Here is a 55,896-nt window from a genome sequence, read left to right on the forward strand (position 1 = left end):
CCCCCGCTCCATTTTGGGTCCAGCGCGTCGAACCCCCGCTCGTTGAACGCGTGGATCACATCACGCACATAGTCGGCGCTGACCTGCATCAACGACGTGATATCGCGGACGGTCTGCCCCTGGCTGGACATCAGTACCACGATCGCCCGACGTAACTTGACCGGGTTCTTCGCGGTCCGGCTGATCCGAGCCAGTTTCCGGCCGTCTTCCATCGACAGCGGCCGGACGAACACTTCCGGACGACGAGCCACAACCACCTCCCGCACTCGACATGCGGGACCAGCCTGCCGGTCAGCCCAGAAGACCGATTACCGGGTCAACGTTCTGGGACGAGCCACTAGAGCAGGCCGGAGCGCAACGCCCACGCCACCGCGTGCACCCGGTTGCGCAGACCGAACCGTTCCAGGAGCTGGTGCAGCGCGTACTTCACGGTCCGTTCCGAGCAGAACAGCCGTGCGGCGACTTCGGCGATCGTGGCGCCGTCGGCGAGCAGCCGCAGCAGCTGCAGGTCGCGGTCGTTCAGCACCGGGGACCGCTCCTGCACGGCTTGGCCGCCGACGAGCAGCTTGACCAGGCGTTCGGCGTTGACGTCGGCGCGCCGCAGGGGCACCGGCAGCCCGGCTTGAGCGGCGATGGACGGCGTGAGGTCGTGCACGCGTGCCGCGATCACCACGATCCGGGAGGAACCGCAGGCCCGCAGCCGCGCGGCCTGCTGGGCGCACAGCTCGTTCACCAGGGCCAGCAGCACCTGCGCGGCGGAGCGGTCCTGGACCACCCGCACCCGCGGTGAGCTGTTCAGCAGGTGCGTCACACCGGCCGCGCTGATCAGGTCTCGGGACTCCACCGCCACGCGCACCGGTTCGATCCCGGAGTCCGCGGTTGCCAGGGCACCACTCATGGCACGATCGTGCGAACCTCCGGGCTCCGCCCCGCTTCGGAAAACCGAACCGTTCCGATGAGGACCTGCTTCCCGTCGACGAGCGCGCGGAACTCGCCGGTGGGCCAGCGTTCGACCCGCAGCAGGTCGCCCGGCAGGACGGGGGCGGTGAAGCGGGCGTGCAGCTCGGTGAAGTCGAGGCCGCGCACGGTGATCCCGAGCGTGCAGAGGCCGTGCAGGATCGGCCCCGGGAACCCGGCGCGCCGGGCGAACTCCGGGTCGGTGTGCATCGGGTTCACGTCACCGGTCTCGCGGTACAGCAGCGCCTGGTTGCGGGCGGTCCGGAAGAAGCCGGCCTCCGGCGGTTCGCCGGGAACGGTGAACTCGCGGGTCTCGCCGCGTTCACCGCCGAAACCGCCCTCGCCCTTGACGAAGCACGACGACCGGGTCGTCGCGAACTCCGACTCCCACCTGCTGACGACCAGGGCGCCCGAGCCCTTGTCGTAGATGTTCTCGACCGTCTTGGTGACGGTCGAGGGGAGTTCCGGACGAAGCCTTCGGTGCAGCCACAGCGACTGCTCGGCGTGCAGGACCCGGGTCATGTCGGCGCCGGTCAGACCGAGGTGCGGGCCACCGTGCTGCAGCAGCGGGATGGCGAACGCGGGGGAGAAGCCGCCCACGGCCGCCGCGTACACCTCGGCGTCGCGGACCGACCAGGTGCGGACCTGCCGGTCGACGACGCCGAGGATGCCGTGGTCGAGCACCAGCCCAAGCTAGCCGAGCGTGCCCCGCACGCTCGCGTGGCCCTTGAGCAGGTTGCGCGCGATGGTGCGGCGCTGGATCTCGTCGGTGCCCTCGTAGATGCGCAGCAGGCGCAGCTCGCGGTACCAGCGCTCGATCGGCAGCTCGCGGGTGTAGCCCATGCCGCCGTGGATCTGCAGCACGCGGTCGACGATCTCGTTGGCCTTGATGCCGCCGTAGAGCTTGGCGATCGACTGCGCCTGCCGCGAGTCCCGCTTCTGGTCGACGAGCCACGCGGCGTGCAGCACGAGCCAGCGCAGCGCCTCGATCTCGACCGCGGAGTCCGCGATCATCCACTGGATGGCCTGGTACTCGGCGATGGGCTTGCCGAACGTGACGCGGTTGCGGGCCTGTTCGACCGCCATCTCGACGAGCCGCTCGACGCTGCCGAGCGCGCGGGCGGGCAGCAGGTAGCGGCCCTGGCCGATCCACTGCATCGCCAGGTGGAAGCCCTTGCCCTCCTCGCCGAGGATGTTCTCGTGCGGCACGCGGACGTTGTCGAACACGAGCGCCGCCGGACCCCACTGGCCCATGGTCGGGATCGGTTCGGACTTCCAGCCCATGTCGCGGTCGACGAGGAAGCACGTGACGCCGCCGTCGGCGCCCTTCTCCTTGTCCGTCACGGCGAACACCATCACGAAGTCGGCCTCGTTGCCCTGCGTGATGAACGTCTTCTCGCCGTTGATCACCCACTCGTCGCCGTCCCGGACGGCGGACGTGCGGATGGCCTTCGCGTCACTGCCGGCGCCCGGCTCGGTGATCGCGAAGCACGAGACGCGTTCGCCGGAGATCGTCGGCAGCAGGTAGCGCTGCTTCTGCTCCTCGTTGCCGTGGAACAGGATGTTGTCCGCGTAGCCGCCGAAGCGGAACGGTACGAAGCTGCGGCCCAGCTCCGCCTCGATGAGCGCGGTCATCATCGCGCCGAGGCCCATGCCGCCGTACTCCTGCGGCGTCAGCACGCCGAAGAACCCGGCCTGCTTGGCCTTGTCCTGCAACGCCTTCAGCTCGTCCCGGCCGAGACCCGGCTGGCCCGCGCGCTCGCGGCGCAGCACCTCGGGCTCGAGCGGGACGATCTCCTTGCGCACGAAGGTCCGCACCCAGTCGCGGATCTCCTTCTGCTCTTCGTCGAGCGTGAAGTCCATTGCTTTCCTTTCAGACGAACGCGTTCACGCCCGTGAGCGCGCGGCCGATGAGCAGTTTCTGGATCTGGCTGGTGCCCTCGTAGAGGGTGGTGACGCGGGCGTCCCGGAGGTACTTGCCCACCGGGTACTCGTCGATGTAGCCGTAGCCGCCGAAGACCTGGATGGCGTTGTTGGCGACCTTCACCGCGGCCTCGCTGGCGAACAGCTTGGCCATGGACGCCTCGGTGCTCATCGGCAGTCCCCGGTCCGCGAGGTCCGCGACGCGCCAGGTCAGCAGCCTCGCGGCGTCGGTCTCCACGGCCATGTCGGCGAGGAGCTCCTGCACGAGCTGGAAACCCGCGATGGGCTTGCCGAACTGCTCGCGTTCCCCGGCGTAACGGAGCGCGGCTTCCAGCGCACCCCTGGCGGCGCCGACGCAGCCCGCCGCGACGGACATCCGGCCCTTGTCCAGGGCGCCCATCGCGAGCTTGAAGCCCTCGGCGCTGAGCAGGGCGTCGTCGGGCACCTCGACGTCGTCGAGGGTGATCTCGGCGGTGGCCTGGCCGCGCATGCCGAGCTTGCCCTTGATCTCGGTGGCGTGGAAACCCTCGGAACCAGTGGGGACGAGGAACGCGGAGATGCCCTTCGGGCCTGGTCCGCCGGTCCTCGCGAACACGAGTGCGACGTCCGCCCACGTGCCGTTGGTGATGAAGACCTTGCGGCCGGTGATGCGGTAGCCGTCGCCGGTCTTCGCGGCCTTGGTGACGAGGCTGCCCGCGTCGCTGCCGGTGCCGGGTTCGGTGAGCGCGAAGCACCCGACCTGCGAGCCCGACGTGAGGCCCGGCAGCCAGCGCTGCTTCTGCTCCTCGGTGCCGTGCCGCGCGATCGACTTCGCGACCAGCCCGAGCGAGACGGAGATGATCCCCCTGACCGCCGAGTCGCCGCGCGCCACCTCCTCGAGCACGAGGCAGTAGGCGAGGTTGTCGCCGCCGGACCCGCCGTAGCGCTCGTCGACGCCGAGCCCGAGGAACCCGACCTCGCCCAGCGCCGGCACGAGGTCCCTGTCGATGGCCTCCTCGCGATCCCACCGCGTGGCGTGGGGGACGATGCGGTCGTCGGTGAACCGCCGGGCCAGCTCCCTGAGCTGCCGGTGTTCGTCCGAAAGCGTTAGATCCACAGGCCCTCCCGACTAACCGAACAGTGTTAGGTTAACTCACATGCCCCGGCCGAGCACCCCTCTGCTGAGTCCCGACCGCATCAGGTCGGTGGCCCTGGCCATCATCGACCGCGACGGCCTCGACGGCCTGTCCATGCGCAAGCTCGCCGCCGAGCTCGGCGTGCAGGCCGCGTCGCTCTACGGGCACGTCCGCACCAAGGACCAGCTGCTCAACGACGTCGCGTCCAGCATCCTGTCCGCGGTCGACGTCACGGGCTTCACCGACGGCTGGCGAGAAGGCCTGACCAGGTGCGCGCGCTCGTACCGCGCGGCACTCTCGTCGCACCCGAACATCGTCCCGTTCCTCGCCTACGGCCCGGCGGGCCGCGCCGAGTCGCTGCAGCGCCTCGACCTCCTGCACGGCGCGCTGGTCGACGCGGGCTGGTCGCGCCGCGAGGCCACGATGATCGCCGCGGGCCTGATGTACATCGTGTTCGGCTCGGCGCTGAGCTCGTTCTCGAGCGGTTTCTCCGCCGACCCCGCCGACTACCCGGACCGCTACCCGCACCTCGACCGCGCCCACCTGCTCCCCGGCGTCGCCCGCGAGCTCGACCGCGACAGCTTCGAACTGGCGCTCGCGGCGTTCGTGCGCGGCCTCTAGTGTTCCCCCGTGGCTGCCAAGTCGAAGGCGATCGAGCTCGAAGTCGGTGACCAGCTCGTGCGGGTGTCCAACCCGGACAAGCCGTACTTCCCCGCGCGCGGCATCACCAAGGGGCAGGTGGTCGAGTACTACCGCACCGTCGCCCCGGTCCTGCTGTCCGTGCTGCGCGACCGCCCGGTCGTCCTGAAGCGCTACGTCGACGGCGTCGAGGGCGAGGCGTTCTACCAGAAGCGCGTGCCCAAGGGCGCGCCCGAGTACGTCGAGACCGTGCAGGTCCGCTTCCCCTCCGGCCGCCCCGCCGACGAGATCTGCCCGACCTCCGAGGCGGTGGTCGTCTGGGCCGCGAACCTCGGCACGTTCGACTTCCACCCGTGGCCCGTGCGCCGGCCGGACGTCGACCACCCCGACGAACTGCGCATCGACCTCGACCCGCAACCGGGCACCGGCTTCTCCGACGCCGCCCGCGTGGCCGAGGTGCTGCGCGAGGTCCTGGCCGACGCGGGCCTCACCGGCTACCCGAAGACCTCCGGCGGCCGCGGCGTCCACGTGGCCGTGCGCATCCGCCCCGACTGGGACTTCGTCGACGTGCGCCACGCCGTCATCGCCCTGGCCCGCGAGGTGGAGAAGCGGGCCCCGTCCCTCGCGACCTCGGCGTGGTGGAAGGAGGAACGCGGCTCGCGGGTCTTCATCGACTTCAACCAGGCCGCGCGCGACCGCACCATCGCCTCGGCCTGGTCGGTGCGCGGAACCGCCCGCGCCACCGTCTCGACGCCGGTCACGTGGGACGAGCTGTCCACTGTGGACCCAGACGACTTCGACGTGCTGACGGTGCCGAAGTACCTGGAGGAGCGCGGGGATCCGCACGCCGCGCTGGATTCCGAGGCGTTCGGGATCGAGACCCTGCTGGAGTGGTACGCGGCGGATCCGCGCGGGGAGATGCCGTACCCGCCGGACTACCCGAAGATGCCGGGGGAGCCCATGCGGGTGCAGCCTTCTCGCGCCCGCAAGCAGGAGTGACCTCGCACGCGGCGGTGGTCGGGCAGGACCGAGGCGTGGAACCTCCCGTTCGCGACGCCGAGTCGTTGCGCGACCGCCTCGGCCTGCGCGGTGACGTGGTGCGGTTCGCCGGGGGTGATGGGGGCGTTGCGCGGCAAGCTGCCCGTGCCGACGCCGCGGCTGCACGGCAGGGAACCCGATGTGCCGGACGTGGAGGTCGCCGCGCAGGTCGGTGAGGTGTTGCGGGTGCTGCACGGCGTCGAGCCACCCGGAGTGCTCGGGCCCGCGGACTGGGCGGCGTTCGTGGGGCAGCGGCGGGCTGTTTGCGTTGAGCGGCAACGCAAGCGCGGGCTGTTCGATTTCGAACCGGCGATGCGCGGGGCGTTCGAGTACGAGTTCGCGAGCGTCGGCTTTTCGTGACGAAAGGCGATCGCCGGTGCCGGCAGGCGCTGGTGGAGGCGTACGGGCGGGTGCCTGACGCTCGGCGTGTGATGGCTTACGCGCTGTTGCACGTGTACTCGAACATGCCGTGGTACATGCGTGAGATGCCTGCCGGTGAAACGTTCGACGACCTCGCCGTGCGGTGGTTCGGGGCGTGAGTGGACCAACTGGCCGCATCGGGACCGGATCCAAGTCGCGACCTCGTAGACTGGACGAAACGCGCGAGAGGAGGTCGCCGTGTCACAGCCCTATGTCGTCCGGTACGTCGGCGGTCCTCTCGACGGCCGGGTGGACTCGCTGCCGTCCACGCCGGATGCCCCGAAGCAGACGGTGACGTACGTGCACCTGCACGGCGGGCCCAAGATCGTGCACGTGTACGAGCTGTCGTACACCGTCGAGTACGGGTGCGAATACCGGCTTCGCGTTGTCGAGACCGAAGAGGCCGAAGAGGCCTGAGCGCGCTCTCGCGCCGCTTGATGATCTTGCCGGCGACCCGGTGCCCGGAAATGTCAGGGGTGTAGGGCATGCTGGGGCACAGGTGTTCGAACGGTGGGGAGGCAGCGCGATGGCGAAGAAGAGCGGGCTGTCGGCGGAGGACGTCGACAGCCTGCGCTCGCAGTTGAACGACGGCACTCAGCCGATGGTGTGGTTCACAGCGGCCGCCGTGGGCATGGAGGCGGGCAGGTCGGCGAAGCTGCTCGCGTTCACCGAGCCCCAGGAGGGCGACTTCATCCAGGTCCGGCCGACGGGGTCGAAGGACGAGATGTCGTTCTCCCCGGCCGAGTTGACGCTGGAGAAGCCCCCGCCGCGCAAGAAGCCGGCCACCCCGCCTCCTGCGCCCCCGGAGCCGCCGCGCGAGACTGAGATCATCCACCCCTACGTCCCGGAGGCGCCGGTGAAGACTGAGGCCCCCAAGCCGAAACCCGCTCCCGCGCCGGTCGAGGCGGCGGCGCCGAAGCCCGCCGCGCGCAAGGCGTCCGCCAAGGGCTCCACGCCCGAGGTCACCGTGACACTGGTGACGACGGGTGAGGGCGAGTGGACCGTCGAGGTGCTGCAGGGCAGCCGCAGGGCGGTCCGCCCGACCCCGGTGCCCCCGGCCGCCGTGGCGCAGGCCGCGAAGCTGCTCACGCCCGAGGTGGCCGAGATCGTCGAGGGCGTCCTGAACGCGGCGCGTGCCCAGCAGCTGGCCCGCGTGGAGCAGTTGCGCGCCGAGTTGGAGGCCGCCCAGAAGGCCCTGGACGATCTGGGCGCGTAGCGGCATCACTCGCTGCGACGCCCCGGTGGTTGTCCGCACGCGTTCGGGTGAGAGGGGTTCCCAGGGCCGGTACCGGAGCGGACCGTGGTGAGCGCGGATGTCCCGCGCAGGTCCGGCTTGGAGGACGGGGAGGCCCTGATGGGTACGTGTGGGTGCTGTTCCGGGTGCACGGGGCCCGGCTGCGGCTGCTGTTCGAGCTGCTGACACAGGATTCGGGCGGGGAGCCCTCGCGTCGTGGTCACGCGAGAGGCTCCCTGCGCCATGTCGGCCGGTGGAGCGTCAGCGAAGCTGGTGCAGGCCAACGGGCCTGACCATCACGGCGGGCAGACGGTGCCGTTCGACGGCACCTTCGCTTCGATCAGGTAGTCCTTCACGGCCGTGGTGGCACAGCCCGAGAGCGTCAGGGCGCCGTGCCCGCTGCCCTGCCACCCGATCAGCACCGCTCCCGGCAACCGCTGCGCCGCGTGCTCGCTGCCCGGCGCGGGGGTGGAGACGTCGTTGGCCGTGCTCAGCACCACGATCGGCGGCGCGCTCTTCACCGGGTCGACCTTCTCGGCCTTGGGCGGCGGGAACGGGTTGCAGTGCAGCAGCCGGCGGGCGAACACGGCGCCGAACAGCGCGTACTTGCCCTGCCAGTCCGCGGCCAGTGCCTTCACCCGGTCCGGCGGGATGCGGGTGGAGGTGTCGTTGCAGCCGATGATCAGGCCCGCGTCGAAGCGCGGCGGGTTCTCGTCGAGGTCGTTCACCACCGGGTCGAGCAGGGCGAACAGGCCGGAGGCGTCGCCGGCGCGGGCCTTCACCACGGCGTCGGCGAGCGCGGGCCAGCGGGCCCGGTCGGCGAGGCCCAGCAGGATCGCGTTCAGCGCGGAGCCCGGGGTCAGGTCGACGTACTCGCCGCGCAGGCGTCCGTTGCGCAGCTGGGTGAGAAGTGCGGAGACGTCCTCGCGGGGGTTCGCGAGAGCGCAGCCGCGCGTCTTGCAGTCGCGGGCGAACGCCTCGAACGTCGCTTCGGCCGCCACGGCACGGGACTCCAGCACGCCGACCTGGTCGAGCGCCGGGTCCGGGGCGCCGTCGAGGACGGTGCGGCCGATGCGGTTCGGGTAGCGCTGCGCGTACGTCGTGATGACGCGCGAGCCCTCGCCGAAACCGAGGGCGTTGAGGCGGTCGGAGCCGAGGGAGTCGCGGAGGCGTTCCAGGTCGGCGGCGGCGCGCCACGAGTCGAACGCGGTCAGCCTGCCCTCGAGGTCGAGCACGCACTCCTGTGACGCCTCACCGGCGGCGACGACGAGGTTCGACTGCTCGGTCTCGGCGGGGTCGTACTCGACGAGCTGTGCGCGCGTGGCCTGCGGAACGCACGACATGCCGTCCGAACGGCCCGTGCCGCGGCGGTCCATGCCGATGATCGTGAACGTGCTGAGGACCTCCTTCGGCAACGCCGCCGCGAGCCGCGCGGCCTTCAGCGTGCCGGGCTCGCCGCCGGGGTCGTTCACGACGACCAGCGCGCTCTTGCCGGTGCCGACGCGCATCAGCGCGATGCCGAGCGTGCCGCGGCCGGGACGTCCCGGCGGGTCGAGCACGACGGTCATGCGCGAGCACTCGTAGGTCTGGTCGCCCTGGGGCGCGTCTGCGCCGAGGCGGTCCTTCATCTGCTCGTTGCACGCCGACCACGCCAGCGAGTCCTCTTTGAACTCGCCCAGCGGGGGCACTGGCTGCGGCCCGGCGAGCGCGCTCTGGTCGAAGGGCTGGTTCTCGCCGCCCTTCACCGCGATCACCGGCCGGGTCGACGGCCCCGCGCTGCATGCCGTCAGCACGCTCACTGCCAGTAGGGCCAAGGCAGCGCGACGCACAGATGTCCTCACTCTCGTTCACGGTCCGGGTGGTGAGCGTCGCACGCGGAAGGTGAGAACGCGGTGAGTCGATGAGCCAGGATGGGGACCATGGCTCACGCTGACCGGCTTCCCGTCGCCCGGCTCCTGGGCGGCATCCCGCCGACGGCACTCGTGCTGCTGGGGATCGTCAGCGTGCAGGTGGGCGCGGCCGTCGCGAAGCAGCTGTTCGCGACGGCGGGCGCGGTCGGCACGGTGACGTTGCGGCTGGTCGTCGCGGCGGTCGTGCTCGTCGCGATCTGGCGGCCGTCGCTGCGGATGGACCGCCGCACGCTGACCGTCGTCCTCACCTACGGCGTGGTGCTCGCGGCGATGAACCTCTGCTTCTACTCCGCGATCGAACGCATCCCGCTCGGCGCGGCCGTCACCATCGAGTTCCTGGGACCGCTCGCGGTGGCGGTCGCGGGGTCGCGGCGCTGGCTCGACGGCCTGTGGGTGCTGCTCGCGGGCGCCGGCGTGGTGCTGCTCACGCGCGTGCAGGGCGGTCTGCTGTGGACGGGTGTGCTGTTCGCGCTGGCCGCGGGCGCGCTGTGGGCGGCGTACATCCTCGTGACCGCCAAGCTCGGCAGCACCACCAGCGACGGCAAGGGCCTCGCGCTCGCGATGGTCGTCGGGGCGGCGGTCGCGTTGCCGTTCGGCGTCACCTCGGCCGGCACGGCTCTGCTCGACCCGGTGGTGCTGGCGGCGGCCGCGGCCGTCGCGCTGATGTCGTCGGTGATCCCGTACTCGTTGGAGCTGGAGGCGTTGCGGCGCATGCCGCCACGCGTGTTCGGCATCCTGATGTCGCTCGAACCGGCGGTGGCCGCGGTCGCGGGCCTGCTGCTGCTCGGCGAGCACCTCGCACCGGCGCAGTGGGTCGCCGTCTGCTGCGTCGTGATCGCGTCCGTGGGGGCGACCAGATCCGCGAGACCCGAGGTCTAACGGGCTCGCAGCTCCCCTTTGAGCACGGAGGCGACGTCGTAGCGGGCCGGGATCTCCAGCTGGTCGTAGCGGCACGACAGCGGCTCGCGGTCCGGGCGCCACCGCGCGAACTGGCCGTTGTGCCGCAGCCGCACCGGCTGCTCGCCCTCGGTCTGGGTGTAGTGGATCTCCAGCACCCGTTCGGGGAGCAACGCCACGTACTCGGCCTGCTTGCCGCGCCACCGGTTGATCTCGCCGGGGATCCGCTGGCCGGGCCGCGGGTCCGCCCACGGGTGGTCCGGCGACTCGGTGATCAGCGGCGCCAGCTCCGCGGCCAGCTCACGCCGTTCGGCCGCCTTGAACGAGCCGCAGACGCCGATGTGGTGCAGCAGGTCGTTCGAGTCGTAGACGCCGAGCAGCAGCGAGCCGACAGCCGTGCCGGGCTCGGTGTCCTTGTGCCAGCGCAGCCCCGCGAGCACCACGTCGGCGGTGCGGGCGTGCTTCACCTTGATCATCGACCGCTTGCCCGGCGTGTACGGGCCGTCCGCGGGCTTGCCCATGACGCCGTCCAGCCCGGCGCCCTCGAACAGCGCGAACCACTGCTTCGCCGTCTCGGCCGACGTCGTCGCCGGGGTGACGTTGAGGCCGGGCAACGCGAGCAGCGCCTCGCGCCGCGCCACCGTCGGTGACTCCAGCAGCACCTCGGACCCGAGCGCGAGCAGGTCGAACGCGACGAACGTGGCCGGCATCGACTCCGACAGCATCGTCACCCGCGAGGCCGCCGGGTGGATGCGCTCGGACAGCGCGTCGAAGTCCAGCTCGTCGTTCTTCGCGACCACCAGCTCGCCGTCGACGACGACGCGCTCGGGCAGCACCTCGAGCATCGAGGCGACGACCTCGGGGAAGTAGCGGTTGAGCGGCTTGCCGCTGCGCGACTGCAGGAGGACCTCGTCGCCGGAGCGGAACACCACGCAGCGGAAACCGTCCCACTTCGGTTCGAACAGCAGGTCGGCGTTGTCCGGTATGCCGTCCACCGCGGTCGCGAGCATCGGCTGCAGCGGAGGCGTCAGCGGGAGGTCCACGCGGACATCCTGCCTCTTCAACCGGAGTTCCGCCGCCGGTACCGCAACAACAGCACGTCGTCCTCGCGCAGCACCGACTCGAGCGCCAGGCCGACCGGGGGCACCACCGGGCCGTGGGCGATCCGGGACGCGTCGCCGACCGCCAGCACCGGTGCCAAGGTCAGGTTCAGCGCGTCCACGAGCCCCTCGGCCACCATCGTCCCGAACAGCCGGGGACCCCCTTCGAGGTCGATCCGGTGCAGCCCGCGCGCCGCGAGCTCGGCGACGGCCACGTTCAGGTCCACCTCCTGCTCCCCGGCGATGACCACGTCGGCGGGCAGCGGCGGCATCCGGGCGGCCTCGGTGGTGATCACGATCGGCGGCACGGACGTGTCGGTGAACAGCGGCAGGTCCGGTGTCAGCGTCCCGCGCGCCGTGACCACGGCGATCGGCAGCGGCGTGGCCCTCCGCGCGCCCCGGTAGCCCTCCGCCAGCACCGTGCCGGCGCCCACCAGCACCACGTCGGCGAGCTCGCGGCCCAGCAGGTAGATCTTCTTGTCCGCCGGGGAACCGAGCCCCGCCGAGCGCCCGTCGACCGACACCGAGCCGTCGGCGCTCGACACGAAGTTCGCGGTCACCCAGGTCCGGTCCCGCGGGTAGGCGTAGAGCGACTCCAGTGCTGTGTCGGTCATCTCAACGCCCGGTGAGGGCCACAACATCTCCACGAACCCATCCCACCACGCCGATAAGGTGCGGGCATGCGCTTGTCCGACCGGGATCCCCAGATCGGTGCCGACGAACTGGTGGAGGGCCTGGTCCCCCCACCGAGGTTCGACCACGTCAGCTTCGACAGCTACCTCCCCAACCCGGACGAGCCCAGCCAGGCCGCCGCGGTCGAGGCCGGCCGCCTGTTCGCCGCACGCGTCAGCACCCGGCGCAAGAAGTGGTCGCTCTTCGGCGGCAGGGCCGAGGACGAGGGCAAGCTCGGCCTCTACCTCGACGGCGGCTTCGGCGTCGGCAAGACCCACCTGCTCGCCTCGCTCTGGCACGCCGTGCCGGGCCCGAAGGCGTACGGCACGTTCGTCGAGCTGACGAACCTGGTCGGCGTCCTGACGTTCCCCGAGGCGGTCCGGCGCCTGAGCGGCCACAAGCTCCTCGCGATCGACGAGTTCGAGCTCGACGACCCCGGTGACACGATGCTGGTCACGCGCCTGATCAAGGAGCTGGTCGCCGCCGGCGTGCACGTCGCCGCCACGTCCAACACGCTGCCCGACAAGCTCGGCGAGGGCCGGTTCGCCGCCGCCGACTTCCTGCGCGAGATCCAGTCGATGTCGTCGAAGTTCGACGTCGTGCGCGTCGACGGCCCCGACTACCGCCACCGCGGCCTGCCCGACGCCCCGCCGCCGATGTCGGACTCCGAGCTGGTCACGAAGGCCGCGAACACGCAGGGCGCGACCCTCGACGACTTCGGCGACCTGTGCGCGGCGCTCGCCCGCATCCACCCGTCGAAGTACGGCCGCCTCGTCGACGGCGTCACCGCGGTGCACCTCAAGAACGTCACACCCGCGCCGGACCAGTCCATCGCGCTGCGGCTCGTGGCGTTCGGCGACCGGCTCTACGACCGCGACATCCCGGTCGCGGTGTCGGGCCAGCCGCTCTCGGACCTCTTCACCGACGAGATGCTCCGGGGCGGCTACCGGAAGAAGTACCTGCGCGCTGTCAGCCGTTTGGTCGCGCTGTCCCGGGTTTGACTCCCGCGGCGTTCGAGTATCCACTGGTTACGGGCGGGATGATGACGTCCCGACGTCTTCCGGAGGCACCCATGCTGAGTGAAGCCGAGCGCCGCTCGCTGAAGGAGATCGAACAGCGGCTGTTGGCGGACGAACCGAGACTGGCCCGCACCATGAACCGCCAGGTGCGGCCCTGGCTGTTCTACTCCCTCCTGCTCGTCTTCGGTGGGCTCACGGTGCTGCTGACGATGATCGGCGCGTTCGGCGCCGCGTTCCAGTGCCTGCTGGTCACCGCGGCGGCGCTGGTGCTGCACAGGCACCCGATCCGCCTCCGGTAGCCGGAAACTCGCTGGCGTCCGCGCGGCACGCCCCCGACCATCTGCTGCGTGGGTTATCTGGAAGCGAACGGGCTCGCGTACGCCCTGCCCGACGGCCGGGAGCTGTTCCGCGACGTGTCGTTCAAGGTGAGTGGCGGAACCGTGGTCGCGCTGGTGGGCGCGAACGGCGTCGGCAAGACGACGCTGCAGCGGATCCTGTCGGGTGAGCTCACCCCGAAGCAGGGCAGCGTGCACGTGCAGGGCGGGCTCGCGGTGATGCCGCAGTTCATCGGCTCGGTCCGCGACGACAGCCTCGTGCGCGACCTGCTGCTCTCCGTCGCACCCCCGGCGTTGCGGGCCGCCGCGCAGGAGCTCGACGACTCCGAGCTGGCGCTGATGGACACCGACGACGAGGCCGCCCAGATGCGGTACGCCAACGCCCTCACCGCTTATGGCGAGGCAGGCGGGTACGACGTCGAGGTCCTCTGGGACACCGTCACCGTCGCCGCCCTGGGCCTGCCCTACGACCGGGCCCGGTTCCGCGAGGTCCGCACGCTCTCCGGCGGAGAGCAGAAACGCCTGGTCCTCGAAGCGCTGCTGCGCGGCCACGAGCAGGTCCTGCTGCTCGACGAGCCCGACAACTACCTCGACGTCCCCGGCAAGCGCTGGCTGGAGGACCGCCTCCGCACGACCGACAAGGCCGTGCTCGTCGTCAGCCACGACCGCGAGCTGCTCGCCAGCGCCGCCACGCACGTCGTCACCGTCGAGGCGCACTCCGCGTGGACGCACTCCGGCTCGTTCTCCACCTGGCACGACGCCCGCGCGAAACGCATCGAGAAGCTCCTCGAAGAACACCGCCGTTGGAACGAGGAGCACGAGCGCCTTCGTGAGCTCGTGCGCACTCTCCAACAACAGGCGAAGTACTCCGAGGCGATGGCTCCCAAGTACCGCGTAATGGCCGCACGTCTGCAACGGTTCGAGGAGGCCGGTCCTCCTCCGGAGATCCCCTCGGACGAGAAGGTCACTCCTCGGCTGAAGGGCGGCCGTACCGGCGTTCGCGCGATCACGTGCGAGGAGCTGGAACTGACCGGGCTGATGAAGCCGTTCTCGCAGGAGATCTTCTTCGGCGACCGGGTCGCGGTCCTCGGCTCCAACGGCTCCGGCAAGAGCCACTTCCTGCGGCTGCTCGGCGGCGACGAGGTCCGGACCACCGGCGCGTGGAAGCTCGGCGCCCGCGTCGTGCCGGGCCTCTTCGCGCAGACGCACGAGCACCCGGAGTGGCTCGGCCGCACGCTCGTGGACATCCTCTGGCACGGCGAGGGCCGGCGGCCCGGCCGCGACCGGGGCGCGGCGATGGCGGTGCTGCAGCGCTACGGCCTGCACCACGCCGGTGACCAGCGCTTCGAGAACCTCTCGGGCGGTCAGCAGGCGCGGTTCCAGATCCTGCTGCTGGAGCTGTCCGGGGCGACGTTGCTGCTGCTCGACGAGCCCACCGACAACCTCGACCTCGCGTCGGCGGAGGCGTTGCAGAACGCTCTGAACGACTTCGAGGGGACTGTGGTGGCGGTGACGCACGACCGGTGGTTCGCGAAGTCGTTCGACCGGTTCCTGCACTTCCGGGCGGACGGCCGGGTGTCCGAAGTGGACGAACCCGTCTGGACCTAGCCGTGCAACTGCGCTCGGCGTCGTTGACCCCGAGATGAGCTTCCGCCACCGTCGGTATCAACTGACATTTACGGAAGATCTCAGACAGTAAACCTGGGGAAGGTCTATGAAGCTCCGGTTGTCGATCTTGAGCCTGCTCGCGGTGGTGGTGAGCCTCCTCGGCTTCGCCGGTCCGGCAGCGGCGGTCACACCGATCCGCGATCAGCAGATGTGCAACGCGCGCACCGACTTCACCGCGTTCTTCCGCAACCACGACGCGAAGGACAAGTACTGCTTCAACAACTCGGGCCCGACGACCATCTTCCTCAACATCGAGAGGGTCACCTGGTTCAACGCAGGCGCGAACAGCGGCTCCTTCGAGTTCTGGGACAGTGCTGATGGCAGGACCAAGAGCTACAGCTTCGACAAGGGCAACCAGACCGGGTGCACTTACTGCACGATCTTGAGCCTGACCCTCGACCCGTGACGTGCTGGTGGGGCATCCGGAGTGGACGTGAGCGGGTTCAGGAGAGGTCCCAGCTGACGAACGCGCCGTCGTCCACCGACCCGCCCGCCTTGCGGTAGGTGGCCTGCGCCGCCGCGTCACCCGCGGCGGTGCCGGTCCACATCGCGTAACAACCCCGTTCCACGGCAAGGGTTTTCAACGCCTCGACGAGCGCCGTGCCGATGCCGCGCCGCAGGAAGGCGTCGTCGACGCCCAGTTCGTAGAGGAACATCTCGGTGCCCTTGTCCGGGTGCGTCGTCTCCACCCCGGACACGAACCCCGCCGGCTGGTCGTCCACGTAGGCGATCAGCAGGTGGCTGTGGTCCTGCGCCAGGAACCGGGTGGTCGCGTCCGGCCGCGGCGGCGCGTCGAACAGGTGCGCGGCGGCGGCCACGTCGTCGGGGGAGGCGGCGCGGCGGATCTTCATGCGGCCAGGCTAGGTCACCCGCGCGGCGGGAGCGGGAAGGCGCGTCAGCGGTGTTCGACGTGCGCGGGCAGCTTCCCGTTCCTGACGAGCCTGGTCAGCTCCTCGTGGTCGGCCTCGGTCCGGTCGGCGTAGTCGAACGCGTACCGGGCGAAGGCGTCGTCGAGGTCCTCGCCGCCGCCGTTCTGGAAGTACCCGGCGAGCAGCCGCGGGTCGAGCGAGCGCGTGTGCGCGCGGGCCAGCAGGGCTCCCGCGAACCGGCCGTAGTCGTCGAGGTCGTCGCGCTTCAGGGCGGTCGGGTCGATCCCGCCCTTGCGGTTGCGGAACTGCCGCACGATGAACGGGCGGCCCTCGATCGTCGTCCAGCCGAGCAGGATGTCGGTCTCGGCCTGGACGAGGCGTGCGCCGTGCACGATGCGCTTGCCGTCGTGCTTGGGGTGCTCGACGTCGAGGAACGGCTCCAGGGCGGACGGGCGCGCCTCCTTCGCCTGCAGGACGAGGGCTTCGGAGCCGTTGCCGTGCAACAGGACGAGGTAGTTGCGCAGGCCGACGCTGCCGGTGCCGACGACGCGGAAGGCGACGTCCGAGACGCCGTAGCGCATGATCAGCTTGCGGCGGGACTCGCGCAGGCTGTCCACGTAGGACGGCAGTGCGCCGATCACCGCGTCGGCGGTCGCGGGGGAGACGTCGGTGAAGGTCGGCGGGTTCGTGACGAAGCGCCACTTCTCGCCGTCGTGCGCCGTCCACTTCGCGGCGAACCGGGCGCTGGTGTTCCTGCGGGACTTCTCGGCGGCCTTGGCGAAGTCGTTCATCAGGTCGTCGGCCTTGACCTTCGACAGCGTGGACTGGTCGCCCAAGGCGCTCCACGAGTCCATGAACGGCATGTCCGCGAGGCGCTTGATCACCTCGCGGTAGGCGCTCACGGCGTCCCCGGCGGCGTCGCGGCAGCCCTTGTCCGACACGCCACCGACGCGGCCCGCCAGCACGAGCGACGCCACGAGCCGCTTGAGGTCCCACTCCCACGGACCGGGGAGGGTCTCGTCGAAGTCGTTGATGTCCACGACGATCTGGCCCTCGGGCGTGCCGTAGAGGCCGAAGTTCGCCGCGTGCGCATCACCGCACAGCTGAGCGTGCAGGCCGGTGGTACACCCGGCGGCGAGGTCGCCCGCCTGCAGCCCGGCCGCGCCGCGGAAGAACGCGAAGGGGTTGGCGAGCATCCGCCCCACCCGCAGCGGGACGAGGTGCTCGAGCCTGCCCTCGTTGCTGGCGCGCACGTACTCCAGAACGGACGGGCGCGAGCCGGCCAGCGACATCGGCCGGTGCGCCTTGAAGTCCACTGAGGACCACAACGCGCGCCCCTCGGCGTAGACCTCCTCCGGCTCGACCCACCTGCCCAGCGCGGCAGCGGCCTCGGCACGCACCCGTTCACCCATACGAGTCATGATGCACGCGACGGACGGGTGAAGAGGCCCGTCCGTCGCAACTGTGACCTGGTCAGGTGTGCGAATCACCCCAAACCGGGACGAACGACCTCCGCGATGGCCCGGACGCCCAGGTCGATCTCGTCCCTGGTGATCACCAACGGCGGTGCGACGCGCAACGTCGACGCGTGCGTCTCCTTGCACAGCACCCCGCGGGTGGCGAGGGCCTCGGACGCGGCACGGCCGACCGGGCCGCCGGGCGCGATCTCGACGCCCGCCCACAGCCCGCGGCCGCGCACCTCGGCGATGCCGTGGCCGACGAGCTTGCCCAGCTCCGCGTGCAGGTACGCGCCGAGCGAGCGGGAACGCTCCTGGAACTCGCCGGTCGCGAGCAGCCGGACGACGCCGCGGCCCACGGCGCAGGCGAGCGGGTTGCCGCCGAACGTCGACCCGTGCTCACCGGGATTGAGCACGCCCAGCACCGCGCGCGAGCCGACCACCGCGGACACCGGCAGGATGCCACCGCCGAGCGCCTTGCCGAGCGTGTAGAGGTCGGCTCGCACGCCCTCGTGGTCGAGCGCGAACAGCTCGCCGGTGCGCCCGAGGCCCGACTGGATCTCGTCGGCGATCATCAGCACGTTGTTCTCGTCGCACAGGCGCCGGATCCCGGCGAGGTAGCCGGCGGGCGGCACGACGACGCCGGCCTCGCCCTGGATCGGCTCGAGCAGCACGGCGGCGGTGCGCGGGGTGATCGCGGACTCGACCTCGTCCAGCGCCCCGTACTTCACGACCTTGAAGCCGGGCGTGAACGGGCCGAAGTCGTTGCGCGCGGTCTCGTCGGTCGAGAACGACACGATCGTCGTCGTGCGACCGTGGAAGTTCGACCCGGCGACGATGATCTCGGCGGTGCCCTCCGGCACGCCCTTCACCCGGTAGGCCCACTTGCGCGCGACCTTGATCGCGGACTCGACGGCCTCGGCGCCGGAGTTCATCGCGAGCACCATCTCGGTGCCGGTCAGGGCGGCCAGCTCGCGGCAGAACAGGCCGAACTGGTCGTGGTGGAACGCGCGGCTGGTCAGCGTGACGCGGCCGAGCTGCTCGACGGCGGCGGCCACCAGGGCTGGGTGGCGGTGCCCGAAGTTGAGCGACGAGTAGCCCGACAGGAAGTCCAGGTAGCGGCGGCCCTCGACGTCGGTGACCCACGCCCCCTCGCCGTGCGAGATGACCACCGGCAGCGGGTGGTAGTTGTGGGTGCTCCACTCTTCGTCGAGAGCGACGTAGTCAGCGCTGGCCAGGTTCATGGTTCCCGCGGTGTGGTGGTGGGCGGTGGCGGTCATCCTCCAAGGCTAGGGGCCGGAACAGGCGATTTCATCCGTCAAGCATTGCGCATGGCCTCAGTTCGTTGCGTAGATTCACCGCCGCGTGGAGATGTCTTGCACAACAGGCGGATGCCGCGGTGAATAGCTACGGTCAGATGATGGTGAAGAAGTCGGTTCGTGACACCCTGCGACTCGATCAGGTGGACCTCGCCACCCTCGACCCGGCCGGCCGGCCGATCGGTCCCAGGACCAAGAAGGAGGCGGCGGACGACCTCGCCGTCACGGGGGACGAGCTGGAGGCCCTGCAGGAGGCGCTTTACGCGGAGGACTCCCGCGCGGTGCTGCTCGTGCTGCAGGGCATGGACACCTCCGGCAAGGGCGGCGTGGTCAGGCACGTCATGGGCCTGGTCAACCCGCAGGGCGTGCGCATCGCGTCGTTCAAGAAGCCGACCGCCGCCGAGCTGCGGCACCACTACCTCTGGCGCATCCGCAAGGTCCTGCCCGACAAGGGCCACATCGGCGCGTTCGACCGCTCCCACTACGAGGACGTCCTCGTGCCGAAGGTCGAACGTCTGATCAACGCCGCCGAGCTGCGCAAGCGCTACAAGGAGATCAACGCGTTCGAACAGGAGCTCGCGGACTCCGGCATCACGCTGGTCAAGTGCTTCCTGCACATCTCGCCGGAGGTGCAGAAGGAACGGTTGCTCGCCCGCCTCGGCGACCCGAAGAAGAACTGGAAGTACAACCCGGCCGACATCGACGTGCGGTCTAAGTGGTCGAAGTACCAGGACGCCTACACGCAGGCGTTGCGGAACTGCCGGGACACGCCCTGGTACGCCGTCCCGGCGGACCGCAAGTGGTACCGGAACTGGGCGATCAGCCGGCTGCTGCTGGAGACGCTGCGCGAGATGAACCCGGCGTTCCCGCAGCCCGCCTTCGACCTGGAGGCCGAGAAGGCCCGCCTGGTGAACGACGACCCGCTGCGCTAGCCGCCGTTGCGCTGGACGCAATCTTGATCGTTCCTCTTGCCCGGCCACGACGGTCTGGGCCAGTGTGGAGCCACCGCCGCCGAAGAGATCATCCGGAGGTGCGGACGTGGGTGTGGACCGGCGACGTTTTCTCGGAGCCATGGGCGTGGGAGCTGGACTGCTGATGACCGGAGGAACCGCCGAGGCGGCTGCCGCCACGCGGAGAGTCTTTTTCGGTGCCTACACGACGTGGAGCGGGGGCGCCGAGGGCATCGGCGTCGGCACCTACGACACGGCGAACGGCCAGCTGAGGACGACCGGCGTGATCAGCGGTGTGGTCAACCCGTCGTTCGTCGTCGAGTCGCGCGACGGCAGGTTCCTCTACGCCGTCAACGAGACCAGCCGGGGTGAGGTCACCGCGATCGACGCGACCACGCTGGCGGTCGTCAACAAGCAGCCGACCGGCGGCGCCGACCCGTGCCACCTGACGCTCGACCCGTCCGGGAAGTTCCTGGTCACGGCCGACTACTCGTCCGGCTCGCTGAGCGTCTTCCCGGTCGGCGCGGACGGCAGCCTCGGCGCGCGGACGCAGAAGGTGCAGCACCAGGGCTCCGGACCGAACAAGGAACGCCAGGAGGGACCCCACGCGCACCACGTCGTGTTCGACGTGGCGGGCAGGTACGCGGCCGCCGTCGACCTGGGCGCCGACTCGGTGTTCGTCTACTCGCTCACCGGCGGGAAGCTGACCCGGGTCTCGCAGGCGAAGGTCAAGCCGGGTGCCGGGCCGCGGCACATCGCGTTCCACCCGGACGGCAAGACCGCGTACGTGGCGAACGAGCTGGACTCGACCATCGTGACCTGCTCCTACGCGAACGGGACGCTCACACCGGGCCAGGTGCTCCCCACCGTGCCGTCCGGCAGCCCGACGAACTACCCGGCCGAGGTCCTGGTGTCGGCGGACGGCAAGCACGTCTACCTGTCGAACCGGGGGCACGACAGCATCGCGCACTTCGCGGTCTGCGGGGCCGGGCTGACCCTGGTCGGCCACACGCCGGTCGGCGGCAGGTACCCGCGGCACATCACGTTCGACCCGTCCGGGTCGTTCCTCTTCGCCGCCAACCAGAACTCGAACAACGTCACGTCGTTCGCGGTGAACCGGGCGACCGGGGAGCTGACCCCGTCCGGGGCGCCGCTGCAGACCCCCATCCCGGTCTGCGTGCTGCCCGCGCGACGGGGCTGACGCCTTCCCCGCCTGACCGTCCACAGTGGTGTTCCGCCCGGCGTGCCGACGGCCCGCACGCCGGGCGGCCCACGGCGGGTGCTCGTCGCCACGTCGAACGACGGCATATTCCGCTCGGCTTCGAGGCGAGTTCGTGTGATCATGCGCGGGTGAGTTCTCTGAGGGAGGTCACGGCCACCCGGTACGTGACGCCGTTCCGCGAGGGCGGGTCGATGCCGGGTCTGGTCGAGGCCGACGACCTGGGCATGTACGTGGTGAAGTTCCGCGGCGCGGGACAGGGCGTGAAGGTCCTGGTCGCCGAGGTCGTCGTCGGCGAGCTGGCGCGACTGCTGGGCTTCCGCATACCGGAGATCGTCCTCGTGCACCTCGACCCGGAGCTGGCGCGCGCGGAGCCCGACCAGGAGGTCCAGGAGCTGCTGCGGGCCAGCGGCGGGCTCAACCTCGGCCTCGACTACCTGCCCGGCTCGTTCGACTTCAACCCGGTCGTGCGCGACCCCGGCACCGGGCTCGCGACGGCGCTGCTGTGGTTCGACGCCCTGGTGCTCAACGTCGACCGCAGCTGGCGCAACCCGAACATGCTGCTGTGGCACCGCGAGCCGTGGCTCATCGACCACGGCGCCGCGCTGTACTTCCACTACTCGTGGAGCGAGGACCGCCCGGCCACCAGGGACTACCGCTACGACGCCACCGACCACGCGATGCTGCCGAACGCCGCCGCTCTGTCCGAAGTGGACTCGGAGATGGCGGGGCGGATCACGCCGGCGCTGCTCGACGAGGTGCTCGCGCTCGTCCCCGACTCCTGGCTCGAAGGTGACCCGGCCGAACTCCGCCGCCGCTACAAGGACTTCTTCACCTACCGCCTCGCGCACCGCGGCTGGGTCGACTCGCTGGAGGCCGCGCGTGCCGCACGTGTTTGAGTACGCGCTGCTGCGGGCCGTCCCGCGGCAGGAGCGCGGCGAGTTCATGAACGTCGGCGTCATCGTCTACTGCGCGCCGCTGGACTTCCTGTGCGCGAAGACCCATGTGGACGGAGACCGGTTGCGCGCGCTCGACCCGCGACTCGACGTGGAGACGCTCGAAAGCAGCCTCGCGCACCTCACCCGCTCGTGCGACGGCAGCCCCGACGCCGGTCCGGTCAGCAGGACCACGGTGGGGCAGCGGTTCCGGTGGCTGACGGCGCCGCGCAGCACCATCGTCCAGACGTCACCGGCTCACACCGGCTGGACCGACGACCCGTCCGCCGAGGTCATCCGCCTTTTCGAGGCGTTGGTGCTGCCACCCCGGTAGGTTTCCTCGCAACCTGACGGGACGAACGGCGTCCCTAGTTGCAAAGCGGAACTGAAGCGATCGGGGTTGGCGACACATGAGCGCTGGGTATCACCACGGCTACCAGCAGCCGCGGCGGCCCATGCCGCCGCAGCGGCCGATGAGGAAGAAGAGGCGTCCCGGACGCGTCATCCTGGTGCTGCTGCTCGTCCTGGTGCTGGGCACGGTCGGGTTCGCGTTCTACGTGGACTCGACGCTGACCCGGATCAACGCGCTACCGGACTACGAGGGCCGTCCCGCGCAGACGCCGGGCACCACGTGGCTGCTCGTCGGCTCGGACGCGCGGGAAGGCCTGACGCAGGAGCAGAAGGACGCGCTCGCCACCGGTGACGCCGCGGGCCGGCGCACCGACACCATCATGATGCTGCACCTGCCCGACAACAGCGCCGCCAAGCCGGTGCTGCTGTCGATCCCGCGCGACTCCTACGTCCCGATCCCGCAGAACGGCCGCAACAAGGTCAACGCGGCGTACGCGTTCGGCGGGCCGCAGATGCTCGTGCAGACCGTTGAGGGCGCGACCGGCGTGCGGATCGACCACTACATGGAGATCGGCTTCGGGGGGTTCTCCGACATGGTCGACGCGGTCGGCGGTGTCGACCTCTGCCTCGACCAGCCGATCAAGGACCCGCTGGCCGGCATCGACCTGCCCGCGGGCTGCCAGGAGCTCGACGGGCCGCAGGCGCTCGGCTTCGTCCGGACGCGCGCGTTCGCGACCGCCGACCTGCAGCGCGTGCAGAACCAGCGGCAGTTCCTGTCCGCGTTGTTCACCAAGATCAAGAGCCCGGCCACGCTCGCGAACCCGTTCCGCGTCATCCCTCTGATGAACGCGGCGTCGGGTGCGGTGTCGGTCAACGAGGACGACCACGTCTGGCACCTCGCGAGCGTCGCGCTCAACATGGGCGACGCCGCCAGCGGCACGGTGCCGGTCGGGTCCACTCCGACGGTGCCCGGTGCGGGCTCGGTCGTGCAGTGGAACAAGGAGAAAGCCTCGCAGCTCTTCGACCTGATCAGCAAGGACGAGCCGGTGCCCGCCGAGCTGATCGCCCCTCCGAGGTAGCTACTGCCCGTCGGGCTCGGGTGTGGGCTCCGAGCCGGTCAAACCGGCCTCCTGCGCGATGCTTTCGAGCTCGCGCAGGAGGTCGTCGTAAATAGGCGTGGTCGACATGGATACAGCCCCCTCGTGCGGATCTTCCCCCGTTCAGGTGACGGGAGTTTACGCCTCTCCACCCACCCTCCCGGCAGAGATGCCTCCCCCCACGCTGAATGGCGGCTAAAGCCACCCTTTGACCAGGCGTTGTGTGGGTGCACCACATGTCGATGACGCCGGGTGACGCCTACCGTTTCCGGTCATGTCGAGTGTCACGGGTCACAGCGCGCTGGTCACCGGAGCCGCGAGCGGCATCGGTCTGGCCTGCGCCCGCGCACTGGCCGCCGAAGGTGCCAAGGTCCACCTGGCCGACCGCGACCCCGGGGTCCTCGCGCTCGCCGAGGAGCTCGGCGGCGTCGGTCACGTGCTCGACCTGACCGGCCCGGTCGACGCGCTGCCCGGTGAGATCGACATCCTCGTCAACAACGCCGGCGTGCAGCACGTCGCCCCCATCCAGGAGTTCCCCGCCGAGCGCTTCTCGGCGATGGTCGAGCTCATGCTCGGGGCGGCGTTCCGGCTCACCCGGCACGTGCTGCCGCACATGTACGACCGCGGCTGGGGCCGGCTGGTCCACATCTCCAGCGTGCACGGGATGCGCGCGTCCGCCTTCAAGTCCGCCTACGTCGCCGCGAAGCACGGCCTGGAGGGGTTCTCCAAGGTCGCCGCGCTCGAAGGCGCGCCGCACGGCGTCACGTCGAACTGCGTGCAGCCCGGCTACGTGCGGACCCCGTTGGTGGAGAAGCAGATCGCGGACCAGGCGAAGGTGCACGGCATCGCCGCCGAGGACGTGACCTCTCAGATCTTCCTGCAGCGCAGCGCGGTCAAGCGGCTGATCGAGCCCGCCGAGGTGGCGTCGGCCGTGCTGTGGTTGTGCGACAACAGTTTTGTCACCGGTACGTCGTTGGCCGTCGACGGCGGCTGGTCAGCTCAATGAGGAGTTGTCGATGATCAAAAAAGTGGTGGGTGCCTCGCTCATCGGGACAACTGTCGAGTGGTACGACTTCTTCCTCTACGGGTCGGCCGCCGCTCTGGTGTTCAACAAGTTGTTCTTCCCGACCGCGGACCCGCTGACCGGCACGCTGCTCGCGTTCACCACGTACGCGATCGGCTTCCTGGCGCGCCCGCTCGGTGGCCTCGTCTTCGGCCACTACGGGGACCGCCTGGGGCGCAAGAAGCTGCTCGTGCTGTCGTTGCTGCTGATGGGTGGCGCGACGATGCTGATGGGCGTGCTGCCGACGTACGCGTCGGTGGGTGTCCTGGCGCCGTTGCTGCTGACGCTCCTGCGGCTGGTGCAGGGCTTCGCGCTCGGTGGCGAGTGGGGCGGGGCCGTGCTGATCGTGTCGGAGCACGGTGACCCGAAGCGGCGCGGGTTCTGGGCGTCGTGGCCGCAGGCGGGCGCGCCGGGCGGCAACCTGCTGGCGACCGGCGTGCTGGCGGTGCTGGCGGCGGTGCAGTCGGACGAGCAGTTCCTCGCGTGGGGCTGGCGGATCCCGTTCCTGCTCTCGGGTCTGCTGGTCGTGATCGGCCTGTGGATCCGCCTGCAGGTGGCCGAGTCCCCGGTCTTCCTCGCCGCGCAGGAGAAGGCGGCCAAGGAGCCCAGGCAGGAGAAGGCGCCGGCCCTCGAGCTGCTCAAGCACAACTGGCGCGAGGTGCTGGTCGCGATGGGCGCCCGGCTCGCCGAGAACGTGTCGTACTACGTGATCACGGCGTTCATCCTGGTGTACGTGACGACCGGGCTCGGGCTGTCGAAGTCGGTGGGCCTCAACGCGGTGCTGATCGGCTCGGCGGTGCACCTGGTGACGATCCCGGTGTGGGGCCACCTGTCCGACCGGTTCGGGCGGAGGTCGATCTACCTCGTCGGCGCGGTGGGCATGGCCGCGTGGGTGTTCGCGTTCTTCGCGATGCTCGACACCAGGAACCCCGGGCTGATCATCCTGGCGACGACGGTCGGTCTCGTGCTGCACGGCGCGATGTACGGGCCGCAGGCGGCGTTCTTCTCGGAGCTGTTCGGCACGCGGGTGCGCTACTCGGGCGCCTCGATCGGCTACCAGCTCGCGTCCATCGCGGCCGGCGCGCTGGCACCGCTGATCGCGACCGCGTTGCTGAAGGCGTACGGGTCGTCGTTCCCCATCTCGATCTACGTGGTGGCGATGTGCGTGCTGACCGTCGTCGCGGTGCTGGCCGCCCGTGAGACCCGTGGTGCGGATCTGGAGGAACGTGACAGGGTTGGGGTGTGACACGACGGCGTGAGGCCGAACTGGCGGCGTTGTTCGAGACCGCGTCCGAGCTCGCGGGCATGCGAGACCCGGACGCGGTGCTCCGCTCGATCGTGCGCAGGGCCCGGACGCTGCTCGGGACGGACGTCTCGTACCTGTCGATGAACGACCCGGCCGGCACCTACATGCGGGTGACGGACGGGTCGTTCTCGCCGTTGTTCCAGAAGGTGAGGCTCGGGCTCGGCGAGGGCCTGGGTGGGCTGGTCGCGCAGACGGCCCGGCCGTACGCGAGCTCGGACTACTTCGCCGACGCCCGCTTCAACCACACCCGGGCGATCGACTCGGCGGTGCGCGACGAGGGCCTCACGGCGATCCTGGGCGTGCCGCTCAAGCTCGACGCGAAGGTCATCGGCGTGCTGTACGCGGCGGACCGGACGCCGCGGGAGTTCCCGCCGGAGGAAGTGGCGCTGCTGCAGTCGCTGGCCGACCACGCGGCGATCGCGATCGACACGGCGTCGTTGTTCGCCACGATCCAGTCGCACAACGAGGCCATGAAACGCGCTGAGGAAGCCCACGACCGCCTCACGGACCTGGTGCTGCGCGGTGGTTCCTCAGCGGAGGTGGCGGCGGCCGTGGGGGAACTGCTCGGCGGGCCGGTCGAGGTGCTGGAGACGGTGCCGACGCCCGCGGTGCGCGCCAACGGGCGGGCCGTGCTGCTCGGCGACGTGTGGGTGTGCGCGGTGCTGGCGGGCTCGGAGCTGCTCGGCGGGATCGCGCTCTCACGCCGCCCGGACCTCTCCGACGCCGACCGGCGGGTGTTCGAGCGGTCGGCGGCGGTGACCGCGTTGCTGTTGCTGCTGCGGCGCACCGTGGCCGAGGCGGAGAACAAGGTCCGCGGTGAGCTGATCACCGACATCCTCGACGGGCGGGACGCCACCGGGCTGCTCGCGCGGGCGCGCCGGGTCGGCGTCGAGCTGAGCGACCCCCACGTGGTGCTGGTGGCGGACGGGAACCTGTCCGGCGCGACGCACTACGCCTCCGTCCACAGAGGACTGGCGGGCTCGCGCGGCCGGGACGTGGTGCTGGCGCTGCCCTCGACGTCCACGGACGTCGCCCGTGACGTGGCCAAGGCGCTGGACGCGACGGTCGGCGCGTGCGGACCGGTCGCGGGACCGGGGGCGATCGCGGCGGCCTACGAGGAGGCGCGGCGGTGCCTGAAGGCGTTGCGGCAGCTGGGCCGCGAGAAAGACGCCGCGACGATGGCCGACCTCGGATTCGTCGGCGTGCTGCTGGGGGACCGGGCGAACGTGTCCGGGTACGTGCGGTCGGTGCTCGGCCCCGTGCTCGACTACGACTCCGAACGCGGCACGGAACTGGTGCACACGCTGGAGGCCTACTTCCGCTGCGGCGCGAACCTCAGCCGCGCCAAGGCCGAGCTGCACCTCCACGTCAACACGGTCACGCAACGGCTCGACCGCGTCACGTCGCTGCTCGGCGACTGGCAGTCGCCGGATCGCGTGCTGGAGGTGCAGCTCGCCCTGCGGTTGCTCCGCCTGCAGGGCTGACGCCGGCGCCGGAGCGGCCGAACCCTTGTCGTGCGCCGACGTGTCCCCAAAGTCCTTCAGCCTGTCCTCGGCTGTCAGGCTCCCCGGGTTCCCCTGATCAGGTCTGCGGCGCGTTCTCCGACCATGAGCACCGTGACCATCGGGTTCACGGTGGGCATGGTGGGGAAGACGGACGCGTCGACGACCCGCAGGCCCTCCAGGCCGATGACCTGGAGGTCACCGTCCACAACGGACCCGATCGCGCACGTCCCGGCCGGGTGGTACACGGTGTGGGCCGCGCGCCGGCCGTACTCGGACAGCTCCTCGTCGCTCGTGACGTCCGGGCCGGGCGCGATCTCCCGCTTGAGCCACGACTTCAGCGGCTCCCGCGCGGCGATCTCGCGGGCGATCTTGAAGCCGTCGACCAGCGTCTGCTCGTCGTAGCCGTCGGGGTGGGTGAAGTACCCGAAGTCGAGAGCGGGCTTCTCGGCGGGGTCGCTGGACTTCAGCCACAGCTTGCCCCTGCTGTGCGGCCGCGGGACGTTCGGCGTCATGCAGACGCCGTGCTCCACCTGCGGGTAGCCGAGGCGTTCGGTGTGGGTGGTGAACGGGATCTGGTAGAAGTGGAACATCAGGTCCGGCCGCGGGTCGGAGGGGTCGCGCCGGACGAACAGGCCCGCGTCGGAGTCCATCACCGAGTTCTCCGGCAACGGCTTCGTGGTCTCCCAGACGATGACGGACTCCGGGTGGTCGAGCAGGTTCTCGCCGACACCGGGCAGGTCGTGCTTCGGCTCGATGCCGATGGCGCTGAGGTGCTCCGCGTCGCCGACGCCCGAGAGCATCATCAGCCGCGGCGTGTCGATGGCGCCCGCGCAGAGCAGGACCTCCCTGTTCGCCTCGAAGTACCCCCGGTCGGTGTGCACGCCGATCGCGCGCGTGCCGTCGAACTCGATCTTGCCCGCCCAGGTGTTCAGCAGCAGCGTGAGGTTCCTGCGGCTGTCGAGGACGTCGTGCAAGTACGCGGTGGACGCCGACGACCGCCGGTTGTTCTTCTCCGGGTGGTAGGCGATCGAGAAGAAGCCGACGCCGTCCTCGAAGGGCCGCGCGTTGAAGTCGTCGATCTCCGGGACGCCGGTGGCCTGCCGCGCCGCGGCGACGAAGTCCTCGGCGATCGGGTTCCGGTCCTTCTCGGCGACCGGGATGATGTTGAGCTGGACCTTGTCGTAGTACGGGCTGATCGCGTCCCACGTCCAGCCGTGGCCCCACTCGTCGAAGTCCTGCGGCAGCGGGGTGAAGCAGATCAGCGTGTTGTGGCTGGAACACCCGCCGAGCACCTTCGCGCGGCTGTGCCGGATGTGGGAGTTGCCGCGCGGCTGCTCGACCGTCGGGTAGTCGTAGTCGTACTCGGTCCCGAGCAGGTTGATCCAGTTGCGCAGATCGAGGATCTTCTCGTCGCCGACGTCGGAGGGCCCGCCCTCGATGACGGCGACCGTGACGCCCGGGTCCTCGGTGAGCCTCGCCGCGAGCACGCAGCCCGCCGTGCCGCCGCCGACGATCACGTAGTCGTGAGCGGTCACTTCGAGTCCCTTCGCGCGAACCAGTTCTGGGCTTGCGGCTTGAGGTTCTGGTACACGTGCTTGGGCTCGGTGTACTCGTGCAGGCCGGCGGTGCCGAGCTCGCGGCCGACACCGGAGCGCTTGAAGCCGCCCCACTCGGCCTGCGGCAGGTACGGGCCGAACTCGTTGATCCAGACCGTGCCGTGGCGGAGCTTCTTCGCGACGCGCTGCGCCTTGTCGAGGTCCTGGCTCCAGACGCCGCCCGCGAGGCCGTACTCGGTGTCGTTGCCGAGGCCGACCGCCTCCTGCTCGGTCTCGAACCGTTCGGCGGTGATGATCGGGCCGAACGTCTCGTCCCGGACCAGCCTCATGTCGCTCGTGCAGTCCGCGTAGACCGTGGGGCGGAAGAAGAACCCGTTCTGCAGCTCCGGTTCGCCGGGGCGCTCGCCGCCGGCCCTGAGGGTCGCGCCCTCCTGCCTCGCGACCTCGACGTAGCTCTCGACCTTCGCGCGGTGCTCCTCGGAGACCAGCGGGCCGGACTCGGTGTCGGGGTCGACACCGTTGCCCAGCTTGACGAGGTCGGCTCGACGCGCGACCTCGTCCACGAAGTCGTCGTAGACGCTGCTGTGCACGAGGAGCCTCGTGCCCGACGAACAGACCTGGCCCGCGTGGAAGAACGCCGCCGTGAGCGCGTAGTCGACGGCGGTGTCGAGGTCGGCGTCCGCGAAGACGATGTTCGGGTTCTTGCCGCCGAGCTCGAGCGCGACCTTCTTCACGGTCTTCGCGGCCGAGGCCATGATCCGCCGGCCGGTCGCGAGGCTGCCGGTGAACGAGACCAGGTCGACGTCGGGGTGCTCGCTCAGCGGCGCGCCGACCTCCGGCCCGGTGCCGAGGACGAGGTTCGCGACGCCGTCGGGCACCCCGGCCTCGGCCAGCAGCGCGAACAGCTTGATCGTCGTGAGCGGCGTGATCTCGCTGGGCTTGGCCACCAGCGTGTTGCCCGCGAGCAGGGCCGGCGCGATCTTCCACGACATCTGCAGCAGCGGGTAGTTCCAGGGCGCGATCAGGCCGCAGACACCGACGGGTTCGTAGTCGACGCGGCTGAGGACGTCGTCGGGAGCGCCCTGCACGATCTTCGGGTGCAGCAGCCCGGCGAGGTTGCCGTAGTAGCGGAACACGGAGACGACGTCGTCCACGTCGATGCGGCTCTCGACCAGCGTCTTGCCGGTGTCGAGCGTCTCGGTGAGGGCGATGTCCTCCTTGTCGCGCTCCAGCAGGTCCGCCACGTGGTTCAGCACCGCCGCGCGGTGCTCGGGGCTCGAGTGGGCCCAGTCGCCGTGGTCGAAGGCGTTCCTGGCCTTCGCGATCGCCTGGATCGCCTGGTCGCGGGTGTGGTCCTCGACCTCGGTGAGAACACTGCGGTCGAAGGGGTTGATGATCTGCCGCACCGGCGACACGGGGCCTCCCTGTTCGTTCGTCCACGAAGGACATCGGGGTGTTGCCGATCGCCGGTGGCGGTAAACCTCGACGACCGTCTCCTACTTCAGGTTCCTGCGCAGCCTGGTGAAGAGGCGCGCGTTGCTCATGGCCACGATGCCGACGACGTCCTCCGGGTTGTCGCCGTCCCGGTACGTCGCGACGAACTTCCTGTCCTCCACGGACCCGTCTTCGACGCGAACGTCCCGCGTCGCCCGCCCGATGAACTGGATCCGCACCCCGTACTGGTCGGACCAGACGTAGCCACCGTTGGTGTGCGTGGCCACCGTCTCGCCCGCGAGCAGGTTGCGGGTGGCCACCTGTGCCTGTTCGGTCGCGGACGTCCAGTGCTCGGCGCGGTGTCCCGCGCAGTTCGCGACGTCGCCGACCGCGACGACGTTCTTGACGTTCGTCACGCCACCCGCGTCGCACAGCACGCCGTTGCCGAGGGCGACCGGTCCGCCTGCGAGCCAGTCCGTGGCCGGGCGCGTGCCGATGCCCGCGACGACGACATCGGCGTCGACTCGACGCCCGTCGGCAAGCTTGATTACACCGTCGACGTTGACTGAATCAACGTTGACTCCCGTGATCAACGTTGATCCGTGGTCGCTGTGCAGCTGTCCACACGCGGCACCCATCTCGGCGCCGAGCACCCGCGTGAGCGGCGCGGGCAGCGCCTCGACGACGGTGACGTCCTTGCCGAGCGCCCGTGCGCTGGAGGCGATCTCGGCGCCGATGAACCCGGCGCCGATGACACCGATGTGCTGCGCGCCGCCGATCGCGTCGCGCAGCTTGGCGGCGTCGTCGAGGGTGCGCAGGACATGCGTGTTGGGGACCGTCCGCGGGATGCCACCGGTCGCGATGACGATGCCGTCGGCGGAGATCGTCGAGTCGTCGCTGAGCACGATCTCCCGCGTGGACAGCAGTCCGGTCGCCCGCACGCCCAGGCGCCACTCGGCGTCGAGCGCGTCGAGGTCCTCCTGGTCGGCGAGCGGCACCGCCTCCACCTTGCCGAGGAGGAAGTCCTTCGAGAGAGGAGGCCGGTCATAGGGGAGATGGACCTCATCGCCGATGACGACGATCCGTCCGTCGAACCCCTGCTGGCGCAGCGCCTGCGCCGACCTCAGGCCGGCCAGTGATGCGCCGATGATCGCAATCGTCCTCACGCCACGTCCTCGTTCACCTCGACTTCGACATAGACCTCTCCATCTATAACCGAGATGGGATAGGTCTTCACCGGTCTCTTGGCGGGCGGACACGTCGGCTCGCCCGTGCGGAGGTCGAAGCTCGCGGCGTGCAGCGGGCATTCGACGAAGCACCCCTCCAGCCACCCCTCGCTGAGCGAGGCGTCCTGGTGGGTGCAGGTGTCGTCGATGGCGTACAGGTCGCCGCCCGCGTTGAAGACGGCGATCGGCACAGAGGGACCGACGACGCGAACCGCCTCCCCCGGGGGCAGGTCCACGAGAGCGCAGGCGCGGATCATCGTCGGCCTCCGTTGCGTGACACGGCACACGTTCCGAATGACGCAACACAATGTGGGCCTCGGACGACCCGCCGTCAAGAGTCCACCAGGTTGTTTTACCTGTCGATTACTGTTGCGCGATGAGCAACTCCGCCTCGGCAGCTCAGGTGCAGTCCGTGGACAGGGCCATCAGCGTGCTCGAACTCCTCGCCCGGGGCGAGGCCGGCATCACCGAGATCGCCGGTGAGCTGGGCGTGCACAAGTCGACGGTGTCCAGACTCGTCTCCGTGCTGGAGGCGCGCGGCCTGGTGGAGCAGCTCGGCGAAAGGGGCAAGTACGCCATCGGGTTCGGGGTCGTGCGCCTCGCCGGCGCCGCCACCGGCCGCATGGACCTGACCAAGCTCGGCCAGCCCGTCTGCCAGAGCCTCGCGGACTCCTTCGGCGAGACCGTCAACATCGCCGTGCACGACGCCGGCGTCGCCATCAACATCACCCAGGCCCGCGGCTCCGCGGCCGTGTCCGCCGTGAACTGGATCGGCCGGCGCACACCCCTGCACGCCACGTCGTCCGGCAAGGTCCTGCTCGCGCACCTCCCCGACGACGAACGCCGCCGCCTGGTGTCGCTGCCGCTCGACGCCTACACCGAGCACACCGTCGTGGACGGCTCGAAGCTGCTCGCGGAGCTGGAGGAGGTAGCGGCGAAGGGGCACGCGTCCTGCTTCGAGGAACTGGAGCTGGGGCTGCACGCCGTGGCCGTCCCGGTGCGCGGGCACCGGGGCGAGGTGGTCGCGGCGATGAGCGCGTCCGGGCCCTCGTACCGGTTGTCGCGGCAGCGGGTGGACGAGATCGTGCCGGCGATGTCCACGGCGGCGGCGGACCTCTCGGCGCAGCTCGGCTACTTCGCGGGCTGAGCCCGCCAGGGGGACGTGCTCCCGGCTGGCCAGGGCTCCCGGCTGGTCTGGGCTCGCGGTGGTGTTCGACGAGTCCCGGTGCGCGAACGGCGGTATTGACAGCGGATCCGCCGAGCCGCAGTTTGTTGCTGATGGCGGAACGAGTTCTGCGATTCGCAACCGCGGCGAAGGGATGTCCTGATGCCTGGTGCAGTTCCTCGCGTGGTGCTGGTGGGAGCGGGGATCGTCGGGTGCGCGCTGGCCGACGAACTCACCGAACGGGGCTTCACCGACGTCACGGTCCTCGACCGGGCGGCCGGGCTCGCGGCCGGCGGGTCCAGCAGCCACGCCCCGGGCCTGGTCTTCCAGACCAACCCGTGCCGCAGCATGACGCAGTTCGCCCGCTACACCGTCGAGAAGTACACCGCGCTCGGCTGCTTCGACCAGGTCGGCGGTTTGGAGATCGCCACCTCCGAGGCCAGGCTCACCGACCTGTCCCGCCGCCACGGCTGGGCCACGTCGTGGGGAGTGCGGAGCCGGTTGGTCGACGCCGGCGAGGTCGCCCGGCTGCACCCCTTGCTCGACCGCGACCAGGTGCTCGGCGGGTTCCTGACCCCGGACGACGGCCTCGCGCGGCCCGTGCGGGCCGCCGAGGTCCAGGCGCGGCGCGCAGCCGGACGCGGCGCGCGGTTCGAGTTCGGGCAGGAGGTCGTCGCGGTCGAGACCACCGGGGACCGCGTCACCGGCGTGCGCACCGGGACCGGTGTCTTCCCGGCCGACGTGGTGGTGTCCTGCGCCGGGATGTGGGGACCGGTGCTGGGCGAGATGGTCGGGCTGACCGTCCCGCTCGTGCCGATGGCGCACCAGTACGTCTTCACCGGCGAGCTGAACGCCGACGCCGACGCGTTGGCGAGGCAGCCGATCCTGCGGCACCAGGAAGCCGACCTGTACTTCCGCTCGCACGGCAAGGCGCTGGGCATCGGCGCGTACGGGCACCGGCCCATGCCGATCGCGGCGCGCGACATCACCGGCTCGGAGCTGCCGTTCACCGAGGAGGACTTCGACTCCTCGTGGGAGTCGGCCGTCGCGCTGATCCCGGCGCTGGCCGAGGCCGGCGTGGACCGCGGCTTCAACGGGCTGTTCTCGTTCACCAGCGACGGGATGCCCCTGCTGGGCGAGCACCCGGGGCTGCGGGGCTTCTGGGTCGCCGAGGCGGTGTGGATCACGCACTCCGCGGGCGTCGCGCGGTCGGTGGCCGAGTGGATCGTGGACGGGCAGCCGGAGCTGGACCTGCACGCGAGCGACCTCAACCGGTTCGAGCAGGTGCAGCTCGCGCCGGACTACGTGCTGGAACGCGGTTGCCGGAACTTCGTCGAGGTTTACGACCTGCTGCACCCCTTGCAGCCCATGCAGAGCCCGCGGCCGCTGCGCACGAGCCCGTTCCACAGCCGTCAGCGGGAGCTCGGCGCGTTCTTCCTGGAGGCGTCCGGCTGGGAGCGGCCGCACTGGTACGAGGCCAACGCGGCCCTGCCCGAGGTGGCCGAGGTGCCGGACCGCAACGAGTGGGCGAGCCGGTTCTGGTCGCCGATCTGCGGGGCCGAGGCGCTGGTGACGCGCAAGCGGGTCGCCCTGTTCGACATGACGCCGTTGAAGCGGCTGGAGGTCGGCGGACCGGGGGCGCTGGAGTTCCTGCAACGCATGACGACCAACAACCTCGACCGCAAACCGGGCGCGGTCGTCTACACGCTGCTGCTCGACGAGCAGGGCGGCGTGCGCAGCGACCTCACGGTCGCGCGCCTGGGCACGAGCACGTTCCAGGTCGGCGCGAACGGCAACCTCGACCTCGACTGGCTCACCCGGCACGCTCCGGACGACGTCTTCATCAGGGACATCACGGCGGGCACGTGCTGCATCGGCCTGTGGGGACCTCTTGCACGGGACCTCGTCAACGACATCCCGCACACCCTCGACGTGCGGAAGGGCTACTTCACCGCGCAGCAGGGGTTCGTCAAGAACGTCCCGGTGACGGCGCTGCGACTGTCCTATGTGGGCGAACTCGGCTGGGAGCTCTACACCACCGCCGATCTCGGCCCGAAGCTGTGGGACACGCTGTGGGAGGCGGGGCAGCGGCACGGCGTCATCGCGGCCGGGCGCGGGGCGTTCACCAGCCTGCGCCTGGAGAAGGGCTACCGGTCGTGGGGCGTGGACGTGACCACCGAGCACGACCCGTTCGAGGCGGGGCTCGGCTTCGCGGTGCGCCAGGACAAGGAGTTCCTCGGCAAGGGGTCGCTGCACAACCTCACCTCGACCAAGAAGCTCACCTGCCTCACGATCGACGACCCGTACGAGGTCGTGATGGGCGGCGAACCGGTGTTCCACCAAGGGGAACCGGTCGGGTACGTCACGAGCGCCGCCTACGGGTACACGACCGGGCTCAACATCGCCTACGCCTGGCTGCCGAGCGAGATCGACGACGAGGTCGAGATCGAGTACTTCGGGCGGAAGGTCACCGCCCGTCCCGCTCAGGAGCCGTTGTTCGACCCCGGGATGAAGCGGCTCCGCGGGTGACGTACGACGTCATCGTCATCGGGCTGGGCGGCATGGGCGGTGCCACCGCGTACCGGCTCGCCCAGCGCGGCAAACGGGTGCCGGGGCTGGAGCGGTTCACACCGGTGCACGCGCTCGGGTCGAGCCACGGCGGGTCGCGCATCACGCGGCAGGCCTGCTTCGAGGACCTCGCCCACGTGCCGTTGCTGCTCAGGGCTCACGAGATGTGGGACCAGACCGAGCGCGACAGCGGCGAGCGGATCTTTCACCGCGTCGGCGGCATCATCGTCGGCGGCGCGGACTCCGCGGCGATCACCGGCAGCAGGGCCAGCGCCGAGCGGTGGGGCCTGGAGCACGAACTGCTCGACGCGCGCGAGATCCGCCACCGCTTTCCGGCCCTGCACCCCGCCGCGGACGAGATCGCGCTGTACGAGGAGGGCGTGGGACTCGTCGTGCCGGAGAACGCCGTGCGGGCCCACTTGGCGCTCGCCGAACGGGCGGGTGCCGAGCTGCACTTCGAAGAGCAGGTGACCCGTTGGGAGACCGGTCGCGTCACGACCGCCAGGGCGACCTACGAGGCCGAGCACGTCGTGGTGTGCCCGGGAGCGTGGGCACCGGAGTTGCCGGGGGACCTGGGGATCCCGTTCGAGGTCGAACGCGCGGTCCAGTTCTACTTCACACCCGGCGAGGACCTCCGCGACCACCCGGTCTACCTCTGGGACCGCACGGACGGCACGAACTTCTACGGCTTCCCCGAGGTCGACGGCGCCATGAAGGTCGCGTTCCACCACGGCGGGCAGCTCTGCACCCCTCAGACCGTCGACCGCACCGTGCACGCCCACGAGGTCGAGGCGATGTCGAACGCCACCAGGGCACCCATGCCCGCTGTCGCCGGAACGTTCCAGCGCGCCGTGACCTGCCTCTGCACCAACACCCCGGACCTGCACTTCGTGATCGCGCGCCACCCGGAGCACGAGGGCGTGACGGTGGCGTGCGGCTTCTCCGGGCACGGCTTCAAGTTCGTGCCCGTCGTCGGGGAGATCCTCGCCGACCTCGTGACCGACGGGGCCACGCGGCACCCGATCGCCCTTTCCGACCCTGCTCGCTTGAGAGGCGGAGCATGACCGGCAGCCTGATCTCCACCCTTGAGGGCCGCTACTACACCGATCCCGCGATCTTCGTGCGGGAGCAGGCGAACATCTTCGAGAGGATGTGGTTCTGCGCGGTCAGGTCGAGCGACCTGCCGAACCCCGGCGACTTCCGCACGGTGCAGGTCGGGCGGGAGAGCGTGATCGTCGCGCGGGACCGCTCCGGTGGCCTCAACGCGTTCCTCAACGTCTGCCGGCACCGCGGCGCGCGCATCTGCGCCGAGGGGGCCGGCAGCGTCAAAAGGGCGTTCCAGTGCCCATACCACGCCTGGACCTACGCGTTGGACGGCAAACTGATCGCCGCACCCAATCTCACCTCGATGCCGGACGTCGATCGCACAGAGTACGGGCTCGCGAAGGTGCACCTGCGCGAGTGGCTCGGGTACGCCTGGGTGAACCTGGCCGACAGTCCTCCGAGGTTCGAGGACGACGTCCTGAGCGCCGTCACCGAACGTTTGGGGTCGATCGACGCCATCGACGGCTACGAGATCGACCAGTTGTCCGTGGGCCGGCGGATCACCTACGACGTCAAGGCCAACTGGAAGCTGATCATCGAGAACTTCATGGAGTGCTACCACTGCGCCACGATCCACCCCGAGCTCACCGAGGTGCTGCCGGAGTTCGCCGACGGCTACGCGGCGCAGTACTACGTGGGGCACGGCGCGGAGTTCGGCGACGAGATCAAAGGCTTCACCGTCGACGGTGGTGAGGGCTTCGAGAAGCTCAGTGCCCTGGAAGAGGAACGCGACCGGAAGTACTACGCGATCACCGTCAAGCCGCAGGTGTTCATCAACCTCGTACCGGACCACGTGGTCCTGCACCGCATGTACCCGCTGGCCGCGGACCGGACGGTCGTCGAGTGCGACTGGCTCTACGCCAAGGAAGTCGTCGGCACCGGACGTGACGTCTCTCGCTCGGTCGAGCTGTTCCACCGGGTGAACGAACAGGACTTCGAAGCCTGCGAGCGATGCCAGCCGGCCATGGCTTCGCGCGCCTACGCACATGGTGGGGTGTTGGTGCCATCGGAGCACCACATCGGCGGTTTCCACGCCTGGCTGGTCGGCAAACTGGAATCAGCCGACTAGGGGATCGACTGCTCACCCGTGCACGCGAAAGCTTGCACGGGTGATGGAGCAGACCGATTTCTTGCTCCCCCAAGGGGAGCCCGACCTCCTCCGCCGCATCAGGCTTCTGGCCGAGCGGGCGGAACGGACGGCGCACGACAGGTCCAACTTCGTGGGACCGCCGCCGTCGCAGGAGCACCTGATGATCCTCGCGGAGCTCAAGAAGCTGACCGCCGAGATCGCCACGGCCACCGTCAGCTCGACGATGACCGCCGCGCCCGTGAAGACGAGACGGGCCGAGGCGCTGCCCCGGCCCGCCAGACCCGCGGACGACCTGATCCCGAACAGCTAGACGTCAGCGGCGCTGGCCGCGGACCATCTTCACGAGACCCTTCATCGTCTCCTCCAGGCCGGAGCCGAACGGGTTGTCGTGCACCAGGTACGTCCACGTCGAGCTGGGGCGCTTCACCCCGGCGTCGGCGAGGTCGTAGCCGTCGTCGGTGATCTTGGCTGCCTCGTACTTCTCCCTGGTCAGCTCCCACGACTCCGGCACGATCTTGTTGAACGCCGGGATGGCCTCGCGGTGGAACTCGTCGAGCGGGTTCTGCCGGGCGAGCGCGCGCAGGTGGATGCCCTCGCGCAGGTCCGACAGGAACGTCAGGTGGTGCGTCCACAGGTCGTCGAGGAAGAACAGCGTGATCGTGCGGGCGGCATCGGCGGCCACCTCGTCGGACACGCCCTCCTTCCCGCCGACCTTCTCGAACGCGGCGTCCGTGCGCAGCACCACGTCGCGGTGCTTGAGCAGGATCTGGCGCTGGTGCTCGATCAGCTTGTTGTAGCGCCAGGTGTTGCGGTGGATCTCCAGGTTCACGCCCTCGGCGACGCGCTGCGCGTGCTCGAAGGTGTGCAGCAGGCCCTTGTCGTGCACGCGGCCGTCGGCGTCCACTTCGGACGGGTCCTGGGCGTCCGGCGCGTACTGGGTGATCAGCTCGTCCTGCATGGACGAGAAGAACACCGAGCCGCCGGGGTCGCCCTGACGTCCGGCACGGCCGCGCAGCTGGTCGTCCAGGCGGGACGACGAGTGGCGTCCCGTGCCGATCACGTAGAGACCGCCGAGGTCGGCGATCCGGTCGTGGTCCTCGCCCTCGTGGCCGCCCAGGCGGATGTCCGTACCGCGACCGGCCATCTGCGTGGAGACCGTGATGCGGTTGTAGGAGCCCGCGTCGGCGATGATCGACGCTTCCTCGGCGTCGTTCTTCGCGTTGAGCACCACGCACTCGATGCCGGCCGCGCGCAGCTTGGAGGAGATGCGCTCGGACTCGGCGACGTCGAGCGTGCCGACGAGGATCGGGCGGCCCGTCTCGTGGACCGCCTTGATCTCCTCGACGATCGCGTCTTCCTTCTGCTCCAGCGTCGCGTAGAGGCGGAAGTGCTCGTCCTCGCGGATGTTCTCCTTGTTCGGCGGGATCACGAGCACCTCGAGCTCGTAGAACTCCCGCAGCGTCTCGGCGACGGCGACGGCGGTACCGGTCATGCCGCAGCGCGTCGGGTAGCGCGACAGCAGCGCCTGCACCGTCATCGAGTCGAGGATCTCGCCCGACTCGGTCGTCTGCACGTTCTCCTTGGCCTCGACCGCGGCCTGCAGGCCGTCCGGCCACCGCTGCAGCTTCGCGACACGGCCACGCGTGTCGTTGATCAGGTGCACCTTGCCGTCGCGCACGATGTAGTCGACGTCGCGGTGCAGCAGCACCTGCGCGTGCAGCGCCACGTTGACCTTCGACAGCGTGGACGTCACGTGCTCCTGCGAGTACAGGTCGATCTCGCCGAGCGCGCGCTCGACGGCCTCCGACCCGGCACCGGTGAGGAAGACGTTGCGCTCCTCGTCGTCGATCTCGTAGTGCAGGTTCTGCCGCAGCCGCTTCACCAGGTCGGCGATGACCGGGTCGGCCGCCTCCGCGCTGGTCGAGCCGGCGAGCACGAGCGGCACGCGCGCCTCGTCGACGAGCACCGAGTCGGCCTCGTCGATCAGCGCGACCTCCGGTTCGGGCACGATGAGGTCGTCCGGGCTCGTGACGATCCGGTCGCGCAGGACGTCGAAGCCGATCTCGCTGACCGGCGCGTACGTGACCTCGCACTGGTAGGCCTCGCGCCGCTCCTCGGCCTTCGAGCTGCCGTTGATCCAGCCGACCGTGACGCCGAGCAGCCGGTACAGCGGCCCCATCCACTCCGCGTCGCGCTGGGCCAGGTAGTCGTTGACGCTGACCACGTGCACGCGCTTGCCCTTGACGGCGAACCCGGCCGCGGCCATGGCGCCCGCGAGCGTCTTGCCCTCACCGGTCGCCATCTCGACGACGAGGCCGCTGAGCATGCCCAGCGCGCCCAGCACCTGCACGTCGAACGGCCGCTGCCCGATGGCGCGCTCCGCGGCCTCCCGCGTGAGGGCGACCAGTTCGGTGTCCGTGCTCTCCTCGCGCAGCTTCTTCGCGTGCTCGGTCAGCTCCTCGTCGCTGAACGCCTTGAACGCGTCAGCGTGTTTCTCCACGTCCTCGAGCAGGGCCTGGAACGGGGCGAGGTCGACGGAGCCGGGTTTCTGCGCGAACCTGCGCATCCGCTGCTTCAAGCGCGCCATGAGAGTGGTCACGACGCAGCAACGTACGGCATCGGCTCCAGGTTCCGCAGACCTCTTGACTGTGAAGGCCCGATTTGTCCGTTGGATCGGGCCTTCACAGCCTGTGATCAGGCCCGTTCCGGCTGGTGCGTCTCCGGCAGCTTCAGCACCGACACCAGCGTGCACAAGCCCATGACCAGCAGGAACGCCGAAACGGACATCGAGGTCCCGGTCGCGCCCAGCAGAGCCGTCATCACGAACGGCGTGCCGCCGCTGACCAGGATCGACGCCAGCTGGTACGCCAGAGAGGCGCCCGAGTACCGCACGTGCGCCTCGAACAGTTCACCCAGGTAGGCGGCGATCGGCCCGTACACGAGAGAGGACGCGATGCCGCCGACCGTGTTCGCGACGAACAGCAACAGCAGCGAGGCCGTGTCCACGAGCAGGAAGTACGGGAACGCCCACACGATCAGTCCGACGGTGCCCGCGATGATCAGCGGACGACGTCCCAGGCGGTCCGACAGGTGCCCGGCGTAGAGGATGACCGGGATGCTCACCAGCGACGACAGCAGCGACACGACCAGCACGGACTCGCGGCTGAGGCCGAGCGAGGTCGTCGCGTAGGACAGCACGCCCGCGATCGACACGTAGAAGATCGCGTTGGACGCGAACATCAGCCCCGCGCCGAGCAGGATTGGCTTGCGGTGCGTGCGCAGGGCCTCCTTCAGCGGTGCGTGGACCACGGCCGGTGCCTCCGCACGGCGCTGTTGCAGCTCCTTGAAGACCGGGCTGTCCTCGACCTTCAGCTGGATGAACAGCACCACGGGGAACAGCAGCGCCGACGCCAGGAACGGCACACGCCAGCCCCACGACGCGAACTCCTCGGGCGACAGAGCCGTCGTGGCGCTGATGAAGGCGACGTTGCCCAGCAGCACGCCGATCGGCACACCGGCCTGGCCGAACGTGCCCGCGAAGCCGCGCCGGCGCGGTCCCGCCGACTCGGTCAGCAGCAGCACCACGCCACCCCACTGCCCGCCGACCGCGATGCCCTGCAGGAACCGCAGCAGGACCAGCAGCAGCGGAGCGCCGACGCCGATGGACGCCGTCGTCGGCAGCAGGCCGATGAGGAACGTCGCCGCCGCCATCATCGCGAGGCAGATGACGAGGGCCGGCTTGCGGCCCACCTTGTCGCCGACGTGCCCGAAGACCAGGCCGCCGACCGGGCGCGCGATGAAGCCCGCCCAGAACGTGCTGAAGCTCAGCAGCAACGCCACGAGCGGCGTCGCCTCGGGGAAGAACAGCTTCGGGAACACCAGTGCCGCGGCGGTCGCGTAGATGAAGAAGTCGTACCACTCGAGAGACGAACCGACGAGCCCGGCTGCCATGAGCCGGCGCAACGTCTTTTTTTCCGCAGGGGCGACGCTGACCACGGATTCTCCTCACCACGTGTCGATGAACGGGCGTTTCTTCCCTTGTGCTCGGGAAGTTGCGGGGGCCAGCGCCGTGGCGATCCAGCGGCGGGTGTCGGCCGGGTCGATCACGTCGTCGATCTCGAAGACCGAGGCGACGTTCAGGGCTTTGCCGTGCTCGTAGGCCATCGCGACCATCTGGTCGTAGCGCTGCTTGCGCTCGTCCGGGTCCTCGATCGCGTCGAGCTCCTTCTTGAAGCCGAGCTTGATGGCGCCTTCGAGCCCCATCGGGCCGAACTCGCCGGTGGGCCACGAGACGGCGAACTGGGGCACCTTGAGGCTTCCGCCCGCCATCGCCTGAGCGCCGAGGCCGTACGCCTTGCGCAGCACGACGAGTCCGAAGGGGACGGTCAGGTTCGCGCCCGTCACGACCATGCGGGTGAGGTGGCGGACGGTGGCGGTGCGCTCGGCCTCCGGGCCGACCATGAAGCCCGGCGTGTCGGTGAGCGAGACGACCGGGAGGCCGAACGCGTCGGCGAGCTGCAGGAAGCGGGCGCACTTGTCGGCGGCGTCGGCGTCGATCGCACCGCCGAGGACGGCCGGGTCGTTGGCGATCAGGGCGATGGGCCGGCCTTCGACGCGGACCAGGGCGGTGACGACCGCCTTGCCGAAGCCCCGGCGGAGTTCGAGCACCGAGCCGGTGTCGGCGAGCGTGTGGACGAGGGCGCGGATGTCGTAGGCGCGGAGGCGGTTCTCGGGGACGGCGTGGCGGAGCAGGCGCTGGTCAGCGCAGCTCCACGCCTGCCCGCCGGCGGGTGCCTGTTCGCTGGCCGATGTCTGCCTGCCGGTCGGTGTCTGCCCACCTGTCGATGCTCGCCCGCCGGCCGACGGCCCGGAATTGTCGGTGTCGTCTGGGAGAATTGAATTCAGGGGTCCCCCCGCGGGCGCGGACGACGAATGCGCACTCGGCGAGGGGACGCCTGCGGAAGCCTGGAAGTACGAAAGGTACTTCTTGGCGACGGCGACAGCCTCCTCCTCCGACGCCACCACGACGTCCACGACGCCGTTGGGCACCTGAACGTCCAAAGGCCCGATCTCCTCGGGCCGGAAGACCCCCAGTCCGCCGCCCTCGATCATCGCCGGCCCGCCCATGCCGATGTTCGCGCCCTCGACCGCGATGATCACGTCGCACGTCCCGAGCAGCACCGCGTTGCCCGCGAAGCACCGCCCGGCCGCCACCCCGACCAGCGGCACCTGCCCGCTGAGCCGTGCGAACGCGTGGAACGAGCCGCAGTCGAGACCGCTGACCGCGCTGTGGTCGGTGTCGCCCGGCCGCCCGCCACCGCCCTCGGCGAACAACACCACCGGCAGGTTCTCCTGCTGCGCCAGCGCGAAGAGCCGGTCCTTCTTCTGATGGTTGCGCATGCCCTGAGTACCGGCGAGCACGGCGTAGTCGTAGGACATCGCCACGACCCGTGAGCCGTTCACGACACCGATACCGGCCACCATGCCGTCAGCGGGCGTGCGCTCGATCAGGTCTTCCAGCGAGCGGCGCCGGCGTTGCGCGGCGATGGCGAGCCCGCCGTACTCGACGAAGTCCGAACAGAGGTCGGCGATGTTCTCCCGCGCGGTCCGGCCACCGCGGGCGTGCCGCTTCGCCGCGGCTTCGGGGCGGTCGAAGTCGTGGCGTGCCAGCACCTCGGCCAGGTCCGGGCGCACGAACGACGGGTCCACCGCCTCGACGTCCTCAGCGGACTCGGCGGAACCGGTGGCCAGCACCTGCCCCTCGGACACCGTGTCGCCCACCGACACCAGCACCTCGCCGGACACCCGCACGACGTGCTGCATCTTCATTGCTTCGAGCACCACCGAGTCCGAAGACACCGAGACCACCGTGCCCGCCAGCGGCGCCCGCATGCCCGAGACGGGCTCGTCGACCACGAAGTCGGTGGTCGCGCCGACGACGTCACGGGCCAGAAGTCCTCGCAGGAGCTCCAGGTTCGTCGAGACGCCCTCGATCCGGAACTCCCGCAACGCCCGCCGCGCCCGGTTCAGCGCGACGTCCAGGTCCTCGCCGTGCACCACGAGCTTCGCGAGCAGCCCGTCGTACCGCGTGCCGGCCCGGTAGCCGACGTACCCGTGCGTGTCGACGCGGACACCGGGTCCGGCGGGCAGGCCGAACGACGACAGCACGCCGCCCGAGGTCTGGTTCACCCGCACCTGCACCGCCGCGCCGCGGTCGTGCGGCGTGAAGTCGACGTCGCCGCCCCACGCGAGCAGCAGCTGGGTGCGCACGAGGTCCACTCCGGACACCATCTCGGTCACCGTGTGCTCGACCTGCAGCCGCGGGTTGGCCTCCATGAAGTAGAACGCGTCCCCGGCGACGAGGAACTCCACGGTGCCGACGCCGGTGTAGCCGACCGCCTCCGCCAGCGCGACGGCCGCCGAGTGCAGGGCCTTGCGCAGCGCCGGGTCCAGCAGGGGAGCGGGCGCGATCTCCACGACCTTCTGGTGCCGCAGCTGCAGCGAGCAGTCGCGGTCGCCGATCACGGTCGTGCCGACGAGCTGCACCTCGATGTGCCGGGCGGAGGTCAGCAGCCGTTCGAAGTAGACGTCGCCCACCCCGAACGCCGCCAGCGCCTCCGCCCGGCACGCCTCGACCGCGCTGTCGAGGTCTTCGGGCCGCCAGACGGCCCGCAGGCCCTTGCCGCCCCCGCCCGCGACGGCCTTGACCATGACCGGGAACTCGCCGGGCGCCGCGTCCAGCACCGGGATCCCCAGCGACGCGGCCAGTTCCCGTGCTCGCCGCTTGTCACCGAGCAGTTCCAGAACGTCAGCGGAAGGCCCGACGAACGCCAGCCCGCGCGCCGAACACGCCCGGGCGAACGAAGCGTTCTCGGACAGGAAACCCCAGCCGGGGTGCACCGCGTGGCACCCCTGCGCGGCGTCGAGGATCTGGTCGGCGTCCAGGTAGGGCGAGTCACCGCGCAGGGCCACGGCCCGGTCCGCGAGGGTCACGTGCAGGGACGAGGCGTCGTCCTCCGCGTACACCGCCATGGTGCGAATCCCCAGGTCGGCTGCCGCGCGCAGCACGCGGACGGCGACCTCACCCCGGTTGGCGACGAGCAGCACGGCAATCCTCCTGAGCGACCGCTTAGTATGTGACGGCGGTCGCATGTTGCCATCTGAAGTCAACGGAAGTCCATACGGAACCGATCGTGGGGACGAGGCGTCAACGGAACACTTCGCCCGCGAAGGGGCGATCCAGTTGGCAGACTCCCCGCAAACATGCGAAGGGCATTCAGGAGGCCGCAGTGGTGTTCAAGAGGATGATGCGCGCGTTCGGCGTGGGCGGGCCGACTGTCGACACGGTGCTGACGAACCCGAACGTCCGGCCCGGCGAGGTGCTGTCCGGCGAGGTGCGCATCGCGGGCGGCGACCACGCGGCCGAGATCGACCACGTCACGCTCGCGCTGCTCACCCGCGTCGAGGTCGAGAGCGGCGACAACGAGTACAACACCAACATGGAGTTCCACAAGTTCTCCGTGGGACAGCGGATCATCGCCCAGCCGCACCAGAACCTCTCGCTGCCGTTCCAGGTCCCGGTGCCGTTCGAGTGCCCGCTCAACGTCGTCGGCGGCATGCAGCTCAACGGCATGCAGCTCGGCCTGCGCACCGAGCTCGAGGTCCGCGGCGCCGTCGACCCCGGCGACCTCGACCCGATCTGGGTGCACCCGCTGCCGTCGCAGGACGCCGTGCTCCAGGCGTTCGGGCGGATGGGCTTCCGCTTCACCAAGGCCGACAACGAGCGCGGCCGCATCTACGGCGTGCCGCAGCAGCTGCCGTTCTACCAGGAGATCGAGTTCTACCCGCCGCCGCAGTTCTCCGGCCGCCTCAAGCAGGTCGAGCTGACGTTCGTGACGACGCCGACCGAGCTGCACGTGGTCCTGGAGGCGGACAAGCGCGCCGGCCTGCTCCGCTCGGGCGGCGACGCGTACGGCCGGTTCGCCGTGCCGCACCAGCAGGCCGTCGGCACGGACTGGACCGCGACGATCAACCAGTGGATGGCGCAGGTCTCCGGCAGCCGCTGGTAGTCCGATCAGGGCCGAAAGGCCCAACGCACTGCTCCTCACGCTGCGGATCTAGGCCTCCGAAGGGATGATTCGGCCGAGATCCGTTCATCAGCGGGAGGAGGCGGTCATGTCCATCGGCGGTGTCATCAGCGCGATCATCATCGGGCTGGTCCTGGGCCTGCTCGGCAAGCTGCTCGCGCCGGGCAGGCAGAACATCCCGATCTGGCTGACCATCCTGGTCGGCATCGCGGCCGCGTTCGTCGGAACGTGGATCGCGCGGCTGCTGGGTGTGGGGGACACACGCGGCATCGACTGGATCGAGGTGATCATCCAGCTCGTGCTCGCCGCGGTCGGCGTGTCCGTGGTGGCCGGCGTGTACGGCCGCAAATCGGTCAGGTAGCGGGGCGGACCATCCTCAGGACGAGGTCGGCGTACAGCGCGCCGATCTCGTCCGGGGTCCGCTTCCCGCCCGGCTGGTACCAGCGCGCGACGTCGATGCACAGCGACAGCACGGCCAGGGTCGCGCCCTTCACGTCCGGGACGTCGAACACGCCCTCCGCGACGCCGTCCTCGAGGTAGGACCGCATCCGCTGCTCGATCTGCCGGCGCAGCTCCGCCACCCTCTCGTGGTGTTCGGCGGAGAGCGCGCTCAGCTCGTACTGCACCACGCGCGCCGTGGTGTGGAACGCCGCGTGCCAGCCCGCGAACGCCGACACGGCGTTCTTCAGCCGTTCCACCGCGTCGTCGCCCTCGATGCCCGCCAGCAGCGCCAGCGACGTCTCGTGGCCCACCAGCGAGATGTTGAAGAGCAGCTCTTCCTTCGAGCGGTAGTGGATGTAGACGGCCGCGGGGGACATCCCCGCGAGCGAGGCGATGTCCCGGGTGGTCGTGGCGTGGTATCCCTTTTCCGCGAACGCGCGGACGGCCGCGATGAGCATCCGGCGGGCGGCTTCCGGGGTGACCGTGCGCCAGATCTCGTCGAGCAGCGCGAACCCGTCCACTCCGGTCGTCGTCATCGGTGCTCCTCGCGTGTTGACAGGTGATGGATCGTACTGCACGCTAAGCGTGCGCTTAGCGCTAAGCAACCGCTTAGTATGGAGGTAAGTCGTGCAGCGGACGCTGTTCAACGAGGATCACGCCGCGTTCCGGGAGTCGGCGAAAGCGTTCGTCGAGCGCACGATCACGCCGAACGTCGAGAAGTTCATCGAGCAGCGCGTGATCGACCGGGACGTGTGGCTGGAGGCCGGGCGCCAGGGCCTGCTGGGCCTGGAGATCCCCGAGGAGTACGGCGGCAGCGGGGCGAACGACTACCGCTTCAACACCGTCTTCGCCGAGGAGCTGTGCCGGGTCAACGCCGCGGTCGCGTCCTCGCTCGGCATCCACGGCGACGTCGTGGCGCCCTACCTCGTCGACCTGTGCACCGAGGAGCAGAAGCAGCGCTGGCTGCCCGGCATGTGCACCGGCGAGATCAAGACCGGCATCGCGATGACCGAGCCGTCCGGCGGCTCCGACCTCGCCGCCCTGAAGACCAACGCCGTGCGCGACGGTGACGACTGGATCCTCAACGGCTCCAAGACGTTCATCACCAACGGCTACACCGCCGACATGATCGTCGTCGCCGCCCGCACCGACCCGTCGAAGGGCTCGCGCGGCATCTCGCTGTTCGCCGTCGAGACCGGCATGCCGGGCTTCGAGCGCGGCCGCAAGCTCGACAAGGTCGGCCAGCACCCGTCCGACACCGCGGAGCTGTTCTTCTCCGACGTGCGCCTGCCCGCCGCGAACCTGATCGGCGAAGAAGGCCAGGGCTTCATCTACATGATGGAACGCCTGCCGCAGGAGCGCATCGGCGCCGCCATCTCGAACCTGGCGCACGCGCAGGGCATCTTCGACGAGACGCTCGAGTACGTGAAGGAGCGCAAGGCCTTCGGCCAGGCGATCGGCAAGTTCCAGCACAACAAGTTCCTGCTCTCCGAGCTGCGCACCAAGCTCGACGTCACGCAGGCGTTCGTCGACACGCTGACGATGCAGCACGTCCGCGGTGAGCTGAGCCCGGTCGAGGCGGCGCAGGCGAAGTACTGGAGCGCCGACATCGAGAACGAGGTCATCGACGCCTGCGTGCAGCTGCACGGCGGCTACGGCTACATGACCGAGTACCGCGTCGCCCGCGCGTGGATGGACGCCCGCGTCACGAAGATCTGGGCCGGCTCCAACGAGATCATGAAGGAACTCATCGGCCGCGAACTGGGCCTGTAAGAGGAGAACGGCATGCCTGAAGCAGTCATCGTCTCCACCGCCCGGTCGCCGATCGGCCGTGCCCGCAAGGGTTCCCTCGCGTCGATCAGGCCCGACGACCTGGCCGCGCAGGTGATCTCGGCGGCGCTGGGCGACCTCCCGGCGTCCGAGATCACCGACCTGCACCTCGGGTGCGCCGAGCCGCAGGACGAGCACGGCCAGAACATCGCGCGCCGCGTCGCCGTGCAGCTCGGGTACGACACCCTGCCCGGCACGACCGTGAACCGGTTCTGTGCGTCGTCGGTGCAGACCGCGCGCATGGCCTTCCACGCCATCAAGGCGGGCGAGGGGCACGCGTTCATCTCGGCCGGTGTCGAGTGCGTCTCCCGGTACATGCACTCCGGCGTGCCGTCGTCCAACCCGTTGTTCGACGAGGCGCAGCAGCGGACGCTCGACACCGCCGCCTCGAACGCGCCGTGGACCGACCCGCGCCTGGACGGCCGGCTGCCCGACTACTACATCGCGATGGGCCAGACGGCCGAGAACGTCGCGACGCAGCTCGGCATCTCGCGCCACGACCAGGACGAGTTCGGCGTCCGGTCGCAGAACCTCGCGGAGAAGGCCATCGCGGACGGCTTCTTCGCCCGCGAGATCACGCCGGTCACCCTGCCCGACGGCACGGTGGTCTCCGCGGACGACGGCCCGCGCGCCGGCGTGACCTACGAGGCCGTGTCGACGCTGAAGCCCGTCTTCCGGCCCGAGGGCACGGTCACGGCGGGCAACTGCTGTCCCCTGAACGACGGCGCCGCCGCTGTCGTGGTCATGAGCGACGTGCGGGCCCGCGAGCTCGGCCTGACCCCGTTGGCGCGCATCGTGTCCACGGGTGTCTCGGGCCTCTCGCCGGAGATCATGGGACTCGGCCCGGTCGACGCGACGAAGCAGGCCCTGGACCACGCCGGTCTGTCCATTTCGGACATCGACCTGGTGGAGATCAACGAGGCGTTCGCCGTCCAGGTGCTCGGCAGCCAGCGGCAGCTGGGCATCGACGTCGACCGGCTGAACGTGCACGGCGGCGCCATCGCCCTCGGCCACCCGTTCGGCTCGACCGGTGCGCGGATCATGACGACGCTGATCAACGGCATGCGGGCCCGCGACGCCCAGCTCGGCCTCGAGACGATGTGCGTCGGCGGTGGCCAGGGCATGGCGATCATCCTGGAACGACTGAGCTGAAGGGCCTCTGGCGAAGATGGGCATCCTGGACAAGTTCCGCCTGGACGGACAGGTCGCGATCGTCACCGGCGCGTCCTCCGGCCTCGGCGTGGCGTTCGCGAAGGGCCTGGCGGAGGCGGGCGCGGACGTCGTGCTCGCCGCCCGCCGCGCGGACCGGCTGAAGGACACGGCGTTGCTCGTCGAGGCCGCCGGCCGCCGGGCGCTGGTCGTGCAGGCCGACGTCTCGCAGCCCGACGACTGCCGCGAGGTGGCGCGCGCCGCCGCCGAGTTCGGCACCGTCTCGGTCCTCGTGAACAACGCGGGCGTCGCCTCGGCCGTGCCCGCGTCGCGCGAGACGCCGGAGGAGTTCCTCGGCGTCATGGACGTGAACCTCAACGGCGCCTACTGGATGGCCCAGGCCGCCGCCGCGGTCATGACGTCCGGCGGCTCGATCATCAACATCTCCAGCGTGCTGGGCCTCGTGACCGGCGGCATCCCGCAGGCCGCGTACTCGGCCTCCAAGGCGGGCCTGCTCGGCCTGACGCGCGACCTGGCGCAGCAGTGGACCGGCCGCAAGGGCATCCGCGTCAACGCGATCTGCCCCGGCTTCTTCGCCTCGGAGATGACCGACCAGTACCCGCCCGGCTACCTGGAGAAGATGCGGGCGTCGCTGCCCGCGGGCCGCGTCGGCGACCCGGAGGAGCTGGCCGCGGCCGTCGTCTTCCTCGCCTCACCGGCAGGCGGCTACGTCACGGGCGAGACGCTCGTCGTCGACGGCGGCGCCGTCATCGTTTAGCCGCTGGACACGTCGGGGACGATCAGCACGTGATCGCATTGGACCAGGTGCTGGTCGTCGACGTGGAGTCGACGTGCTGGGAGGCCTCGCCGCCGCCGGGCGAGGTCTCGGAGATCATCGAGATCGGCATCTGCCCGGTCGAGGTGGCGTCGGGCAGGCGCGGCGATCGGCGCAGCATCCTCGTGCGGCCTTCCCGCTCGTCCGTCAGCCGCTTCTGCACCGGCCTCACGACCCTGACCGCCGACCAGGTCGCCGGCGGCATCTCGTTCGCGGAGGCGTGCGCGTTGCTGCGCAGGGAGTACAGGTCGGACAACAGGGTCTGGGCGTCGTACGGCGACTACGACCGCAAGATGTTCGAACGCCAGTGCGCGGACTTCGGCGTCCGCTACCCGTTCGGGCCGCGGCACGTGAACGTCAAGACGCTCTTCGCCCTGAGCCGCGCGCTGCCCCGTGAGGTCGGCATGGCCGAGGCGGTGCGGCTCACCGGCCGCGAGGTCGACGGCACGCACCACCGCGGCCACGACGACGCGTTCAACATCGCCGGACTGCTGGCCGGCCTGCTCAGAAGGTGATCACGTCGGCGGTGCCCGGGTCCGCCCCGCCGCTCAGCACCGCCTGCCACACCTCGACCAGCCCTTCCGGCCCGGTGTGGTGCGCGATCGCGACCCACTCGCCGGCCTGAGCGGTGAACGCGTGCCACGCCTCCCCGAACCGCTCCGCCAGCCCCTGCGCGCCCCAGTCCGCGGTGCGCTTGCGCAAGCGGTCCGGCGCGAAGAAGGACGACGTGCGCGGGTCCTGCGACGTGGCCTGGTGCGTCAGGCCGATCGAGATGTCCTCCACGAGATCGGCGCCGAGGCGGTCGTGCAGCGCGGAGCGGACGTCCGGCGAGCCGCTGAAGTCCAGGTACACCGACGGTTCGACGTCCACCGGGGCCCCGTAGGGCAGCACGGCGTCGTAGAGGCCGAGGCCGGTCGTGAACTCCACGTTGCGAGGCGACGTGAGACCCACGAGCCGGACTCCGCGGGAGCGCAGGCGGTGGGCCGTGCCGAACGCCGTCTTGCTGGACGCCGACGAGATCACGACGGTGCGGGCGCCGTGGAAGTCGTTGTCCGCCAGTTGGTCCGCGAGCAGGAACGACGTGAAGAACAACGGGCGGTACAGCACCTGCAGGTCCTCGAGCGACGCGTCGTAGGCGGGGTCGGACGACGTCACGAGGTAGCTGTTGTAGACGGCCGGCAGCTCGGCGCGATGATCGGCCGTGTCCACGAACCCGGACGAGGTCAGCCGCGCCCGGACCACCAGGTGGCTGGCCATCGGCAGGTAGCCGTAGACGCGCGTGCCGACCGGCAGGGCATCCACTGTGGACTCTACGACGTCGGCGAAGCCCCACAGCGGGATCACGCCCCGGCCCGGGCCGCCCGCCGGGAAGAAGCCCCAGTAGCCGATGGCGTCGCCGATCACGCCGTAGGTGACGTTGTTGGCGGTCAGGCCGACCCGGCTGACGCGCAGCAGCACCTCGCAGTCCGACAGGTCGGACGCGGAGGGCGGTTCGTCGCGCAGGACCTCGGTTCCGGCGAGGTCGCCGCGGTCGACGACGATGGTCCAGCCACTGATCATTGCCTGGGTTCTCCTCGGTCGGGCGGTACGCTCCGGTCGTGACCGTGCCTGAAAGACTGATCGACGCCGCCACCCGCCTGTTCGCGGACAAGGGGTACGAGCGGGTCGCCGTGCAGGAGGTCGTGGAACACGCCGGTGTCACCAAGGGCGCGATGTACCACTACTTCGGGTCGAAGGACGACCTGCTGCACGAGATCTACGGGCGGTTGCTGCGCCTGCAGACCGAGCACCTGAAGAAGATCGCCGCGGCGGACGGGCCGGTCACCAAGCGGCTGCGCGAGGCCGCGGTCGACGTCATCGTCACGAGCATCGACGACTTCGACGCCGCGAAGGTGTTCTTCCGCTCGATGAACCACCTCTCGGCCGAGAAGCAGCGTGAGGTGCGGGCCGAACGGCGGCGCTTCCACGAGATGTTCCGCGCGCTGGTCGAGGAGGGGCAGCAGGACGGGACGTTCCGCGCCGACGTGCCCGCCGACGTCGCCACGTACTACTTCTTCGGGTCGCTGCACCAGCTCGGCACGTGGTACCGCCCGGACGGGGACATCCCGCCCGGGCGGCTCGCCGAGCACTACGCGGACCTGCTGATCCACAGCCTCAAGGCCTGATCGTCAGGGGACGATCACGCTGACGATCTCGGCGACGCACGCGGGCTTCTCGCTGCCCTCGATCTCGATGACGACCTTGGTCACGAGCTGCTTGCCCAGCGCGATGTCCGTGACGTCGAGCAGCTCGACCCCGCCGCGCACCCTGGCCCCGACGAGCACCGGCTGCGGGAAGCGGACCTTGTTGCTGCCGTAGTTGACGCCCATCTTGATGTTCTTGACGGTGTAGACGTCGCGCACCAGGTACGGCACCAGCGAGAGCGTCAGGTAGCCGTGCGCGACCGGTCCGCCGAACGGGCCCTGCTTCGCCTTCTCGACGTCGATGTGGATCCACTGGTGGTCCAGCGTCGCGTCGGCGAAGAGGCCGACCTGCTCCTGCGTGATCTCGTGCCACTCGCCGAAGCCGAGGTGCTGCCCCTTGGCGGCGACCAGCTCGTCGATGTTCTCGAAAGCGCGCATCTCAGTCCTTCGGTCCGCCGGCGACGTAGATGACCTGGCCGGACACGAAGCCGGCACCCTCGCTGACGAGGAACGACGCGGTGTGCGCGATGTCCTCCGGCTGTCCGACGCGCGCGACCGGGATGGCCTGCGCCGCGCCGTTGACGAGGTCCTCGAACGAGATCTTCATGCGCTCGGCGGTCGCCTTCGTCATCTCGGTGGCGATGAAACCGGGCGCGATCGCGTTGACCGTGACGCCGAACTTGCCGAGCTCGATGGCGAGGGTCTTCGTGAAGCCCTGCAGACCGGCCTTGGCGGCGGAGTAGTTGGCCTGGCCGCGGTTGCCGAGCGCGCTCGTGCTCGACAGGTTGACGATGCGGCCGAAGCCTTCCTTCGTCTGGTGGGCCTGCACGGCCTTGCTCATCAGGAACGCGCCGCGCAGGTGCACGTTCATGACCGTGTCCCAGTCGCTCGCGGACATCTTGAACAGCAGGTTGTCGCGCAGCACACCGGCGTTGTTGATCAGCACGGTCGGCGCGCCGAGCTCCTCGGCGACCTTCGCGACCGCGGCCTCGACCTGCTCCTCGTCGGCGACGTCGACCTTCAGGCCGATGGCGCGCCCACCGCTCGCGACGATCTTGTCCGCGCCGTCGAGCACGCCCTGCTCGTCGAGGTCGAGCAGCGCGACGGCCAGGCCGTCCGCGGCGAGGCGCTGCGCGACCGCGGCACCGATGCCGCGCGCCGCGCCGGTGACGATCGCAACCCTGTCGGCCACGGGTCCTCCTTCGGTGAGGGGATGGTGAGCTAAGCAAGCGCTTAGTAACGTACCTATCAGTCGCCTTGACGTCCAGCGTCGTCGAGACGACCATACCGACTGGTCGGAATGTGGCAATACGAGGAGGCAGGTGCCCGTGGAACTCACCGGCAAGGTCGCGCTCATCACGGGCGGATCCAACGGCATCGGCGCCGCGTCCGCCCGGCGTCTGGCATCGCTCGGCGTGCGCGTCGTCGTGGCCGACATCGACGCCGAGCAGGGCAAAGCCGTCGCCGACGAGGTCGGTGGCGTGTTCGTGCGGTGCGACGTGACCGTGCCGTCGGACTCGGCCGACGCCGTGGCGCTCGCCGTCCGGGAGTTCGGCGGCCTCGACATCGCCTTCCTGAACGCCGGCATCGGCACGGGCTGCTCGCTGGGCGACGACTTCGACGTCGAGACCTACCGCCGCGCGATGGCCATCAACCTCGACGGCGTCGTCTACGGCGCGCACCACGCGCTGCCCGCGATCCGCGAGCGCGGCGGCCAGATCATCGCCACGGCGTCGATGGCCGGCCTCATGCCGATGCCCGGCGACCCGGTCTACGGCGCCAACAAGGCCGCCGTGGTCGGCCTGGTCCGCTCGCTCGGCGGCGCCTACCCCGACGTGCGCGTGAACGCCCTGTGCCCCGCGTTCGCCGACACCGGCATCATCACGCCGCTGCGGTCCACGCTGGAGGAGATCGGCATGCCGATCCTGCCCGTGTCGGCCGTCGTCGACACCTTCATGTCCATCGTGGAGGGTTCGGGCACCGGCGAGGCCTGGTTCGTCCAGGCCGGCCGCGAGTCCGAGCCGTTCGGCTTCCGCAACCCGCCCGGCCCGCGCGCCGCGGACGGCTCGCGGATCCAGGGCGCCCACAAGGACCCCGTTTCGATCGCGCTCAAGGAGAACTGACCGTGCGTGCCATTCAGATCACCGAGTTCGGTGGCCCCGAGGTGTTGCAGCAGGTGGAGCTGCCCGACCCCGTCGCGGGTGAGGGCGAGGTGCTGATCAACGTCTCGCGCGCCGGCCTGAACTACGCGGACACGCACCAGGCGGAGAACTCCTACCTGGCGAAGATGGAGCTGCCGATGGTTCCCGGCGGCGAGGTCGCCGGGGTCACCGCGGACGGCCGCCGGGTCGTCGCCCTGACGAAGAGCTCCGGTGGTTACGCGGAGAAGGCCGTCGCTCCCGCTCTGACCACCTTCGACGTTCCTGACGGCGTCGACGACCTGACGGCGCTGTCGTTGGTCGTCCAGGGCGCCACCGCCTGGTTGTTGCTGCGGAAGTCGACCCACATGGAGCCCGGCGAGTCGGTCGTCGTGCACGCCGCCGCCGGTGGCGTGGGCACGATCGCCGTCCAGCTGGCCAAGTTGTGGGGTGCCGGGCGGGTCATCGCCACGGCTTCTTCCGACGACAAGCGGAAGCTGGCCCTGGACCTGGGGGCTGACGTCGCCGTCGACTCGCGTTCGCCGGACATGACCGCCGCGCTGATCGAGGCGAACGGCGGGCGGCGGGTCGACGTCGTGCTGGACATGACCGGAGGGGCTACCACTGACCAGTCCTTGGTGGCGCTGGCTCCGTTCGGGCGCCTTGCGTTTTACGGCATGGCCTCGCGGGAAAGGCCGAAGCCGGTCGACCTCGGGGCGTTGCTGGTGCACTCCACGACCGTTGCGGGTATGTGGCTGCCGCACGCGCTGAGGGTCCGGGACGCGGAGCACGGGACGCTCGCCCATCGCGCCATGGCGGAGCTGTTCGCGCTGGTGGTGGACGGGAAGGTGAAGGCTGTTCCCGGTGGGGAGTACGGGTTGGGGGAGATCCGGCAGGCTCACGAGGACCTCCGGTCGCGGAAGACGACCGGGAAGCTCCTGCTCGACCCGTCGCGCTGACCGAACACCGCCGTCACCAGGCCGGTGAAACGCCGGGAGGGGCGGTCCGCCGAAGCGGCCGCCCCTCCCGGTCCTGCGGGTCCTACTCGGAGAGCTCCGCCAGCTGCGCCTTCACCCTGGCCAGCTCGGCTTCCAGCTCCTCCATGCGGGTGCGGTGCTGGTCGCGCGCCGCCTCGAGCACCGACTCGATGCCCTCGGCGATGTCCTCGTGCAGCTCCTTGGCCGCCTTCGCCACCGCGATGGCCGGGATCACCAGGCCCGACACGACTCGCTGCGTGCCGTGGACCAGGTCCGCCTGCCATTCGCCTTCGGCGGTGCCGGTCACCGTGAGCGTGAGCTCGACGGTGCGGGTCTTCTTCGCCGTGCTCTTCGGGCGGCCGGCCTTCGGCTTCTCAGCCTTGGGGGCTTCGGCCTTCGGAGCCTCGGCGGGCTTCGGGGCCTCCACCGGCTTCGGAGCCTCGGCCTTCTCGGCCGCGGGGGCCGGCGCCGGAGTCTCCTCCACGACGGTCTCCTCGACTGCCTGCACCTCGGTGAGCGTGTCCGACACGATCAGGTTTCCTCTCTGCGCAACGACGTGACCCCGGGCACAGCGTAGAACACGTGTTCGATCAGACGTGAGCGGGGTCAGCGCAGAGCCTAGTCAGTCAGTACGGCGGGAGCTGTACGCGCCACTGCCGTTCCACGTCCAGGACGCCTGGTACGGCCTGCAGGGCCGGGATGGCCCTGACCTCCGCCGTGCCGGTCACGACGCCCAGCGCTTCGAGGACCGTGTCGACGACCAGACCGGCCTCCCGCAGGTCGTCGAGGACCTGCGGGAGGGTGTCCTCCGCCACGGAGACCATCACCTGGTCCACCGGAGCGGTCATGGCGCCTGGACTAGTCCGCTGCCGATGTCGGTGGACGGCAGGGGCAGGCGCAGGGCGGTGCCGACGAGGCGTGCCCACAGCTCGTGGCCGCGGGCTCCGGTCTTCTCCGCGATCAGGACGGCCACGCCCGCCGCGTGCGGGGTCGCCATCGACGTGCCGCGCAGGCGGCGGTACTTCTCCGGCAGCTTGAACGACGAGTAGACGTCCACGCCCGGTGCGCACACGTCGATCTGGCCGATCTTGTCCGCCGAACCCGAGGAGAACGAC

General features: G+C 70.2%; 57 protein-coding genes (1 of these 57 only partly in view). 32 read left to right on the plus strand and 25 right to left on the minus strand.

Annotated features, from left to right (window positions below):
• The 5 genes from BLQ91_RS35750 to BLQ91_RS35770 all read right to left on the minus strand — a co-directional run.
• Window positions 1-251 (minus strand): helix-turn-helix domain-containing protein (locus tag BLQ91_RS35750; protein WP_143022754.1); only part of this gene is annotated, 251 nt, incomplete at its 3' end.
• An 86-nt stretch (window positions 252-337) separates the two neighbouring features.
• Window positions 338-898, minus strand: a complete 561-nt coding sequence (locus BLQ91_RS35755) for a helix-turn-helix domain-containing protein (protein ID WP_090104366.1) — start codon at window positions 896-898, stop codon at window positions 338-340.
• Complete coding sequence (locus BLQ91_RS35760) at window positions 895-1,641, minus strand: MaoC/PaaZ C-terminal domain-containing protein (RefSeq protein WP_090104367.1); 747 nt, start codon at window positions 1,639-1,641, stop codon at window positions 895-897. The genes BLQ91_RS35755 and BLQ91_RS35760 overlap by 4 nt, the downstream gene beginning before the upstream one ends.
• A gap of 9 nt (window positions 1,642-1,650) precedes the next feature.
• Window positions 1,651-2,820: an acyl-CoA dehydrogenase family protein gene (locus BLQ91_RS35765; protein ID WP_090104368.1), complete on the minus strand. Its 1,170-nt coding sequence runs from the start codon at window positions 2,818-2,820 to the stop codon at window positions 1,651-1,653.
• A gap of 10 nt (window positions 2,821-2,830) precedes the next feature.
• On the minus strand, window positions 2,831-3,976 hold the full coding sequence (locus BLQ91_RS35770) for an acyl-CoA dehydrogenase family protein (protein WP_090104370.1): 1,146 nt from the start codon (window positions 3,974-3,976) through the stop codon (window positions 2,831-2,833).
• Between the two features lie 40 nt (window positions 3,977-4,016).
• Here BLQ91_RS35770 and BLQ91_RS35775 point away from each other — a divergent pair, with 40 nt between their 5' ends.
• From BLQ91_RS35775 to BLQ91_RS35795, 5 genes are all read left to right on the plus strand, one after another.
• Window positions 4,017-4,616, plus strand: a complete 600-nt coding sequence (locus tag BLQ91_RS35775; protein ID WP_090104372.1) for a TetR/AcrR family transcriptional regulator — start codon at window positions 4,017-4,019, stop codon at window positions 4,614-4,616.
• Between the two features lie 9 nt (window positions 4,617-4,625).
• Window positions 4,626-5,633, plus strand: coding sequence for a non-homologous end-joining DNA ligase (gene ligD, locus BLQ91_RS35780; protein ID WP_090104374.1), 1,008 nt, complete (start codon window positions 4,626-4,628; stop codon window positions 5,631-5,633).
• Window positions 5,634-5,750: 117 nt separating this feature from the next.
• Window positions 5,751-6,032, plus strand: a complete 282-nt coding sequence (locus BLQ91_RS35785; RefSeq protein ID WP_090104376.1) for a hypothetical protein — start codon at window positions 5,751-5,753, stop codon at window positions 6,030-6,032.
• Between the two features lie 258 nt (window positions 6,033-6,290).
• Complete coding sequence (locus BLQ91_RS35790; protein WP_090104378.1) at window positions 6,291-6,509, plus strand: hypothetical protein; 219 nt, start codon at window positions 6,291-6,293, stop codon at window positions 6,507-6,509.
• A gap of 109 nt (window positions 6,510-6,618) precedes the next feature.
• Window positions 6,619-7,308: a DUF6319 family protein gene (locus tag BLQ91_RS35795; protein ID WP_090104505.1), complete on the plus strand. Its 690-nt coding sequence runs from the start codon at window positions 6,619-6,621 to the stop codon at window positions 7,306-7,308.
• A gap of 314 nt (window positions 7,309-7,622) precedes the next feature.
• Here BLQ91_RS35795 and BLQ91_RS35800 read toward each other — a convergent pair whose 3' ends face one another.
• The gene (locus tag BLQ91_RS35800) at window positions 7,623-9,119 is read right to left on the minus strand and encodes an alpha/beta hydrolase (protein WP_245734152.1); all 1,497 of its coding nucleotides are present in this window, start codon (window positions 9,117-9,119) and stop codon (window positions 7,623-7,625) included.
• 126 nt (window positions 9,120-9,245) lie between these two features.
• Here BLQ91_RS35800 and BLQ91_RS35805 point away from each other — a divergent pair, with 126 nt between their 5' ends.
• Window positions 9,246-10,115: an EamA family transporter gene (locus BLQ91_RS35805; protein WP_245734154.1), complete on the plus strand. Its 870-nt coding sequence runs from the start codon at window positions 9,246-9,248 to the stop codon at window positions 10,113-10,115.
• On the opposite strand, the gene BLQ91_RS35810 is transcribed toward BLQ91_RS35805, so the two are convergent.
• Both BLQ91_RS35810 and BLQ91_RS35815 read right to left on the minus strand, forming a co-directional pair.
• Window positions 10,112-11,176, minus strand: a complete 1,065-nt coding sequence (locus tag BLQ91_RS35810; RefSeq protein ID WP_090104384.1) for an ATP-dependent DNA ligase — start codon at window positions 11,174-11,176, stop codon at window positions 10,112-10,114. The two genes, BLQ91_RS35805 and BLQ91_RS35810, sit on opposite strands and share 4 nt — an antisense overlap.
• A 17-nt stretch (window positions 11,177-11,193) precedes the next feature.
• On the minus strand, window positions 11,194-11,847 hold the full coding sequence (locus BLQ91_RS35815) for a dihydrofolate reductase family protein (RefSeq protein ID WP_245734156.1): 654 nt from the start codon (window positions 11,845-11,847) through the stop codon (window positions 11,194-11,196).
• 66 nt (window positions 11,848-11,913) lie between these two features.
• Here BLQ91_RS35815 and zapE point away from each other — a divergent pair, with 66 nt between their 5' ends.
• The 4 genes from zapE (at window position 11,914) to BLQ91_RS35835 (ending at window position 15,333) form a co-directional block, all read left to right on the plus strand.
• Window positions 11,914-12,906 (plus strand): cell division protein ZapE, encoded by a 993-nt coding sequence (zapE, locus tag BLQ91_RS35820; protein WP_090104388.1) that lies wholly within the window; start codon window positions 11,914-11,916, stop codon window positions 12,904-12,906.
• Window positions 12,907-12,977: 71 nt separating this feature from the next.
• A complete protein-coding gene (locus BLQ91_RS35825) occupies window positions 12,978-13,223 on the plus strand; it encodes a DUF3040 domain-containing protein (protein WP_176960136.1) in 246 nt (81 codons plus the stop codon).
• 48 nt (window positions 13,224-13,271) lie between these two features.
• On the plus strand, window positions 13,272-14,867 hold the full coding sequence (locus BLQ91_RS35830) for an ABC-F family ATP-binding cassette domain-containing protein (RefSeq protein WP_090104392.1): 1,596 nt from the start codon (window positions 13,272-13,274) through the stop codon (window positions 14,865-14,867).
• Between the two features lie 106 nt (window positions 14,868-14,973).
• The gene (locus tag BLQ91_RS35835; RefSeq protein ID WP_090104395.1) at window positions 14,974-15,333 is read left to right on the plus strand and encodes a hypothetical protein; all 360 of its coding nucleotides are present in this window, start codon (window positions 14,974-14,976) and stop codon (window positions 15,331-15,333) included.
• Window positions 15,334-15,370: 37 nt separating this feature from the next.
• Here the strand turns inward: BLQ91_RS35835 and BLQ91_RS35840 are convergent, their stop codons facing one another.
• The 3 genes from BLQ91_RS35840 to rocD form a co-directional block, all read right to left on the minus strand.
• The gene (locus BLQ91_RS35840) at window positions 15,371-15,778 is read right to left on the minus strand and encodes a GNAT family N-acetyltransferase (protein WP_090104396.1); all 408 of its coding nucleotides are present in this window, start codon (window positions 15,776-15,778) and stop codon (window positions 15,371-15,373) included.
• Between the two features lie 44 nt (window positions 15,779-15,822).
• A complete protein-coding gene (locus BLQ91_RS35845; protein ID WP_090104398.1) occupies window positions 15,823-17,208 on the minus strand; it encodes a DUF2252 domain-containing protein in 1,386 nt (461 codons plus the stop codon).
• A gap of 74 nt (window positions 17,209-17,282) precedes the next feature.
• Window positions 17,283-18,533, minus strand: coding sequence for an ornithine--oxo-acid transaminase (gene rocD, locus BLQ91_RS35850; RefSeq protein WP_176960137.1), 1,251 nt, complete (start codon window positions 18,531-18,533; stop codon window positions 17,283-17,285).
• 140 nt (window positions 18,534-18,673) lie between these two features.
• On the opposite strand from rocD, the gene BLQ91_RS35855 reads away from it, so the two are divergent.
• The 8 genes from BLQ91_RS35855 (at window position 18,674) to BLQ91_RS35890 (ending at window position 26,977) form a co-directional block, all read left to right on the plus strand.
• A complete protein-coding gene (locus tag BLQ91_RS35855; RefSeq protein ID WP_090104509.1) occupies window positions 18,674-19,504 on the plus strand; it encodes a PPK2 family polyphosphate kinase in 831 nt (276 codons plus the stop codon).
• A 139-nt stretch (window positions 19,505-19,643) separates the two neighbouring features.
• Window positions 19,644-20,723 carry a lactonase family protein gene (locus BLQ91_RS35860; protein WP_245734158.1) on the plus strand — a complete coding sequence of 360 codons (1,080 nt, stop codon included), beginning with the start codon at window positions 19,644-19,646 and terminating at the stop codon, window positions 20,721-20,723.
• A 149-nt stretch (window positions 20,724-20,872) separates the two neighbouring features.
• Entirely contained in the window at window positions 20,873-21,640 is a 768-nt protein-coding gene (locus BLQ91_RS35865; protein ID WP_090104401.1) for a HipA family kinase, read from the plus strand.
• Window positions 21,624-22,010, plus strand: a complete 387-nt coding sequence (locus tag BLQ91_RS35870; protein WP_090104403.1) for a DUF3037 domain-containing protein — start codon at window positions 21,624-21,626, stop codon at window positions 22,008-22,010. Before BLQ91_RS35865 ends, BLQ91_RS35870 begins: the two co-directional genes overlap by 17 nt.
• 76 nt (window positions 22,011-22,086) lie before the next feature.
• Window positions 22,087-23,106 carry an LCP family protein gene (locus BLQ91_RS35875; protein ID WP_090104406.1) on the plus strand — a complete coding sequence of 340 codons (1,020 nt, stop codon included), beginning with the start codon at window positions 22,087-22,089 and terminating at the stop codon, window positions 23,104-23,106.
• Window positions 23,107-23,398: 292 nt separating this feature from the next.
• Entirely contained in the window at window positions 23,399-24,130 is a 732-nt protein-coding gene (locus BLQ91_RS35880; protein WP_090104408.1) for a 3-hydroxybutyrate dehydrogenase, read from the plus strand.
• A gap of 10 nt (window positions 24,131-24,140) precedes the next feature.
• The gene (locus tag BLQ91_RS35885) at window positions 24,141-25,433 is read left to right on the plus strand and encodes an MFS transporter (protein ID WP_090104410.1); all 1,293 of its coding nucleotides are present in this window, start codon (window positions 24,141-24,143) and stop codon (window positions 25,431-25,433) included.
• Window positions 25,430-26,977, plus strand: coding sequence for a helix-turn-helix domain-containing protein (locus BLQ91_RS35890; protein ID WP_245734160.1), 1,548 nt, complete (start codon window positions 25,430-25,432; stop codon window positions 26,975-26,977). The genes BLQ91_RS35885 and BLQ91_RS35890 overlap by 4 nt, the downstream gene beginning before the upstream one ends.
• A 74-nt stretch (window positions 26,978-27,051) precedes the next feature.
• On the opposite strand, the gene BLQ91_RS42300 is transcribed toward BLQ91_RS35890, so the two are convergent.
• The 4 genes from BLQ91_RS42300 to BLQ91_RS35905 all read right to left on the minus strand — a co-directional run bounded on the left by BLQ91_RS42300 (window position 27,052) and on the right by BLQ91_RS35905 (window position 31,471).
• Window positions 27,052-28,533, minus strand: a complete 1,482-nt coding sequence (locus BLQ91_RS42300; RefSeq protein WP_245734162.1) for a GMC family oxidoreductase — start codon at window positions 28,531-28,533, stop codon at window positions 27,052-27,054.
• On the minus strand, window positions 28,530-29,969 hold the full coding sequence (locus BLQ91_RS42305; RefSeq protein WP_218130538.1) for an aldehyde dehydrogenase family protein: 1,440 nt from the start codon (window positions 29,967-29,969) through the stop codon (window positions 28,530-28,532). The genes BLQ91_RS42300 and BLQ91_RS42305 overlap by 4 nt, the downstream gene beginning before the upstream one ends.
• Before the next feature lie 81 nt (window positions 29,970-30,050).
• On the minus strand, window positions 30,051-31,154 hold the full coding sequence (locus BLQ91_RS35900; protein WP_090104413.1) for an NAD(P)/FAD-dependent oxidoreductase: 1,104 nt from the start codon (window positions 31,152-31,154) through the stop codon (window positions 30,051-30,053).
• The gene (locus BLQ91_RS35905; RefSeq protein ID WP_090104415.1) at window positions 31,151-31,471 is read right to left on the minus strand and encodes a bifunctional 3-phenylpropionate/cinnamic acid dioxygenase ferredoxin subunit; all 321 of its coding nucleotides are present in this window, start codon (window positions 31,469-31,471) and stop codon (window positions 31,151-31,153) included. The genes BLQ91_RS35900 and BLQ91_RS35905 overlap by 4 nt, the downstream gene beginning before the upstream one ends.
• Window positions 31,472-31,590: 119 nt before the next feature.
• Between BLQ91_RS35905 and BLQ91_RS35910 the strand changes: the two genes are divergently transcribed.
• The 5 genes from BLQ91_RS35910 to BLQ91_RS35925 all read left to right on the plus strand — a co-directional run bounded on the left by BLQ91_RS35910 (window position 31,591) and on the right by BLQ91_RS35925 (window position 37,451).
• Complete coding sequence (locus tag BLQ91_RS35910) at window positions 31,591-32,361, plus strand: IclR family transcriptional regulator (protein ID WP_176960138.1); 771 nt, start codon at window positions 31,591-31,593, stop codon at window positions 32,359-32,361.
• A gap of 180 nt (window positions 32,362-32,541) precedes the next feature.
• A complete protein-coding gene (locus BLQ91_RS40760; RefSeq protein WP_143022993.1) occupies window positions 32,542-34,908 on the plus strand; it encodes a GcvT family protein in 2,367 nt (788 codons plus the stop codon).
• Window positions 34,905-36,011 (plus strand): N-methyl-L-tryptophan oxidase, encoded by a 1,107-nt coding sequence (gene solA, locus BLQ91_RS40765; protein ID WP_281199884.1) that lies wholly within the window; start codon window positions 34,905-34,907, stop codon window positions 36,009-36,011. The genes BLQ91_RS40760 and solA overlap by 4 nt, the downstream gene beginning before the upstream one ends.
• Window positions 36,008-37,120 carry an aromatic ring-hydroxylating oxygenase subunit alpha gene (locus BLQ91_RS35920; protein ID WP_090104419.1) on the plus strand — a complete coding sequence of 371 codons (1,113 nt, stop codon included), beginning with the start codon at window positions 36,008-36,010 and terminating at the stop codon, window positions 37,118-37,120. Before solA ends, BLQ91_RS35920 begins: the two co-directional genes overlap by 4 nt.
• 43 nt (window positions 37,121-37,163) lie before the next feature.
• Complete coding sequence (locus tag BLQ91_RS35925) at window positions 37,164-37,451, plus strand: hypothetical protein (RefSeq protein WP_143022994.1); 288 nt, start codon at window positions 37,164-37,166, stop codon at window positions 37,449-37,451.
• A 3-nt stretch (window positions 37,452-37,454) separates the two neighbouring features.
• Here BLQ91_RS35925 and secA2 read toward each other — a convergent pair whose 3' ends face one another.
• The 3 genes from secA2 to BLQ91_RS43170 all read right to left on the minus strand — a co-directional run bounded on the left by secA2 (window position 37,455) and on the right by BLQ91_RS43170 (window position 44,254).
• Complete coding sequence (gene secA2 / locus BLQ91_RS35930) at window positions 37,455-39,740, minus strand: accessory Sec system translocase SecA2 (protein WP_090104423.1); 2,286 nt, start codon at window positions 39,738-39,740, stop codon at window positions 37,455-37,457.
• Between the two features lie 95 nt (window positions 39,741-39,835).
• On the minus strand, window positions 39,836-41,137 hold the full coding sequence (locus BLQ91_RS35935; RefSeq protein WP_245734164.1) for an MFS transporter: 1,302 nt from the start codon (window positions 41,135-41,137) through the stop codon (window positions 39,836-39,838).
• A gap of 9 nt (window positions 41,138-41,146) precedes the next feature.
• Window positions 41,147-44,254, minus strand: a complete 3,108-nt coding sequence (locus BLQ91_RS43170; protein ID WP_245734184.1) for a carboxyl transferase domain-containing protein — start codon at window positions 44,252-44,254, stop codon at window positions 41,147-41,149.
• A 176-nt stretch (window positions 44,255-44,430) separates the two neighbouring features.
• On the opposite strand from BLQ91_RS43170, the gene BLQ91_RS35950 reads away from it, so the two are divergent.
• Together BLQ91_RS35950 and BLQ91_RS35955 are read left to right on the plus strand one after the other, a co-directional pair.
• The gene (locus BLQ91_RS35950) at window positions 44,431-45,210 is read left to right on the plus strand and encodes a sporulation protein (protein ID WP_090104428.1); all 780 of its coding nucleotides are present in this window, start codon (window positions 44,431-44,433) and stop codon (window positions 45,208-45,210) included.
• Between the two features lie 106 nt (window positions 45,211-45,316).
• The gene (locus BLQ91_RS35955; protein ID WP_090104430.1) at window positions 45,317-45,589 is read left to right on the plus strand and encodes a GlsB/YeaQ/YmgE family stress response membrane protein; all 273 of its coding nucleotides are present in this window, start codon (window positions 45,317-45,319) and stop codon (window positions 45,587-45,589) included.
• Here BLQ91_RS35955 and BLQ91_RS35960 read toward each other — a convergent pair.
• Window positions 45,582-46,205 carry a TetR/AcrR family transcriptional regulator gene (locus tag BLQ91_RS35960; RefSeq protein ID WP_090104431.1) on the minus strand — a complete coding sequence of 208 codons (624 nt, stop codon included), beginning with the start codon at window positions 46,203-46,205 and terminating at the stop codon, window positions 45,582-45,584. The two genes, BLQ91_RS35955 and BLQ91_RS35960, sit on opposite strands and share 8 nt — an antisense overlap.
• Window positions 46,206-46,296: 91 nt before the next feature.
• Between BLQ91_RS35960 and BLQ91_RS35965 the strand changes: the two genes are divergently transcribed.
• The 4 genes from BLQ91_RS35965 to BLQ91_RS35980 are packed head-to-tail and all read left to right on the plus strand — an operon-like array spanning window position 46,297 to window position 49,998.
• Window positions 46,297-47,442, plus strand: a complete 1,146-nt coding sequence (locus BLQ91_RS35965; protein WP_090104432.1) for an acyl-CoA dehydrogenase family protein — start codon at window positions 46,297-46,299, stop codon at window positions 47,440-47,442.
• A 12-nt stretch (window positions 47,443-47,454) separates the two neighbouring features.
• Complete coding sequence (locus BLQ91_RS35970) at window positions 47,455-48,651, plus strand: acetyl-CoA C-acetyltransferase (protein ID WP_090104434.1); 1,197 nt, start codon at window positions 47,455-47,457, stop codon at window positions 48,649-48,651.
• A 16-nt stretch (window positions 48,652-48,667) separates the two neighbouring features.
• The gene (locus BLQ91_RS35975) at window positions 48,668-49,426 is read left to right on the plus strand and encodes an SDR family NAD(P)-dependent oxidoreductase (protein ID WP_090104436.1); all 759 of its coding nucleotides are present in this window, start codon (window positions 48,668-48,670) and stop codon (window positions 49,424-49,426) included.
• Between the two features lie 29 nt (window positions 49,427-49,455).
• Complete coding sequence (locus BLQ91_RS35980) at window positions 49,456-49,998, plus strand: 3'-5' exonuclease (protein WP_090104438.1); 543 nt, start codon at window positions 49,456-49,458, stop codon at window positions 49,996-49,998.
• Here BLQ91_RS35980 and BLQ91_RS35985 read toward each other — a convergent pair.
• Window positions 49,988-51,043: a DUF2855 family protein gene (locus BLQ91_RS35985; RefSeq protein ID WP_090104440.1), complete on the minus strand. Its 1,056-nt coding sequence runs from the start codon at window positions 51,041-51,043 to the stop codon at window positions 49,988-49,990. The genes BLQ91_RS35980 and BLQ91_RS35985 overlap by 11 nt on opposite strands.
• Window positions 51,044-51,081: 38 nt before the next feature.
• Between BLQ91_RS35985 and BLQ91_RS35990 the strand changes: the two genes are divergently transcribed.
• Complete coding sequence (locus tag BLQ91_RS35990) at window positions 51,082-51,648, plus strand: TetR/AcrR family transcriptional regulator (RefSeq protein ID WP_090104522.1); 567 nt, start codon at window positions 51,082-51,084, stop codon at window positions 51,646-51,648.
• Window positions 51,649-51,651: 3 nt separating this feature from the next.
• On the opposite strand, the gene BLQ91_RS35995 is transcribed toward BLQ91_RS35990, so the two are convergent.
• Together BLQ91_RS35995 and BLQ91_RS36000 are read right to left on the minus strand one after the other, a co-directional pair.
• Window positions 51,652-52,104 (minus strand): MaoC family dehydratase, encoded by a 453-nt coding sequence (locus BLQ91_RS35995; protein WP_090104443.1) that lies wholly within the window; start codon window positions 52,102-52,104, stop codon window positions 51,652-51,654.
• A 1-nt stretch (window position 52,105) separates the two neighbouring features.
• Entirely contained in the window at window positions 52,106-52,858 is a 753-nt protein-coding gene (locus BLQ91_RS36000; RefSeq protein ID WP_245734166.1) for an SDR family oxidoreductase, read from the minus strand.
• Window positions 52,859-52,988: 130 nt separating this feature from the next.
• Between BLQ91_RS36000 and BLQ91_RS36005 the strand changes: the two genes are divergently transcribed.
• Window positions 52,989-53,789, plus strand: a complete 801-nt coding sequence (locus BLQ91_RS36005) for an SDR family NAD(P)-dependent oxidoreductase (RefSeq protein ID WP_090104447.1) — start codon at window positions 52,989-52,991, stop codon at window positions 53,787-53,789.
• Window positions 53,790-53,791: 2 nt separating this feature from the next.
• Window positions 53,792-54,763, plus strand: a complete 972-nt coding sequence (locus BLQ91_RS36010) for a quinone oxidoreductase family protein (RefSeq protein ID WP_090104449.1) — start codon at window positions 53,792-53,794, stop codon at window positions 54,761-54,763.
• Between the two features lie 82 nt (window positions 54,764-54,845).
• Here the strand turns inward: BLQ91_RS36010 and BLQ91_RS36015 are convergent, their stop codons facing one another.
• The 3 genes from BLQ91_RS36015 to BLQ91_RS36025 form a co-directional block, all read right to left on the minus strand.
• The gene (locus tag BLQ91_RS36015) at window positions 54,846-55,310 is read right to left on the minus strand and encodes a DUF6319 family protein (protein WP_245734168.1); all 465 of its coding nucleotides are present in this window, start codon (window positions 55,308-55,310) and stop codon (window positions 54,846-54,848) included.
• A 97-nt stretch (window positions 55,311-55,407) separates the two neighbouring features.
• Window positions 55,408-55,629, minus strand: coding sequence for a hypothetical protein (locus BLQ91_RS36020; RefSeq protein ID WP_245734169.1), 222 nt, complete (start codon window positions 55,627-55,629; stop codon window positions 55,408-55,410).
• A protein-coding gene (locus tag BLQ91_RS36025; protein ID WP_090104451.1) for a S8 family peptidase crosses the window boundary here: on the minus strand, window positions 55,626-55,896 show its 3' portion. It continues 887 nt past the right edge of the window; the window shows 271 of its 1,158 coding nt (coding positions 888-1,158); its start codon lies off the right edge, out of view — the gene reads right to left on this strand; the stop codon is at window positions 55,626-55,628. Before BLQ91_RS36025 ends, BLQ91_RS36020 begins: the two co-directional genes overlap by 4 nt.

This window comes from Lentzea jiangxiensis (genome assembly GCF_900104175.1).
Classification (GTDB): domain Bacteria; phylum Actinomycetota; class Actinomycetes; order Mycobacteriales; family Pseudonocardiaceae; genus Lentzea; species Lentzea jiangxiensis.

Excerpts from the sequence above, each read along its gene's own strand:
- BLQ91_RS35985 (WP_090104440.1), bottom strand. The coding sequence starts at position 51,043 with ATGATCAGTGGCTGGACCATCGTCGTCGACCGCGGCGACCTCGCCGGA.
- BLQ91_RS36020 (WP_245734169.1), bottom strand. The coding sequence starts at position 55,629 with ATGACCGCTCCGGTGGACCAGGTGATGGTCTCCGTGGCGGAGGACACC.
- BLQ91_RS35840 (WP_090104396.1), bottom strand. The coding sequence starts at position 15,778 with ATGAAGATCCGCCGCGCCGCCTCCCCCGACGACGTGGCCGCCGCCGCG.
- BLQ91_RS35970 (WP_090104434.1), top strand. The coding sequence starts at position 47,455 with ATGCCTGAAGCAGTCATCGTCTCCACCGCCCGGTCGCCGATCGGCCGT.
- BLQ91_RS35910 (WP_176960138.1), top strand. The coding sequence starts at position 31,591 with ATGAGCAACTCCGCCTCGGCAGCTCAGGTGCAGTCCGTGGACAGGGCC.
- BLQ91_RS35885 (WP_090104410.1), top strand. The coding sequence starts at position 24,141 with ATGATCAAAAAAGTGGTGGGTGCCTCGCTCATCGGGACAACTGTCGAG.
- BLQ91_RS35845 (WP_090104398.1), bottom strand. The coding sequence starts at position 17,208 with ATGGGTGAACGGGTGCGTGCCGAGGCCGCTGCCGCGCTGGGCAGGTGG.
- BLQ91_RS35855 (WP_090104509.1), top strand. The coding sequence starts at position 18,674 with ATGGTGAAGAAGTCGGTTCGTGACACCCTGCGACTCGATCAGGTGGAC.
- BLQ91_RS35925 (WP_143022994.1), top strand. The coding sequence starts at position 37,164 with ATGGAGCAGACCGATTTCTTGCTCCCCCAAGGGGAGCCCGACCTCCTC.
- BLQ91_RS35835 (WP_090104395.1), top strand. The coding sequence starts at position 14,974 with ATGAAGCTCCGGTTGTCGATCTTGAGCCTGCTCGCGGTGGTGGTGAGC.
- BLQ91_RS35815 (WP_245734156.1), bottom strand. The coding sequence starts at position 11,847 with ATGACCGACACAGCACTGGAGTCGCTCTACGCCTACCCGCGGGACCGG.
- BLQ91_RS35860 (WP_245734158.1), top strand. The coding sequence starts at position 19,644 with ATGGGCGTGGGAGCTGGACTGCTGATGACCGGAGGAACCGCCGAGGCG.
- BLQ91_RS35875 (WP_090104406.1), top strand. The coding sequence starts at position 22,087 with ATGAGCGCTGGGTATCACCACGGCTACCAGCAGCCGCGGCGGCCCATG.
- rocD (WP_176960137.1), bottom strand. The coding sequence starts at position 18,533 with ATGACCGCCACCGCCCACCACCACACCGCGGGAACCATGAACCTGGCC.
- BLQ91_RS35825 (WP_176960136.1), top strand. The coding sequence starts at position 12,978 with ATGCTGAGTGAAGCCGAGCGCCGCTCGCTGAAGGAGATCGAACAGCGG.
- BLQ91_RS35805 (WP_245734154.1), top strand. The coding sequence starts at position 9,246 with ATGGCTCACGCTGACCGGCTTCCCGTCGCCCGGCTCCTGGGCGGCATC.
- BLQ91_RS35955 (WP_090104430.1), top strand. The coding sequence starts at position 45,317 with ATGTCCATCGGCGGTGTCATCAGCGCGATCATCATCGGGCTGGTCCTG.
- BLQ91_RS35880 (WP_090104408.1), top strand. The coding sequence starts at position 23,399 with ATGTCGAGTGTCACGGGTCACAGCGCGCTGGTCACCGGAGCCGCGAGC.
- BLQ91_RS35755 (WP_090104366.1), bottom strand. The coding sequence starts at position 898 with ATGAGTGGTGCCCTGGCAACCGCGGACTCCGGGATCGAACCGGTGCGC.
- BLQ91_RS35995 (WP_090104443.1), bottom strand. The coding sequence starts at position 52,104 with ATGCGCGCTTTCGAGAACATCGACGAGCTGGTCGCCGCCAAGGGGCAG.
- BLQ91_RS35775 (WP_090104372.1), top strand. The coding sequence starts at position 4,017 with ATGCCCCGGCCGAGCACCCCTCTGCTGAGTCCCGACCGCATCAGGTCG.
- BLQ91_RS35920 (WP_090104419.1), top strand. The coding sequence starts at position 36,008 with ATGACCGGCAGCCTGATCTCCACCCTTGAGGGCCGCTACTACACCGAT.
- BLQ91_RS35960 (WP_090104431.1), bottom strand. The coding sequence starts at position 46,205 with ATGACGACGACCGGAGTGGACGGGTTCGCGCTGCTCGACGAGATCTGG.
- zapE (WP_090104388.1), top strand. The coding sequence starts at position 11,914 with ATGCGCTTGTCCGACCGGGATCCCCAGATCGGTGCCGACGAACTGGTG.
- BLQ91_RS35785 (WP_090104376.1), top strand. The coding sequence starts at position 5,751 with ATGGGGGCGTTGCGCGGCAAGCTGCCCGTGCCGACGCCGCGGCTGCAC.
- BLQ91_RS35765 (WP_090104368.1), bottom strand. The coding sequence starts at position 2,820 with ATGGACTTCACGCTCGACGAAGAGCAGAAGGAGATCCGCGACTGGGTG.
- BLQ91_RS40760 (WP_143022993.1), top strand. The coding sequence starts at position 32,542 with ATGCCTGGTGCAGTTCCTCGCGTGGTGCTGGTGGGAGCGGGGATCGTC.
- BLQ91_RS35795 (WP_090104505.1), top strand. The coding sequence starts at position 6,619 with ATGGCGAAGAAGAGCGGGCTGTCGGCGGAGGACGTCGACAGCCTGCGC.
- BLQ91_RS35905 (WP_090104415.1), bottom strand. The coding sequence starts at position 31,471 with ATGATCCGCGCCTGCGCTCTCGTGGACCTGCCCCCGGGGGAGGCGGTT.
- BLQ91_RS35975 (WP_090104436.1), top strand. The coding sequence starts at position 48,668 with ATGGGCATCCTGGACAAGTTCCGCCTGGACGGACAGGTCGCGATCGTC.